The sequence below is a fragment of the Streptomyces sp. NPDC029296 genome, assembly GCF_055569255.1.
The window spans coordinates 1-54606 of the sequence record NZ_JBVHXT010000056.1; the positions used below are offsets into that span (position 1 = coordinate 1).

The following is a 54606-nucleotide window of genomic DNA, read 5'->3' on the forward strand; positions in this document are numbered from 1 at the left end:
CGCCGACCCGTCCCCCTTCTACGGCGGCGACGCCACCGGCTACCCGGACTACCCGCCTCTACCGGCCCGACGCCCACCAGGGTGCGGCGGCCCTCCCGGACCGGCGGCGACGACTAGTTGACGTTGCCCATCAGCTTCTTGACCTTGTTGCGGTACATCCACACCGCCACACCCGCGACCACGGCGAGCGCGGCCTCCAGGGCGACGAAGCCCTTCTTGTCGAGGTTGACGCCCCCGACGGCCGGGTTCGACAGCAGGGCGGTGACGGAGTCACCCGCGGTCACCGCGAGGAACCACACGCCCATCATCTGCGAGGCGTACTTCTGCGGCGCCATCTTCGTCGTCACCGACAGACCCACCGGCGACAGCGTCAGCTCGCCGACGGTCTGCACGAAGTAGATCGCGACCAGCCACAGCGCCGCCGCCTTGTGGCCGCCCTCGGCGACCGACAGCGGGGCGAGGAAGACGAAGAAGGAGACACCGACCAGCACCAGACCGGAAGAGAACTTCACGATCGTGCTCGGCTCCTTGCCGCGCCGGTTCAGCCACAGCCACAGCCAGGCGAAGACCGGGGCCAGCGCCATGATCAGGACCGGGTTGACCGACTGGTACCAGGAGACCGGGAAGTCCCAGCCGAGGACCGAGTTCTCGGCGCTGTCCTTGGCGAACAGCGACAGGGTCGAGCCACCCTGGTCGTAGATCATCCAGAAGACGGCGGCGGCCACGAAGAACCAGATGTACGCCGACACCTTCGAGCGCTCGCCCGCGTCCAGGTCCTTGTCCCGCATGATCCGGGCGATGACCAGGATCGGCACGATCAGACCGATGACGGTGAGCGGGATCAGCGCCCAGTTCAGGGTGAAGTGACCGGTGCCGCCGACGACGCCGTAGAACACCGCGGCGACGGCCAGCCAGATCAGGCCCTTGCGCAGCGTGGCGGCCTTCTCCTCGGCGCTCAGCGGGGTCGGGACCTCGCTGCTCTTCGGGTTCAGGTGACGGCCGCCCATCAGGTACTGGGCCAGACCCAGCGCCATGCCGAGCGCGGCCAGCGCGAAGCCCAGGTGCCAGTTGACGTTCTCACCGATGGTGCCGATGACCAGCGGGGCGACGAAGGCACCCAGGTTGATGCCGATGTAGAAGAGCGTGAAGCCACCGTCCCGGCGCGGGTCCTCCGGGCCGTTGTAGAGGTGGCCGACCATCGTGGAGATGTTGGCCTTCAGCAGACCCGAACCGATGGCGACGAGCACCAGGCCGACGTAGAAGCTCGCGGCGAAGGGGACCGCCAGGGCCAGGTGACCCAGCATGATGACCGCGCCCGCGACGGCGACCGTCTTGCGGGGGCCGAGCAGACGGTCGGCGAACCAGCCGCCGGGCAGGGCGAGCAGGTACACGAGCGACAGGTACACCGCGTAGATCGCGCTCGCCGTGCCACCGCTGAGGTGCAGGCCACCCGGGGCCACCAGGTACAGCGGGAGCAGGGCCCTCATGCCGTAGTAGGAGAAACGCTCCCACATCTCGGTCATGAAGAGAGTGGCCAGTCCGCGGGGGTGGCCGAAGAAGGTCTTCTCGGAACCGGGGGTGCCCGGTCGGACCGAGTCCTTCGTCAGGCTGGACGCCATGGTCGTTCCTTGCTGGTCGGGACGCGCGGCTGGAGCGTTGCGCGCCCGGTGGGGGTGCGGCCGGCACCGGCAGGTCGGTCGTCCACCCCCACGCCCATGGGGGAGTCCGCCTCCGGATCACGGAGGCGGCGGACGGCGACCACCGGGATCCACGCCCCACACGCGTCGCTGCGCCCGGAGCCCGGCCAGAGGTCATTCCTTTCAAGGCTGATCCGATCAGCCCGTACACAAAAGAGACCTTCAGCGTCGACTGCTCGCCAAAGGTCCCCGGTGCGTACTACAGGCGTTCAGGTCACCATACGGCAGGACACCGCCGGAAATGGAAGGACTTGAGACGCGGATCACAGGTGTCGCTGGAACCACACGAGCGGTTTCGAAGGTCTCTCCTACGATCGCATCCCCAGGTCAATGGTTCGTACCAGTGGAGCGCGAAGGTAAGAAGCCGGGGAAGCGATCACGCCCCGGCACCGTACACGGGCGGACTACCATCACCTCATGACCCGTGTACTGCTCGCCGAGGACGACGCGTCCATCTCGGAGCCGCTGGCCCGTGCCCTGCGCCGGGAAGGTTACGAGGTCGAGGTGCGCGAGGACGGACCCGCCGCGCTCGACGCCGGAATGCAGGGCGGCGTCGACCTGGTCGTGCTGGACCTCGGCCTGCCCGGCATGGACGGCCTGGAGGTCGCTCGCCGGCTGCGGGCCGACGGCCACACCGTGCCGATCCTCATCCTGACCGCGCGGGCCGACGAGGTGGACACCGTCGTCGGCCTCGACGCGGGCGCCGACGACTACGTCACCAAGCCCTTCCGGCTCGCCGAACTGCTCGCCCGGGTGCGGGCGCTGCTGCGGCGCGGGTCCGCCGAGCCGCAGCAGCCGCCGGCCACCCACGGGGTGCGCATCGACGTCGAGTCGCACCGCGCGTGGATGGGCGACGAGGAGCTCCAGCTGACCGCCAAGGAGTTCGACCTGCTGCGGGTGCTGGTGCGCGACGCCGGCCGCGTGGTCACCCGGGACCAGCTGATGCGCGAGGTCTGGGACACCACCTGGTGGTCCTCCACCAAGACCCTCGACATGCACATCTCCTGGCTCCGCAAGAAGCTCGGCGACGACGCGGCGAACCCCCGCTACATCGCCACCGTGCGCGGCGTGGGCTTCCGCTTCGAGAAGAGCTGAGCCGGACCGGCGATCACCTCAGGTAACGGACCATGCGTCGACGTCTCATCCAGTCCACCCTCGCCGTCGTGCTGGTGGTGATCGCCGTCTTCGGCGTCTCGCTCGTCATCGTCGAGACCCGGACCATCGGCAACAGCGCCCAGGAGCGGGTGGAGTCGGAGGCGATGCGGCTGGCCAGCATCGTGGACAGCCGGATCCTCGCCGCGGAGAACGTCAACGCGCACGTGCTGCGCAACCCGGTCAGCGAGGACCAGTACGCGGTCATCCGCATGCCCGGCAAGAAGCCCATAGAGATCGGCAACAAGCCCGAGGGCGACACCATCCACTACACGCAGCGGGGCGAGGAGGGCGAGACGGTCACCGTGCAGGAGCCCCGCTCCGCGGTGACCCGCGAGGTCGGCCGGACCCTGCTGATCATCGGGCTGGTCGCGCTGCTCGCGGTGATCGCGGCCGTGCTGCTCGCCCTGCGCCAGGCGAACCGGCTCGCCTCCCCGCTGACCGACCTCGCCGAGACCGCCGAGCGCCTCGGCTCCGGCGACCCGCGCCCGAGGCACCGGCGGTACGGCGTGCCCGAGCTGGACCGGGTCGCCGACGTGCTGGACTCCTCCGCGGAGCGGATCGCGCGCATGCTGACCGCCGAGCGGCGTCTCGCGGCCGACGCCTCGCACCAGCTGCGCACCCCGCTCACCGCCCTGTCCATGCGGCTGGAGGAGATCACCCTCACCGACGACCCGGAGACGGTGAAGGAGGAGGCCACCATCGCGCTGACGCAGGTGGAGCGGCTGACCGACGTGGTGGAGCGGCTGCTGACCAACTCGCGCGACCCGCGCACCGGCTCCGCGGTCGCCTTCGACCTGGACGAGGTCATCCAGCAGCAGCTCGCCGAGTGGCGGCCCGCCTACCGCAGCGCCGGCCGGGCCGTCGTCAGCTCCGGCAAGCGGCACCTGACGGCGGTGGGCACGCCGGGCGCGGTCGCCCAGGTGCTGGCCGCGCTGATCGAGAACTCGCTGATGCACGGCGGCGGCACGGTCGCGCTGCGCACCCGGGTCACCGGCAACCAGGTCGTGATCGAGGTGACCGACGAGGGGCCCGGGGTGCCGGCCGACCTCGGCGCGCGGATCTTCGAGCGGACGATCAGCGGGCGGAACTCCACGGGCATCGGCCTGGCCGTCGCGCGGGACCTCGCGGAGGCCGACGGCGGGCGCCTGGAGCTGCTCCAGGCGCAGCCCCCCGTCTTCGGCCTGTTCCTCTCCCGCACGCCCCCGGCGCGCAAGGCGGACGAGGACGAGCCGACGGTCCGCTGACGGGCGCCGGGGACTCCGGGGAAGCCGGGCGGCCGGCCGGCGTCGGGGATCGTTACGGAACCCGCTGCCGGGGCGCGGGCCGCCGCGGCTCCTGCTTCAGAATCGATTCGGCACCCGTCACGGCCTCCCCGGCCGGCAGCGTCCGGAACACCCAGGTGCGGTACGACCAGAACCGGAACAGCGTCGCCACGCCGATGCCGACGAACTTGAAGACGTTGCTCTGCAGCGGGGTGTCCCAGCCGAAGCCGTAGGTCGCCAGGTACAGCACGCCGTTCTCGATCACCAGGCCGGCCACGCTGAACAGCAGGAACAGCGTCAGCTCCCGGGTGCGCCCGCTCTTGTCGCGGTCCCGGTAGGTCCAGTAGCGGAAGCCCACGTAGTTGAAGACGATGGCCACGATGGTCGCGATGACGCTGGCGCGCACCACCGGCAGGTCCGAGGCGTGCCGGACCAGGTTGAACACACCGAGGTTGACCAGCACCCCGGCCCCGCCGACGGCGCCGAATCTGATCAACTCGCGTACGAGTCGTTGCACCCCCGAGGAACGAGGTTCCATGGCTGTGCAGCTCCCGTCGGTAGGGTTCGTCAACCCCGCCATGCTAGCCGTGCGGGCCCTCCGCTGCCCGGGGACCGGGCCAGGCCCGGGAAACGGGCCGGAAAGAGGCGGGAAAGCGCCGGGTAAGAGTTCGGGCGGAGGGAGGCGATCCGGCCACCCCGGACGGCCGATACGCTAGGGGCGTGACGTTCCCGGTAGTCGGCATGGTCGGCGGGGGGCAGCTCGCGCGTATGACGCACGAGGCGGGCATCCCGTTGGGCATCAGGTTCAAGCTTCTCAGTGACACCCCTCAGGATTCCGCGGCGCAGGTCGTGAGCGATGTCGTCATCGGCGACTACCGCGACCTCGACACTCTGCGGGAATTCGCGCGCGGGTGCGATGTGATCACCTTCGATCACGAACACGTACCGACCGAGCACCTTCGGGCTCTTGAGGCGGACGGCATCCCCGTGCGCCCGGGGCCCGACGCGCTGGTGCACGCCCAGGACAAGGGCGTGATGCGGGCGAGGCTCGACGCGATCGGCATGCCGTGCCCCCGGCACCGGATCGTGGCCGACCCGCAGGACGTGGTCGGGTTCGCGGAGGAGGGCGACGGCTTCCCCGTCGTCCTCAAGACGGTCCGCGGCGGCTACGACGGCAAGGGCGTGTGGGTCGTGGAGAACGCCGAGGAGGCGGCCGAGCCGTTCCGCGCCGGCGTCCCCGTCCTCGCCGAGGAGAAGGTGGACTACGTCCGCGAGCTGGCCGCCAACGTCGTCCGCTCCCCGCACGGCCAGGCCGTCGCCTACCCGGTCGTGGAGTCCCGGCAGGTCAACGGCGTCTGCGACACCGTGATCGCACCCGCCCCGGACCTGTCCGAGGACCTGGCCCTGCACGCCGAGCGGCTCGCCCTGACCATCGCCAAGGAACTGGACGTCGTCGGGCACCTCGCCGTCGAGCTGTTCCAGACCCGCGACGGCCGCATCCTGGTCAACGAACTCGCGATGCGCCCGCACAACTCCGGCCACTGGTCCATGGACGGCGCGATCACCTCCCAGTTCGCCAACCACGTCCGCGCGGTCCTGGACCTGCCGCTGGGCGACCCCCGCCCGCGCGCCCCGTGGACGGTCATGGTCAACGTCCTGGGCGGCGACTACCCCGACATGTACTCCGCGTACTTGCACTGCATGGCCCGCGACCCCAAGCTCAAGATCCACATGTACGGCAAGGACGTGAAGCCCGGTCGCAAGGTCGGACACGTCAACACCTACGGCGACGACCTGGACGACGTGCTGGAGCGCGCCCGTCACGCAGCCGGCTACCTGAGAGGCACGATCACCGAATGAGCCCCCGCACCTCCCCTCTGGTGGGCATCGTCATGGGGTCCGACTCGGACTGGCCCGTCATGGAGGCCGCCGCGAAGGCCCTGGACGAGTTCGAGATCGCCTACGAGGTCGACGTCGTCTCCGCGCACCGCATGCCCCGCGAGATGATCACCTACGGCGAGCAGGCCGCCGACCGCGGGCTGAAGGCGATCATCGCGGGTGCCGGCGGCGCCGCCCACCTGCCCGGCATGCTCGCCTCCGTCACCCCGCTGCCGGTCATCGGCGTGCCCGTGCCGCTGAAGTACCTGGACGGCATGGACTCCCTGCTGTCCATCGTGCAGATGCCGGCCGGCGTCCCGGTCGCCACGGTCTCCGTCGCCGGTGCCCGCAACGCCGGGCTGCTCGCGGCCCGGATGCTCGCCGCGCACGACGAGGAGCTGCTGCACCGGATGCGCGACTTCCAGCAGGAGCTGAACGACCAGGCCACCGAGAAGGGCAAGCGGCTGCGCGCCAAGGCCGAGGGCGCGAGCGGCTTCGGCTTCGGGAAGTGACCGGCATGGGCGCGCTGGAGGAGGCCCGGGAACTGCTGCGCGAGTTCCCGGTCGTCGACGGCCACAACGACCTGCCGTGGGCGCTGCGCGAGCAGGTCCGCTACGACCTCGACGCCCTGGACATCGCCGGGGACCGCCGCGACCGGCTGCACACCGACCTGCCGCGGCTGCGCGCGGGCGGTGTCGGCGCCCAGTACTGGTCGGTGTACGTACCGGCCGAGCAGCCCGAGCCGGTCGCGGCCACCCTGGAGCAGATCGACTGCGTCCAGCGGATGCTGGAGCGCTACCCGGCGGACCTGGCCCCCGCACGGACCGCCGCCGACCTGGAGGCGGCCCGCGCCGAGGGCCGGATCGCCTCCCTCATGGGCGCCGAGGGCGGCCACTCCATCGCCAACTCCCTCGGCACCCTGCGCGCCCTGTACGCGCTCGGCGTGCGCTACATGACCCTCACCCACAACTCCAACGTGGACTGGGCGGACTCCGCGACCGACGAGCCGAGGGCCCAGGGCCTGACCGCCTTCGGCCGCGAGGTGGTCCGGGAGATGAACCGGCTCGGCATGCTGGTCGACCTCTCGCACGTGGCCGCCACGACCATGCGGGACGCGCTGGACGCCTCCGCCGCGCCGGTGATCTTCTCGCACTCCTCCGCCCGCGCGGTCTGCGACCACCCGCGCAACATCCCCGACGACGTCCTGGAGCGGCTGCCCGCCAACGGCGGCGTGGCGATGGTGACGTTCGTGCCCAAGTTCGTGCTCCAGGCCGCCGTCGACTGGACGGCCGCCGCCGACGACAACCTGCGCGCCCACGGGCTGCACCACCTGGACACCAGCCCCGAGGCGATGCGGCTGCACCGCGCGTTCGAGGAGCGCCACCCGCGCCCGGTCGCCACGGTGTCCACGGTGGCCGACCACTTGGACCACATGCGCGAGGTGGCCGGCATCGACCACCTGGGCATCGGCGGCGACTACGACGGCACCGCGTTCACCCCGGACGGCCTGGACGACGTGTCCGGCTACCCCCACCTCCTCGCCGAGCTGCTGGACCGCGGCTGGTCCCGCACCGACCTCGCCAAGCTGACCTGGCGCAACGCGGTACGGGTGCTGGGCGCGGCGGAGGACGTCGCCCGCGACCTGGCGGCCACCCGCGGCCCGTCCCTCGCCACCATCGGGGAACTGGACGGCACGCCGGGCGGGAGCTGACCGGGGTACCCCCGAACGCCTCGCCCACCAGGAGGTCCTCCGCGCTCCGTGCGACCGTGTCGGTACGCCAGCCACAGCACGCCGTAGGCGACGAGGACGTACGGAGCCCGCCATGGCCGACCTCCAGGACGACATCCCCCGCACGACCGAGATCGGCGAGGACGACGGCCTGCCGGACGACCCGTTCCTCCGGCCGGCCGGGGAGCTGCTGGAGCGGGCCCGTGCCCTGCTCGCCGGGCACCCGGTCGCCGACGGCTACAGCGGCCTGCCCTGGGCCCTGCGCCATCTGCCCGGCCACGACCTCCAGCTCGGCGAGGCCGCCGTCGACACGGACGTGCCCCGGATGCGCGCCGGGCACGTCGGCGCGCTGTTCTGGTCGCTGCACCTGCCCGAGGAGCCGGCCGGCGAGCGCCCGGTGGCGGCGACCCTGGAACAGCTGGACCTGGTGCGCTCGGTCGTGGACGCGCACCCCGAGGGGCTCCGGCTGGTGCGGACCGCCGGGCAGGTCATCGACGCCCGCAACCGCGGCCGGGTCGCCGTGGTGCTGGGTCCCGCGCACGGTGCCGCGCTGGACGGCTCCCTCGCCGTCCTGCGCGTGCTCCAGGCCCTCGGCGTGCGCGTCCTCACCCTCGCGGGCACCGCGTGGGCCGGGAAGGACGGGCTCACCCGGTTCGGGGAGGAGGTGGTGCGCGAGATGAACCGGCTCGGTGTGCTCGCCGACGTCACCGGTGCCTCGCCGGCCACCGTCCGGCGCACCCTCGCCCTGTCCAAGGCCCCGGTGCTGTGCACCCGCTCGGCCGCCCGTGCCCTGCGCCCGCACCCGGCCAACCTGCCCGACGACCTGCTGGCCGCCCTGGGCGGGGCGAAGGGCCTGTGCATGGTGCCGCTGACCGCCGAGCAGACCGGCCCGGGCGTCCCGGACGTCGCCGACCACCTCGACCACGTCCGCGACGTGGCCGGTCCCGAGTGCGTCGGCCTGTCCGGCACCTACGACTCCGGAGCCGCCCACCCCCGCGAACTCGCCGACGCCTCCCGCTACCCGCACCTGATCGCCGAACTGCTCAGGCGCGGCTGGTCCGAGACCGAGCTGTCCCTGCTGACCTGGGGAAACGTCCAGCGGGTGCTGCGCGGCGCGGACTTCACGGCCCGGGCCGCCCAGCACCGCCGGGAGACCCCGGCACCGCGGATGACCGATCTGGACCTCCCCTAGGACCCCCGGCCCCCCGCGAGCGCCCTACGACCGTTCGATCCGGCACAGGCAGAACGGATGCCCGGCCGGGTCGGCGTACACCTGGAAGTCCTTCTTCTCGCGGTCCTCCAGGTCCAGCGGGCGGGCGCCGAGCGCGAGCACCCGTTCGTGGGCGGCGTCGATGTCGGCCCAGGCCGGGCCCGCGTCGAAGTCGAGGTGGAACTGCTGGCCGTTGTGGTCGGCGCGCGGCCACTCGGGCGGGGTGTGGCCCTCGGCCCGCTGGAAGGCCATCCGGGGGCCGTCCGGCACCCGCAGGACGACCCAGTCGTCGTCCTCCGGCTCCGGGGTGCCGCCGGCCACGGCCGCGTAGAAGGCGGCCAGCGCGTGCGGGTCGGGGCAGTCGAGCACGACGTTGCGGAAACGGGCCACGGACGCCATGGTGTCCTCCGGTTTCTCGTTCGGGGCGGACTCAGCCGGCACAGAGGCAGAACGGGTGCCCCGCCGGGTCGGCGTAGACACGGAAGGACCGGGACCGGTCGGCGGTGTCCAGCGGTGTGGCGCCCAGCTCCAGCACGCCCTTCTCGGCCGCGTCCAGGTCCGGCACGGTCAGGTCCAGGTGGAACTGCTGGGAGCGGTCCGCCGCGGGCCACTCGGGCGGCACGAACCCGGCCGCCCGCTGGAAGGCCAGCTCCGGCCCGCCGGGCACCTTCAGCGTCACCCACTCCTCGTCCCCCTCCACCGCGCCGCCCAGCACACCGGCGTAGAACGCGGCCAGCGCACGGGGATCGGGACAGTCCAGCACCACGACGTCGAGCTTGGCGAGAGCCATGACCACCTCCTCGGGGTTACCCGTAGAGCCGGGTAACCGGTAACGGTGACCGCATACTCTCCCAGGAGCGGTAACGTCGCAAGCATGAGCGAGAGATCCGCCGCGCCGGGCGGCCTGGCGCTGGTCGAGTCGCTGGTGAACACGCTCGACATGGAGGCCGGCACCGACGCGCTGGACAGCCCGGAGGGCCGCGTCCGGCTGGGGATCGCCGAGGACGGCCTCGACGAGGCCCGTGAGCTGCGCGAGTCGCTGCGGGCCGCGCTGCTCGCCCACGCCGGCCATCCGCCGCACCGCGCCGTGACCCCGCTCGGCACGCTGCTGGCCCGGGCCCCGCTGTACGTCGCCGTGGACGACCGCGACGGCTCCGCCCGGCTGGCGCCCGCCGAGGAGGGCCCGCTGCTCGCCCGGGTCGCCGCCGCCGTCGCCGAGGCGCTCGTCGCCGGCACCTGGGCCAGGCTCAAGGCGTGCGAGTCCGGCACCTGCCACTGGGCGTACTACGACCGCAGCCCCGCCGGGCGCGGACGCTGGTGCCTGATGCGGACGTGCGGGGCCCGCGCCAAGATGCGCCGCTACCGCGCGAAGGACCCCTGAGGCACGCCGGGGTGGTGCAGAATGCCCACAGACCCCGGTTCGGCCGACTGAGCCTCGGCCGAACCGGCGTCGGGCGCTCGGGGCCGCGGGAAGCGCGCCGAGAGGAACGCGGCCGCCGGCGGGGACCTTCGTTCGCCGCCGCACCCGACCGGCCGGTGACCCCGGCCCGGCACTAAGCCGTAGGCCGGCCCATCGCCCGGTACGTCCATCCGGCCCGTCGCCACAGCTCCGGGTCGAGGGTGTTGCGCCCGTCCAGGAGGACCCGGTCCGCCGCGACCTCGCCGAGTGCCGCCGGGTCCAGCTCGCCGAACTCCCGCCACTCGGTCAGGTGCAGCACGACATGGGCGCCCCGGACGGCCTCCTCCGCGCTGTCGGCGTAGCCGAGGGTCGGGAAGACCTTGCGGGCGTTGGCCATGCCCTTCGGGTCGTACACCGTCACCTGGCCGCCCTGGAGGTGGATCTGCCCGGCCACGTTCAGCGCGGGCGAGTCGCGCACGTCGTCCGAGTCCGGCTTGAAGGTGGCGCCGAGCACCGCCACCCGCTTGCCGAGGAAGGAGCCGCCGCCCAGCGCCTCCCGGGCCATCTCCACCATCTGGCCGCGCCGGCGCATGTTGATGGAGTCGATCTCGCGCAGGAAGGTCAGCGCCTGGTCGGCGCCCAGCTCGCCCGCGCGGGCCATGAACGCCCGGATGTCCTTGGGCAGGCAGCCGCCGCCGAAGCCGATCCCGGCGCGCAGGAACTTGCGGCCGATCCGGTCGTCGTACCCGATGGCCTCGGCCAGCTTGGCCACGTCACCGCCGGCCGCCTCGCACACCTCCGCCATCGCGTTGATGAAGGAGATCTTGGTGGCGAGGAAGGAGTTCGCGGCCGTCTTCACCAGTTCGGCGGTCGGGAAGTCGGTGACGACGAACGGCGTGCCGTCGGCCACCGGCGTCGCGTACACCTCGCGCAGCAGCTTCTCGGCGCGCTCGCCGCGCACGCCGACCACGATCCGGTCCGGGTGCAGGGTGTCCTCGACGGCGAAGCCCTCGCGCAGGAACTCCGGGTTCCAGGCCAGCTCGGCGTCCGCGCCCGCCGGGGCGTGCTCGGCGAGGTAGGCCGCCAGCCGCTCGGCGGAGCCCACCGGCACGGTCGACTTGCCCACGACCAGGGCCGGGCCGCGCAGATGCGGGGCGAGAGAGGCGATCGCGGAGTCGACGTAGGACATGTCGCAGGCGTACTCGCCGTGCTTCTGCGGGGTGTTGACGCACACGAAGTGCACGTCCCCGAAGGCGCCGGCCTCCGCCCAGTCCGTGGTGAAGCGCAGCCGCCCGGTCGATCCCCCGATCCCGGCGACGTGCCTGCGCAGCAGCTCCTCGAGTCCCGGCTCGTACATCGGGGTCTCGCCGCGCTCCAGCAGGGCGATCTTCTCGGGTACGACGTCCAGGCCCAGCACCTCGAAGCCCAGCTCGGCCATGGCCGCGGCGTGCGTGGCGCCGAGGTAGCCGGTGCCGATCACGGTGATCTTCAGGCTCATGGGTGCTCCAGCTCGGGTCCGTCGGGTGCTCGGTCATGCGGGCCCGAGCATATCCGGGCCTCTGGCCGGGCATTTTTCCGCTGTCGCGTAGCTCACGTAGGCGGGTGGGGGCCGGACCTCTAAAATTTGAGTTACTTAACGGTAATTAGCGTCAGTATCACTGCGTCTTTGGAGCGTGAGAGCCGTGGCCGGATCGGCTGACTTCGACCTGTACCGCCCGTCCGAGGAGCACGACATGCTCCGGGACGCCGTCCGTTCGCTGGTCGAGGCGAAGATCGCGCCGTACGCCGCGGCGGTGGACGAGGAGGCCCGCTTCCCGCAGGAGGCCCTCGACGCCCTGGTGGCCAACGACCTGCACGCCGTGCACGTCCCCGAGGAGTACGGCGGCTCCGGCGCCGACGCGCTCGCCACGGTCATCGTGATCGAGGAGGTCGCCCGCGCCTGCGTGTCCTCCTCGCTCATCCCCGCGGTGAACAAGCTGGGCTCGCTCCCGGTGATCCTCTCCGGCTCCGAGGAGCTGAAGAAGAAGTACCTGGGCCCGCTGGCCAAGGGCGACGCGATGTTCTCGTACTGCCTGTCCGAGCCGGAGGCGGGCTCGGACGCGGCCGGCATGAAGACCAAGGCCGTCCGCGACGGCGACCACTGGGTGCTCAACGGCGTCAAGCGCTGGATCACCAACGCGGGCGTCTCCGAGTACTACACGGTGATGGCCGTGACGGACCCCTCGAAGCGCTCGAAGGGCATCTCCGCCTTCGTGGTCGAGAAGTCCGACGAGGGCGTCTCCTTCGGCGCGCCGGAGAAGAAGCTCGGCATCAAGGGCTCCCCGACCCGCGAGGTCTACTTCGACAACGTCCGCATCCCCGCCGACCGCATGATCGGCGAGGAGGGCACCGGCTTCATGACGGCCATGAAGACCCTGGACCACACCCGCATCACCATCGCCGCCCAGGCCCTCGGCGTCGCCCAGGGCGCCCTCGACTACGCCAAGGGCTACGTCCGGGAGCGCAAGCAGTTCGGCAAGGCGATCGCCGACTTCCAGGGCATCCAGTTCATGCTCGCGGACATGTCCATGAAGATCTCGGCGGCGCGTGCCCTCACCTACCAGGCCGCCGCCGCCTCCGAGCGCGGCGACGCCGACCTCACCTACCTGGGCGCCGCCGCCAAGTGCTTCGCCTCGGACGTCGCCATGGAGGTCACCACCGACGCCGTCCAGCTCCTCGGCGGCTACGGCTACACCCGCGACTACCCGGTGGAGCGCATGATGCGCGACGCCAAGATCACCCAGATCTACGAGGGCACGAACCAGGTCCAGCGGATCGTGATGGCGAGGAACCTTCCCTAGCAGGGTTTTTGCAGGTCAGAAGCCGTTTCGAAGGTCCGGAGAGACACCTTCGGCTTTCTGCCTGTTGCGGCCCGATCAGGGCCGTTCCTGGGCGTCATGCTGGGGGAATCCTGGGCCGACGCAGGACTGAAAGCAGCCACTGACCTGCACAACAACACAGCCCCCGGCGCGACGCCGGGGGCTGTTGTCGTACGCGGACCTGTCCCTTGCCCAGAGCCTCCATCCAGATCTTCGGGTAGAAGTACGACGCGTAGAGGTAGCCAGTCCGCGTCACGTTGGGGAAGAGAAGTCGCTCCGGCCCCCATACGCCGTGGTTCTTGATGTGCCGCCGTAGCTCGAAGGCGACGTTCGGCGGGAGGGGGACGGTACGCCCTGGCTCACCTTCATCACGAGCCTTGATGTGCCGACGCTGGATCGCGCTGTTCTTCCCCGACTCGGTGCTGTTGGCCGCTTCCTGGCCACGCACACCACATCCGGGATCACGTCCGGGACGGGCCTGGTGAACCACCTTTGGGAGCAGCAGGAAGCGACGGCTGAGACTGAGCACGGGCGGGACGTGCGGACTCTGGTGGTCGAGGAAGAGTGGTCGGAAGTGCTCCGCAGGGTGAAGCGGGACGCGTCGTTCACGACCAAGCTGCGAATCGCATGGGATGGGGCGACGCTGCGGAACACGACGAAGGATGAGACGCAGTCCTGGGTGAGGCCCTGCCCGAGAGCCAGGCAGTGTTCATCGAGCGAACGGCAGAGCAGACGCTCAGGGTTGCGGCCTGCCTGGCAGCGTCCGAATGCTCGGAGGCGATCACGGAACAGATGCTGTCCGCTGCCTTCAGTCTGGTTCGCCGGTCGGTGCAAGACGCCGTACGCATCACCAAGGGGGCGACCTCCCCGAAGGCGAAGCGGCAGCCACTCACCCTTGAGGAGAAGGTACGGGCCAGGATCGAGATGCACGGCGGTCGGGCCACTTCCTCCCAGGTGCTCCCGTACGTGGGAGCGACCGCAGCAGAGGTCAAGGAACTGCCCGGAATCGTCGTCACCGTGGAACGGTCGGGGAAGACGGGACGGCCGGCCACCGTGTTCACGGTCCGCGGTGACAGTTCTGGTGACTCTGTGCCGCAGCCGGCCAGCGCGGAGCGTGAGCAGAACCGCGCAATGGTCGTCCGCCTGGACGCCTACCGCCCGGAGCCCAAGCAGGCCCCGAAACCTGCGCCCGAGCCGGAGCAGCCGAAACCGCTCGGGGACACGAACCCCTTCCTCGCACTGCTCTAAGTAACAAATGGAACTTGCCCCGGCCCTACGCGGTCGAGGCTAACCCTTTCCTTTCTCAATCGCCTTGAGGTTCTGGTACGCCTCACGTAGATCTGCGCTCTCAGGAAGTTGCCGAGCCTCGACCGCTTTTACGACTTCCAACGCGCGCCAATGATTTGAAGGCACTACCCTTCCGGAGAGGATTGCTTTCTGTGCCGAATCACATGCTTCGTCCAGTCTGTTTTCTTTCAGGAGGACCAGAGCCAGGTCGATATTCGCCGAAGCTACACGCCGCGGCCACTGCCTTACGTCGCCGCTTGGACTCAGCCTCTTGATTACTTCCCTGGCGTACGGCTCTGCCGCTGAGTCTCCGAGCCATGCGAGTGTCGTCGCCGTGTATGACAGAGACTTTGCAGGGTCATAACGGTAATGATGCTCTGGCGTATCGGAGGCGCCCATAGCGGCAGAGAGAGCCTGCACTCGTTCAATGGCCGAGTACGTCTCTTTTCCGTTGCCTAGACGTGCATTCGCCCGGCCCTCTTGTGCTGTCGCCTGAATTATTGCGGAGCCATTAGCGGGAGCGATCTCCTGTGCGATTCGTGAGAGGTCAACAGCTTGGACGTAATCCCCATCGGTAAGGACTCGCCAAGCCTCAGTCTCAAAGCACCATGCCTCGATCTCGCGGTGCCCGGCTTCCCGGGCAAGCGTTGCGGCCGTCTCTAGTCGAGCCGTAGCGGCGTCATCTTGCATAAGATCGATATGTACCGTAGCCCCGAGGAGAGACAGCCAGCCCCCGATAACCAGCAATCGGCGATGTTCTGAGAGTGTCTTGCGGCCGTCAAGTAGTTTTACGACATAAGCAGAGTGCTTACGTACCTGCCGCAGTAAGTCTTCCGGCTTGGCTTTTGGGTACGCTATGGCCAGGCCGTCAAATGCCCGCTCCAGGCGCTCAAGGGTGGCATTCCCCGCGTCGCTTGCCTGCGCGCGACGAGCCAATTCCCAAGCGTCCATCTCATCGTCGTGAGAACCACTGTCTTCGGCTTCGAGAGAGAGGCCGAGGTACTCGTTAAAAGCTCGCATCAGCTCAGGAGATGGAGCCTGTTTCCCGTTAAGTACCCGACTCAAATAGCCAACGTCGTAATGCAGTTCCTTAGCCGCACCTCGCAGGCTTTTTCCCTGCGCCTTGAGCGCCGTCCGTACCTCAGACCCGAAGTCGATCATGGTGCAGCTCCCGTTGACTGTTGACTGCCATCGTAGTCAACGCTGGTCAACTCCCCTCGCTATGCGCGGAGTCGGTTGAGTAGGCAAGCCCAACAGAGGACCCCCGCGACGGGCGAATGTCCGGGGGCGTGGCCACCAACCAGCAAGGGGTTGACGGCAGTGTCCAAAGCTACAGCCAGGCCATTATCACCCGGGTCGCGTCGGCGGTACGTGGAAATGGCAGGGATGCCCGTCCGCACTCAGTACGGCATCAACTACCGCCGCGCTACCGGACAGCCCTACTCTGCTGTCGACCAGCGTGGAAGCCACCACACGCGGAACCTCGGAATCGTCATGGAAGGCGCGTGCGACAGAGAGGCGCGCTCCATCACCCGGCAGACAGCAGAACGCTTCGGCGTGGCGGAGCCCTCAGACCTTCTTGGCGCACTTGCGTTCCGGGACATGACGGGGACACTGACGGAGGAGGATGCCGGGCGCGCGGCCGGGGTGGTGGGGAGCGAAGAGCAGACGCGGTACGCGGCGGCCCTGAGTGGCTACGAGAAGGGCGTAAATCGCCGGTACGCACACTTCCTTGAGGAGTTCGCCCCCGGGGAAGAGAGCGAGTGCCACACGCGCCTTCTCGCGGCCATCATCAGCGGTGACGTGACGGCGCTGGGAGCGTGGCTGGACGAACGGCACGGCCCCGGCACCTTCGCGGGCTTGTTCCGAACGCCGGGGTACTTCGACCCCGGCTTGACCGCCTGAGCGGTCCCTCGGCGGCCCCCGTCGTGTGCTTCCCCCGTGGCGCGTGGCGGGGGCTTTTCGCTGCCCAGTGATCCCGAGGAAATGCTGGAGAGACCCACCATGAAGGGGCCGTTGTTGCAGGTCAGGGACGTACAACCTGTAAAGCACCCAGATCTACGAGGGCACGAACCAGGTCCAGCGGATCGTCATGGCGCGCAACCTCCCGTAACCCCCGAGGTCTCGCGTTTTCGCGGAAGGCGTCCGTCCGGGCGCCTTCTTCCTTATTTTGGTGCGCGTTCCGATCGTGATCACCGCCGAAGGAGACCCGCGCCCATGGTGCCGTCCGACCACACCGCGACCACCGGGGACGAAGGCGTCGCGCGCATGACCCGGCTGCGCACCGACGTCTCCCACTCGGCCCGGGTCTGGAACTACTGGCTCGGCGGCAAGGACCACTACCCGGTGGACGAGCAGGTCGGCGAGCAGATCCTCGGCTTCGTCCCGGCGCTGCCCCGCTCGGCCGTCGCCGACCGGGCGTTCCTGGCCCGCGCGGTGCGGCACCTGGCCGGCACCGAGGGCATCCGGCAGTTCCTGGACATCGGCACCGGACTGCCCACCGCCGACAACACCCACGAGGTCGCCCAGCGCGTCGACCCGTCCTGCCGGATCGTCTACGCCGACAACGACCCGCTCGTCCTCACCCACGCCCACGCGCTGCTGACCAGCACCCCCGAGGGCGCCACGGACTACATCGAGGCCGACGTCCACGACCCGGAGGCCCTCCTGCGGGGCGCCGCCCGGACCCTGGACCTGCACCGCCCGGTCGCCCTCACCCTGCTCGGCATCCTCAACTTCGTCATGGACACCGACGAGGCCGTGTCCCTCGTGCACCGGCTGCTGGACGCCGTGCCCTCCGGCAGCTTCCTGGTGATCTCCCACCCCACCACCGAGGTCGACGGCGAGGCGATGACCCGGGCCGTGGAGTACTGGAACGGCCAGGGCTCCGCGCCCATGACCCTGCGCACCCGCGCCGAACTGACCCGGCTCTTCGACCGGGTCGAGCTGCTGGAGCCGGGCCTCGTCTCCTGCTCGCGCTGGCGGCCCGGGGCCGGGGAGCCGGAGCCGGCCGAGGTCACCCACTTCGGGGCGGTGGGCCGCAAGCCGTAGACCGGCGGAGCGGGGCGGCGGAGGCCGACATGCGGGGCGGCGGCACCGGACGTAGGACGGAAGCAGACGGGGTCCGCCCCGGGCCCCCGCCTCCCCAGGAGGAGCCATGACCCAGTCACCGACGATGCCCGCCCTGACCCGGCAGATGCAGGAGTGCATCGAGGCCTGCATGAACTGCCACAGCATCTGCGAGGAGACCATGAGCTCCTGCATGCAGAAGGGCGGCCAGCAGCAGATGCGGATCATGCGGGCGCTGATGGACTGCTCCGAGACCACCCGGATGTGCGCCGACATGATGATGCGCCGCTCGCCCATGCACACCGACATGTGCGCGCTGTGCGCCAAGGCGTGCGACATGTGCGCCGAGGCGTGTACCAGCATGCCGGACGACCAGCAGCTGACGCGCTGCGCCGAGGCGTGTCGCCGCTGTGCCGAGACCTGCCGGGCGATGGCGGGCGCCGGCCACATGTGAGCCCCGCCCCGCTCCGGCCGGGGGCGCCCCGCCGAGCGCCCCCGGCCCCCGGCTGCCCGCCGCCTAGTTCCCGGAGACGGTGACCTTCTCGTCGTTGTTCAGCTCGTCCACCAGCGTCTTCACCTTGGCCTTGTCCCAGACCAGGTTGCCGCCCACGGAACCGGAGATCGGCATGTTCATCGAGGTGCCGTCACCACCGCTGACGCCCTTCATCGCCCAGAACATCGACGCCAGGTCCCACAGCGACATGTCCTTGTCGACGATCAGCGAGTCCAGGCCCGCGCCCATGGTCGGGTAGAGCTTGAAGGGGTTCAGGACCGTCGAGGGGGTCGCCACCTGGTGCGCCAGGGCGGCGAGGAACTTCTGCTGGTTCTTGGTGCGCTGGAGGTCCGAGGCGGCGAACGCGTGCCGGGTGCGCACGAAGGCGAGGGCCTCCTGACCGTTCAGGGTCTGCTTGCCCGCCTCGAAGTCGGCGCCGGACCACTTGTCCTTGAACGCCTTGTCGATGGTGATCTCGACCCCGCCCACCGCGTCCACGATGCTCGCGAAGCCCTGGAAGCCGATCTCCACGTAGTGGTCGATGCGCAGACCGGTGTTGGCCTCGATCGCGCGGACCAGCAGCGTCGGCCCGTCCTCGGCGTAGGTGGCGTTCAGCTTGGCGTGCCGGCCCTGCGCCGGGAAGACCTTCCCGGACGTCGACCCCTGGTACGACGGCACCACCACGTCCGAGTCGCGGGGCAGCGAGATCAGCGTGTCGCCGTTGTCGCCGACGTGCAGGATCATCATCGAGTCGGTGCGCTTGCCCTCGGCGCCGCCGGTGTGCAGCTTCTTCTCGTCCTCCCTGGACATGCCCTCCCGGCTGTCCGAGCCGACGATCAGGTAGTTCGTGCCGTCGCCGCCCTCCGGCCGGTCGATGACCTTGGACAGGTCCACTTCGCGGCGCAGCTTGGAGTCGGCCCAGAAGTAGGTCGCGACCGACGTGACGACCAGCACGGCCGCCACCGTGATCGCCGTCCACTTGATCCGCCGGCGCCAGTCGGGCGCGGGCCGCGGGCCCCGGGCGGAGGAGCCCGCCGGACCGCCCGGGCCGCGCCCGCCGGGGGAGCCGTAGACCTGGCCGGTGTTGTAGCCGCTGTCGTACCCCGGCTCGTGGCCCTGGCCGTCCACGTACGACGGCTGCTGCGGCACACCGGCCGCGTGCGGCGGCGCCGCCGCGCCGGAGCCGTCGTACCCCGAGCGCGGACCGGGCGGTACCGCCGGGCCGCGCCGCACCTGACGCATCACGCGGGCGCTCTCCGGCCGCGCGCCGGCACTGCCGCGTCCGTAACGCGGGCCGCGGTTCTCGTCGGACCATCCCTCGGGCCAGTCATTCATGCGCACCAGTGTGCCGGGCGCCGCGGTGTGCCGGACAAGGGCTGTCGGAAAATCAGGGCCCCGCTGTTGCGAAGCCGACACAAATTCCGCGAATGCGCCGTCGGCATAAGGTGGAGGGCATGACAGACCAGGCCACGGAAGTGGAACCGGAGATCCCGGGTAAGCCCACCTCCGCCTCCCGCACCACCCTCAGCCACATCATGACCCACAGCGACACCAACCTGCTGGGGTCGGTGCACGGCGGAGTGATCATGAAACTGGTCGACGACGCCGCGGGCGCCGTGGCCGGCCGGCACTCCGGCGGCCCCGCCGTCACCGCCTCCATGGACGAGATGGCGTTCCTGGAGCCGGTCCGCGTCGGCGACCTGGTCCATGTGAAGGCACAGGTGAACTGGACCGGCCGGACCTCCATGGAGGTCGGCGTCCGGGTCCTCGCCGAGCGCTGGAACGAGTCCGCCCCGCCCACCCAGGTCGGCTCCGCCTACCTGGTCTTCGCCGCGGTGGACGCCGACGGCAAGCCGCGCCGGGTGCCGCCGGTCATACCCGAGACCGACCGCGACCGCCGCCGCTACCAGGAGGCCCAGATCCGCCGCACCCACCGGCTGGCCCGCCGCCGCGCGATCCGCGAGCTGCGCGAACAGCGGGCGGCGGAGGGCTTCGAGGACTGAGCGTCCCCGAGCACGCTCAGCACACCGCCTCGTCGCCCCGCAGCACGTTCTGCTCCGGCCGCCCCGGGTCGTCGAACCGCACCCGGCGGACGTCCTTGAGGTCGGCGCCGGCCATCACCTTCAGCAGCGGTCCCTGTCCCGGCACCGCGCGCAGCTCGCTGCCCGGCAGGGCCGCGGCCAGGGAGCGGGCCGAGCGGTCCCAGCGGGGGTCGTAGAAGACCAGCGTGCGCGGCAAGCGGGCGGGCGCCGTCACCGGCCGGCGGGTGGTGGCGAAGCCCGTCGCCGCCAGCGCCGCGTCGACCCGCTTGCCCAGCCCCGCCGTGCCCGTGCCGTTCGCCACCTGCACCCGGATCGTCTCCGGCGCCACCTCCACCGGCACCGGCGCCGGCGCCCCCGAGCGGCGTGCGCGGTCCCGGGCCAGCGGCTTGTCGTCGCGTACCGCGGCGAACAGCCTCTCCGCCTTCGCCGGGTTCCACTTCAGCGTCGAGCCGATGCCCTTGACCCGGTAGTCCAGCTGTCCGATGGGCACGGTGGTGAACTCCGAGGAGGACGGCGAGAAGTTCCGCATCGCACGGCCGAGGTCCAGCAGTTCGTCGGTGCCGAAGCCCGCGTCCGCGCGGACCGAGCCGAGCACCGCCCGGGTCACGTCCCGGAACCGCATCGGGTTCAGCAGCACCCCGGAGGAGGTCGTCTTCTCGATCAGCGCGGCCAGGAACCGCTGCTGCCGCTTCATCCGGCCCAGGTCGCTGGCCCCGTCGACGTGCCGGGCGCGCACGTACTGCAGCGCCCGCCCGCCCCGCAGGGTGTGCGTGCCGGACGCGAGGTCGAGGCCGGTGTACCGGTCCCTCAGCGGCATCGGCGTGCAGACCTCCACCCCGCCGAGCACGTCCACGGTCCGCATGAAGCTGGCGAAGTCGACCTCCAGATAGTGGTCGATCTTCACATGGGTCATGTTCTCGACCGTGCGGATGGTCAGCTGCGGACCGCCCTCGGCATAGGCCGCGTTGAGCCGGACCGGGTGCGGGCCGTGCCGCCGCCCCGAGTTCTGGTCGGTGTGCGCGGGCATCTCGGCGTAGGAGTCGCGCGGCAGGCTCACCACGGTGGCCCGCCCCCGGTCCTCCGCGATGTGCACGATCATCATGGTGTCGGTGCAGTGACAGGGCTGGCCGCCCAGCCGGAAGGCGCGCCGGTCCCGCTCGCCGACCTTGTCGCGGCCGTCGGTGCCGACCAGCAGCACGTTCATGCCGTGCCCGGCCCGGGGCCGGTTCTTCATGTCCTTGAAGGCGTCGATCCGGGCGATGCCCGCGTCCAGGCTGCTCACCACCGCGTGGCCGATCCCGGCGGAGGCGAGCACCACGACCGACAGGGTGGTGACCGCCCGCATGGCCCAGCGGGGCCGCCTGGGCGGCCGGACGGGCGCCGCGGCCCGCTCGGGCGGGCGCGGCACACGGCGGGGCGGCTGCGGGCGGCGCTGCGGCGGCGCCGGGGACCGGGGCGGGCTGGGCAAGGGGGACACCTCCGGACGAGGCCGTACGCGGGATCCGGGAGCACAGTAGGCCGATACGATCTCCAGCCCGCGTCGCGGCCCCGGCGGCGCGCACCCGTGTCCCCCGTTCGCGGTAACGTGAGGCCCCTATGAACGCCAAGCCCGACGTGCGGCTCCCCGCAGTGTCCGTGATCATGCCCGTCCTCAACGAGGAACGGCATCTGCGCGGAGCCGTCGAAGCGATCCTCGCGCAGGAGTACGCCGGCGAGATGGAGGTCGTGATCGCCCTCGGTCCGTCCACGGACCGCACGGACGAGATCGCCGCCGAGCTGGTCCGCGCGGACCCCCGCGTGCACACCGTGCCCAACCCGACCGGCCGCACCCCGGCCGCGCTGAACGCGGCGATCAAGGCATCCCGGCATCCGGTCGTGGTCCGCGTGGACGGCCACGGCATGCTCTCGCCGAACTACATCGCCACCGCCGTGCGGCTGCTGGAGGAGACCGGAGCGCAGAACGTCGGCGGCATCATGCACGCCGAGGGAGAGAACGCCTGGGAGCACGCGGTGGCCGCCGCGATGACGTCGAAGATCGGCGTCGGCAACGCGGCGTTCCACACCGGCGGCCGGGCCGGCCCCGCCGAGACCGTCTACCTCGGCGTGTTCCGGCGCGAGGCGCTGGAGCGGCAGGGTGGCTACAACGAGGAGTTCATCCGCGCCCAGGACTGGGAGCTGAACTTCCGGATCCGCGAGGCGGGCGGCCTGATCTGGTTCTCGCCCGAGCTGCGGGTGTCGTACCGGCCGCGGCCGTCGGTGCGTGCGCTGGCCAAGCAGTACAAGGACTACGGCCGCTGGCGGCACGTCGTCGCCCGCTACCACTCCGGCTCCATCAACCTGCGCTACCTCGCCCCGCCGGTGGCGGTGTGCGCGATCGCGGCGGGCCTGGTCGTCGGCGTCGCGCTGACCCCCTGGGGCCTGGTGGTTCCCGGCGGCTACCTGGCCGCGATCGTCGCGGGCTCGGTCCCGGCCGGCAAGGGCCTGCCGCCGAAGGCCCGGCTGCGCATACCCGTGGCCCTGGCCACCATGCACATGTCGTGGGGCTGGGGCTTCCTGACCAGCCCGAAGTCGCTGGCGCGCAGGGTCATCGCCTCCCGCCGGCCCGCGGTCCACGCCTGACCCCGTGCCGGGGCCCCTGTGCGGGGCCCCGGGCGCCGGTCCGCCGGCCGCTACCAGCGGTAGGGGGCGTACACGTCCATGCACTTGGAGGTGTCCGAGCCGTTGACGGCGTCGGAGTTCTCCGGCAGGTCGCCGGCCTTGGGCTCGGACTTCTTCGGGTAGGCCGCCCCGGAGCGCCAGTCCGCGCCGACGACGACCGTGACCCCCGAGACGTCGGTCGACTTCTGCACCTGGGTCACCGGGATGCCCAGTGCCCGGGCCACCGCCTGGGCGTCGCCCTCCAGGTCCGCGCTCGGATAGCGCACCAGCGTCTTGTCCTCGGCCAGGCTGCCCGAGGTGTCGGCCTGCGCCCGGGCGTAGCCCTTGCCCACCAGCACCTGGCCGATCGCCGACGCGCGCTGCGGCACCGCGGCCTCGGCGGAGGTCCGGGTGGCGTTGCGTACCAGCACCCCGAGCCGGGCCGGGTCCAACGAGGGCTTCTTGTCCGGCTTCCCGGCCGCCTCCTTCTTCCCGTCCGGCTTCCCGCCGTTCTTGTCGAACGGCACGTCGTCCCGGAGCATCCGCCACATCTTGTCGGCGTTCTCCTCGTCGGGCACGACGTGGTTCCCGTTCTGCGGGTCCTTCAGGTTGGGCATGGTCACGGAGGTGATGCGGTCGGTCGGCACCGACTTCATCTGCATGCCGAGGTCGTAGAGCTTCTTGACCGTGGTGATCTCCTCGGACACGTGCAGCGACTTGATGGCCGCGTCCGCCAGGTCCATCAGCCGGCCGGTGTCGGTGAACACGTTCTGCTGCTTGAGCGTGCGGATCATCGAGTTCAGGTACATGTGCTGGGCGCGGGCCCGCATCAGGTCGTCGCCCCAGGCATGGCGGGTGCGCAGCCACTGCAGGGCCTGCTCGCCCTTCACCTTGTGCGTGCCCTTGGTCAGCTTCAGCCCGGACCCGCCGTGCACGGTGGCCGTCGAATGGTCCGACACGTTCTGGTTCACGCAGACGTCGACGCCGCCGATCGCGTCCGCCATCCGCACCACGCCCGCGAAGTCGATCGTCATCCAGTGGTCGATATAGACCCCGGTGAGGTTCTCCCAGGTCAGCAGCGTGCAGCCGGCCCCGCCACGGGCCAGGGTGACGTTGATGATGTCGTTCGTCGCCGGATATTCCCTGCCGGTGTCGGGGTCCGTGCACGCGGGGATGTCCACCCGGGTGTCGCGCGGGATGCTGATCATCGCGGCGCTCTTGCGGTCCGCCGAGAGGTGGATGAGCATCTGCACGTCCGCCAGCGGCGGGTCGCCGACGTGGTCCCTGCTGCCGCCGAGCTTCAGGTTCTCCTTGGTGTTCCGGCTGTCGGAGCCGATCAGCAGGATGTTCAGCGGGGTCTGGCCCGCCGCGTTCGGCGCGGTCCGGTGCGCCTTGGAGTCGTCGCCGTTGGCGCGCCGCCCCTTTTGGAGGCCGTCGTTGAGATGCTGGTAGTAGAGATATCCGGCGCCCGCGGTGCCGAGTATCACCACCGCCAGCACCGTCGCCGACCAGCGCAGCACCCGCCTTCTGCGCCGCCGCCGGTCGGTCTGCGCGCCGCCCGGCCGCCGCCTGCCCCCTCGCCGTCCCGGACCCGCCGGCGAGCCCGGGGTCCGGGGCGCGTGCGCCGCCGCCTCCTCGACCGCCGGAGCCTTCCCGCGCACCTCGCTCTGCGCCAAATTCCCTGCCCTCCCGCCCTCGCGCCAAGCAGCGGGCCCGTCCCGCGTCCGGTTAGACGCACGACGGGCCCCATGGGTTACCTACGAGGCGCACTTCACCTTGTCCGCCGTGGACTTGTCGACCGCCGGCGCCTTCGTCGGAGGTGTCAGGGAGATCCCCGCTCCCTTGAAGTCCTTGCCCAGGGTCAGCGTCATCGCCGGCAGCCCCTGCGCGTTGGTCACGCTCTCGCCCGGCTTCATCGCGGCCCCGGACAGGCCCATGACCGCGGCCAGCCGGCGGGCCTGGGCCGCCTGGTCGGGCGCGTACTCCAGCGTCGTCCTGGCCAGCTTCGCGGGGGCGTTGCCGCCGTTCTCCGACTTGGTGACGCCCTCGTCGTTCTGCAGCCAGGCGAGCACCGCCTGCGCGCTGCCGGTCTCGGCCCCGCCGTTGAGGACGCGTACCCGCACGTCGGAGGCGGGCGCCTTGGTGCCCTTCAGCCGGGCGGCCTGGGCGTCCTTCGCCGCCTTCTGCTTCTTCTTCACCTCGGTGAAGGAGACGTCGTTCTGGATGGCCTCGAACACCTGCGGGGCCATCGCCGTATCGACGATCACCGTCTTGTGCACGGTGCCGTCGGCCGGGTTGTCCTTGACCGGCAGCGTGGTGAAGGTCAGGTTCTTCGGGTTGAGCTTGCCCAGCTCCAGCCCCAGGTCCTTCAGCCTGTTGATGTCGTCCAGCTTGTCGTCCACGGTCAGCGCCTTGGTGCCGGCCTCGGCCAGCTTCACCATCTTCGTCGGGCTGGTCAGCGTGGAGTTGCCCTTCAGCTTGCGCATCAGCGCGCCGAGGAACTGCTGCTGGAGACCGATCCGGCTCAGGTCGCCGCCGAAGCCGACGGAGTGCCGGGTGCGCACGAACGCCAGCGCCTGCTCACCGGAGATCTTGTGCGTGCCCTTGGGCAGCTTCAGGTGCGAGTCCGGGTCGTCGATGTCCTTGGCCAGGCAGACCTCGACGCCGTCGACCGCCTCGGTCAGCGTCTTGACCGCGTTGAAGTCGGCCACCATGAAGTCGTCCGGCTTGATCCCGGTCAGCTCGGTCACCGTGCGCATGGTGCAGCTCGGCGTCCGGTCGTCCTGCCCGAGGCTGGTGTTGAAGCGGACGCGATCGGAGCCCGGGATGATCTTCCGGGTGCCGTCCTCCTGCTCGGTCGGGCAGTCCGGGACGTCGACGATCAGGTCGCGCGGGATGCTCAGCGCGGTGGCGTTGGACCGGTCCTTGGAGACGTGCAGCAGGATCGTGGTGTCGGCGTGGCCGGCGCTGCCCGCGTCGCCGTAGCCCTCGTTGCCCTTGCCGGTGCGCTTGTCGGTGCCGATCAGCAGGATGTTGATCGCCTCGTCCTTGCGGAAGCCACCGGTGCTGGCACCGTCGTCGGACACGGACGTGATGTTGTCGTTGAGGTGCTTGATGTAGAGGTAGCCGGCGGCCGACACGGCGACCAGCACGAACGCCATGGACCCGCCGGTCCACAGCAGCACCTTCTTCGCCCGCGACTTCTTCTTCGGCGGACGCCGGGACGCGCGCCGGCCCTGCGGCGCCTCCGGTTCCGCGCCCCGGCGCCGGGCCGAGCGGGGCGCCGGCACGTCGGAGGCGCGCTCGGCCCGGGACGACTGCCGGCCTTCCTTGTCCGACTGCGGGTCCTCCCCGCCCTGCCGCCGGGCACGGCGGCCCGCCGCGCCGCCGCCGTCCGGTGCGGAGGGTTTGCGCGGTCCGGGAACCGGTGGCTGCGCTGCGGAAGGGCTCAGTCGCAGTTCGTATTCGCCGGTGTCCGGATTGAGCACCCACTGGTCTGCGGGGTCGATGTTGTCCGCCCGCCCACGGCCTTGCGCGTCCACGGTTGTCCGAATCCTCCGTCGGGGCCACGCGGCGCCTTCCCCCTCCAAGGCGCTCGGGTCTCGGTGAAACAGTGCACGACCCAGGACGGACCTCGCGGCCAGGTGCACCGGATCGCTCACACTATCCGCCCAGTTCAGCGTCGGGCGACGCCGGTGACAAATTCGACGTTCCTACAACCGGGCAATCCGCCTCATTTTCCGAACCGGAGTGCGCCGTTTCTGGTAGACGGCTCACTCACAGGTGTGTTCGGCGGCGGTGTACCCGCGGAACGTCGGAGCGGGCGCGGGACCGTCCGGGCCGCCCGCGCCCGTGTCCTTCCGGGGAACTTCCCGTGAATTCTCCGGGGTCACCGCCACCGGCTGATCGGCCCGCAGCCGCGCGAACAGTTTCTCCGCCTCCGGCTCCACGAGCTGGTCACGATTGGCGTCGTAGACGTACGACCTCCTCGGTACCGTCAGGAACCGCACCTTTTCGGTGGGGATGGCGCGCAGTCCGCGTGCCAGCTGGTACAGCCCGCGCAGGCTCGCCAGTCCCGGGTCGGTGGTCAGCGCGGAGGTCGCCGCGTCCAGCAGCGGATACAGTTTCACCGGATTGAGCAGGACGCCGTCGCCGCGCACCTTGTCGACGAGCGCGCCGAGGAACCGCTGCTGGCGTTCCATCCGGTCGGTGTCGCTGCCGTTGCCGAGCGACTTGCGGGCGCGCACGTATCCGAGCGCCTGCTCCCCGTCCAGCGTGACCCGCCCGGCGGGCAGCCGCAGCTTCGCCGCCTTGTCGTCCACCGGTTCGCTCAGGCACACCTCCACGCCGTCGACGGCGTCCACCATCTCCTTGAAACCGGCGAAGTCCAGCACCATGTGGTGGTCGACGCGGATGCCCGTGAGCTTCTCCACGGTCCGGATCGTGCACGCCGAACCCCCCACCTCGTAGGCGTGGTTGAACATCGCGAACACCGGGTCGCCGCGCGTGCCGTCCTCCCGCCGGCAGGAGGGGATGTCCACCATCAGGTCCCGGGGCAGCGAGACGGCGGTGGCGCTGGTCCGGTCCGCGGCCAGGTGCAGCAGGATCGTGGTGTCCGAACGCTGGCCGACGACGCCCTTGCCGTACCCGCGGTTGGCGTCCCCGGCCCGGGTGTCGGACCCGATCACCAGGATGTTCTGCGCGTCCCGCACCAGCGCCGTGGGCCGCTCCCGTTCGTAGCGGGCCAGTTCGGCGGCGGCGGCCTCGTCGGGGGTGATGTTGGCGCTGAGCCGGGCGTAACCGGCCCAGCCGGCGCCGGCGGCGGCGAGGAGGAGGACCGCCGCCCCCAGCGCCGAGTTCCGCAGCCGGCGCCGCCGCCGTCGCCGTATCAGCCCGTCGCCGGTGGCCGAGGCCCCGGAACCGGTACCGAGGGAGGTGCCTGCGGTGTCGGTCACGATGGGCCGTCCCCTCATGCCGTACGAGCGTCGCGTGCTGCACTTACGACGATGGCGGGGGAGGGGAGGGGGAGCGCCCTTTGCTGCTCCGAACGGGTGAGGCGGAGGGCTGGGGACCGGGGGCGCGGGAGCCGGGGGTTCCGGGCCGTCTCAGCGGCGGACCGTGGTGACCCGCTCGCTCTCGACGCGCTTGGCGAGGGCCTCCTCGTCCAGCCGGTCGAGGTTGCGGCACAGCACCACGGACCCGCCGACGGCCAGCGGCGCGTACAGCCCCGCGCTCAGCCCCTCCCAGGTGTCGTACGGCAGTCCCGACAGCAGCCGGGAACCGGGTCCGGTCAGCTCCAGCGAGGACGCCTCGGCCACGGCCCGCTCGGCCGCTTCCGCCCCGGTGAACTCCCGTCCGGCGACGACGAGCGCCGGCTCCCGCGGGTCCACCGGGGCGAACGGGGCGAACCGGTCGCCCTGGCCCGGCGCCTCCACGGCGTAGTCGAGGAACCCCTCGGGCGGCTGCGGGAACCGCCCGCCCAGGGGCCGCAGCGCCAGCGCCACCCGCTCGCCCCGGCAGGCCCGCGCGGCCTCCAGCGTGTCGGGACCGCTCACCACGACGTCGGCCGCCGCCGGATCCCCGGCGACGTCCGCGACCACGCCCACCGAGGAGCAGGCCAGCAGCCACACCGCCGTCTGCCAGTGCGCGGGCAGCAGCAGCGCGACACGGTCGCCGGGCCCGGCGGCCAGGTCGCCCTGGAGGAGGTTGGCGGTCTTGGCCACCCAATTGGCGAAGGTGGCCACGGACAGTTCGACACGTTCGCCCGTGGCGTCGTCGTAGAAGGTCACCAGCGGGCGGCCGGGGTCCGCGGCGAGCGCGGAAGTCAGCAGGTCGGCGGGGGTGCGATCGGTGGCGTTCACGCGGGACAGGGTACGCGCGGTCGGGTGCGCGCAGGGAGGAACGGGCCACCGGTTCGGCGGAGCGCCGCCCGACGGTCCGTCAGTTGACCTATGGACAGATTTACATGCTTATGTCCAAGATCGGGCACATGCGTGGATTCCTCACTTCCTCTTCCGGCGTCTCCCCGCTCGCCGTCCGCTCGGCCGGCACCGCCTGCGCGGCGGTCCTCGCCCTCGCCCTGGTCCCGGCCCCGCCCGCCCTCGCCTCCGCACCCGCCACGACCGGGGGCGGGCGGGCCGGGGACGCGGTCGCGGGCAGCACGCGCTCGCTGCCGCTCGTCCCGCTCGACCGTGAGCGCGCCCCCGACGCGCCCCCGGACCAAGGGCTGCGCCGCACCGGCCTCGCCCGGTTCGCGCTGGTCGGCGTGGTCTGGGACGACCCCGGCAGCGAGCTGCGCGGCCGGGTGCGGGTGCGCACCCGGTCCGCCCTGACGGGGGCGTGGACCGGCTGGCAGGACGTCGGGACGCACACCGCCGACCACGGCGCCGACCCGGGCACGGCGGAACGCGCCGCCCGGGGCGTGCGCGGGGCGACCGCGCCGCTGTGGGTGGGCCCCTCGGACGGCGTGGACGTACGGGTACGGGCCGACGGACCGGGCGGCGACGGGCGCGCGGGGAACGGGTACGGGGCGCTGCCGTCGGGGCTGCGCGTGGACCTGGTCGACCCCGGGCAGGACCCGGGGAAGACGGCGGCGGAGCCGGGCGCGCCGGGGCGGGCGGGGGCGCCCGCCGACGACGCGCCGCGCACCGGGCCGGACACGGAGGCCGCGATCGCCGCCTCGGGCGCCAACGCCGGCATCGCCGCCTTCGGCACCACCGAGATCCCGGCACTCGACGGACCGGCCACCGTGGCGGAGCTGACGAGGCTTCAGGGACCGGAGCGGGGCAAGCCGTACATCGGGCCGCGTCCGAAAATCGTCACGCGCCGGGGCTGGGGCGCCGACGAGTCACTGCGCGCACGCGGGTTCGTCTACACGAAGAAGATCAAGGCGGCCTTCGTGCACCACACGGCCTCGGGCAACAAGTACACCTGCGCCCAGGCCCCCGCCGTCATCCGCGGCATCTACCGCTACCACGTCAAGAGCCTGGGCTGGCGGGACATCGGCTACAACTTCCTCGTCGACAAGTGCGGCACCCTCTACGAGGGCCGGGCCGGGGGTGTGGCCAAGGCGGTGCTCGGCGCGCACACCCTCGGGTTCAACACCGACAGCATGGGCGTGGCCGTGCTCGGCACCTACGGCACGACCCGGCCGGCGGGCGCCGCGGTGACGGCCGTCGCCCGGCTCGCCGCGTGGAAGCTCGGCCTCCACGGCGTCGACCCGAGGGCGAAGACCTACCTCACGTCGGGCGGCGGCAACCTCTACCCCAAGGGGAAGAAGGTACGGCTGAACGTGCTGTCCGGGCATCGGGACGGGTTCGCCACCGAGTGCCCCGGAAAGCAGCTGTACGCCAAGCTGGGCACGGCCCGCACCGGCGCGGCGCGCTACCAGGGGCGCTGAGGCCCGGCGGACGGGGGAAACCGCGCGCCGATCTCGTGGGACACCGCGCGGCCGGCGCGGGCGCCGCCGGCCCGTCTGCATACACTGACCGGCCGAAACGAGTGAGACGAGCAGTTCGGGCGGGCCCGGCGGGAAGCAGAGACGACAGGTGACAGAAGCGATCCTCCTGGTCGGTGGCAAGGGCACCCGGCTGCGACCGCTCACGGTGCACACGCCCAAGCCGATGGTCCCGGCCGCCGGGGTGCCGTTCCTCACCCACCAGCTGGCGCGGGCGCACGCGGCGGGCGTGGAGCACATCGTCCTCGCGACCAGCTATCTGGCCGAGGTCTTCGAGCCGTACTTCGGCGACGGCTCCGCGCTCGGCCTGCACATCGAGTACGTCACCGAGGAGGAGCCCCTCGGCACGGGCGGCGCCATCCGCAACGTCGCCGGCCGGCTGCGCTCCGGCCCCGACGACCCGGTGCTCGTCTTCAACGGGGACATCCTGACGGGCCTGGACATCAGGGCCCTGGTGGACACCCACGAGACGACGGGCGCGGACGTCTCGCTGCACCTGACCCAGGTGACGGACCCGAGGGCCTACGGCCTGGTCCCCACCGACTCCACCGGCCGGGTACTGGCGTTCCTGGAGAAGCCGCAGACGCCGGAGGAGATCGTCACCGACCAGATCAACGCGGGGGCGTACGTCTTCACGCGGTCGGTCATCGACACGATCCCGGCGGGCCGGCCGGTCTCCGTGGAACGCGAGACCTTCCCGGACCTGCTGTCGGCCGGGGCCCATCTCCAGGGCATGGTCGACTCCACGTACTGGCTGGACCTCGGCACCCCGGCCGCGTTCGTGCGCGGCTCGGCCGACCTGGTGCTCGGCCGCGCGCCCTCCCCGGCGGTGCCCGGACGCCGCGGCGACCGTCTCGTCCTGCCCACGGCCACGGTGGCGCCGGACGCCAAGGTGACCGGCGGCACGGTGGTGGGAGAGGGAGCGTTCGTGGCCCAGGGGGCGCGGGTCTCCGGCTCCGCCATCCTGCCCGGCGCCGTCATCGAGCCCGGCGCGGTCGTCACCGACTCCCTCGTCGGCAGCCGTGCCCGCGTCGGCGCACGCACCGTCCTCACCGGTACGGTCATCGGCGACGGCGCGGTCGTGGGCGCCGACAACGAACTCCGCGAGGGCGTACGGGTGTGGTGCGACGCCCGCATCCCGGCGGGAGCGCTCCGCTTCTCGTCCGACCAGTAACCCGGCCCCGGTGCGCCCGGGCCGTCGGCCCGGCGCCCCGCCCCCGGGGAGCGCCCTCAGAGCCCGGTGCCCTGCCCACGGAGGCTCGGCCCCCAGGCCCCGTCACGGGGGTCGCGGGGAAGGAGAGGGTCCGGCGGGCCCTCGGGTGGCCGCTCGCGCGGTTCCCCGCGCCCCCGGGGCGGCTCCACCACCGCGGCCGGCACGGCGAGGACGGCGGTGCCGACGCGGCCGGCGGCGATGGCCGGCAGCGGCGCGTACGCCCAGGTGGCGCGCCGGCTGCCGCGGGTGCCGGCGCGGCCTGGCGGGCCGCTCGCCGCGATGCCCGCGCACGCGATGAGCGGCAGCGGCCGCGGCATCACAGCAGCCCGATGTCCACCCGGGGCATCTTCGGCTTGCGCCGGGCCGGGACGTGGCCGCTCAGCAGGATCAGGCGGGCCGCCCGGTGCCGCTGCCCGGCGTACGGCTCCAGCAGGCGCAGCATCTCCGTGTCGTCGGCCTCCCGGTCACCCGTCAGCGCCCACCCCACGATGCCCGGCAGATGCAGATCCCCGACGGTCACCTCGTCCGCCGCCCCATGACTGCGCTGCACCACTTCCGCGGAGGTCCACGGCCCCACCCCCGGCACGACCTCCAGCCGCGCCCGGGCCTCGGCCGCCGGCATCCCCGCCGCCTGCTCCAGCCGCGCGGCGACCCGTACGGCCCGCAGGATCGTGGACGCACGCTTGTCGTCCACCCCGGCCCGGTGCCACTCCCAGGAGGGGATCAACGCCCACGTCCGTGCCGCCGGCATGACGTACATCGGCCGTTCGCCCGCTCCCGCGGGCCCCGGCGCCGGCTCCCCGAACCGCCGTACCAGCAGCCGCCACGCCCGGTACGCCTCGTCGGTCGTGACCTTCTGCTCCAGCACCGACGGGATCAGCGACTCCAGCACCAGCCCGGTCCGCACCAGCCGGAGCCCCGGACGGCGGTGCCGGGCCAGCGCCACCACCCGGTGCCGGGGCACGAACGCCCCGGGGTCGTCGTCGGCGCCGAGCAGCCGGGGCAACCGCTCCAGCAGCCACTCCGCCCCCGGCCCCCACGCCTCGCCGGTCACCTCACCGCCGTGCACGCGCACGCGCACCGTGCCCGGCCCGGCGGGCGTACGGCTGGCCCGCCACACGGATCCGTCCGCGGTGGCCCGGAACGTCGGGTCGGCGGGCCCGCGCCGCAGCGGCCCGAGGGTCGGCCCGAGGTCCAGCGGCCCCTCCGGCACCCACCGCCGCGCCCGCGCGGGCGCCGCCGCCTGCCGGGGGACCCCCGCGGGCACGGCGACCTGCCCGCCGCGCACGGTCGTACGCGTGGGCCGCTGGGGAAAGCGTCCTGCCACGAGGGAGTCCTAGAGAGGCCGGCCGGGATGTTCCGGAGGGGTCGGTTCCGCTTTACGAGGGTAGGTGCTCACCGCACCTCCACGAACGCCTCCGCGTCCCGCGCCGGCCGGGGCCTCGGATCCTCCGCCGGCCGGCCGACCGCCACCGCGCCCATCGGGTCCCAGTCCGCCGGCAGCCCCAGCACCTCGCGCACCACGTCCCGGCAGAACATCGTGGACGACACCCACGCCGAGCCCAGCTGCTCCCCGGCCAGCGCGACCAGCAGGTTCTGCACGCCCGCGCCCATCGCGACCACGAACATCTCCCGCTCGGCACCGTCCCGCCGGGCGTCCCCGTAGGTGTGCGAGCCGTCCATGACGAGGCACGGCACGATCAGGTACGGCGCGTGGCGCAGCACGTCACCGCGCCGGATCCGCTGCGCGATGGACTCCTCGCTCTTGCCGTCCCGGCGCAGATCGGCGATCCAGGCGTCCCGCATCGCGTCGAGCAGCCGGGCCCGCGACTGCGCCGACTCCAGCAGCACGAACCGCCAGGGCGTGGTGTGGTGCGGGGCGGGCGCGGTGACCGCCGCGGCCACCGCGCGGCGGACGGCGCCGGGATCCACGGGGGCGTCGGTGAACGCCCGCACGGTGCGGCGCTGGGTGACGGCCTCCCGGACCGCCTCGGAGGTGCCGAGCCGGAACATGTCGTCCCGGGCGGTGCGCACCAGCGCCCGCGCGCCCTCGTCCGCCGCACCGGCGGCTTCGGGTTCCACGACGTGGGGCAGCCCGCGGACGACGGCCACCGGGCGGCCCGCCGCCTTGCCCTTGACCAGGTCACCGGCGGCGGCCAGCTCGTCCGCCGTGGCGACGACGGTCGCGCTCAGCGGATTGCCGTACGCGTCCGTGCCGCCGCGCAGATCGTCCAGCACGCGCACCCCGGCGGCGCCGATCGCCACGTCCGTGAGGCCCGAGCGCCAAGGTCGCCCGAACGTGTCGGTGACGAGCACCCCGACGTTGACGCCGAGGGCCTCGCGCAGCCCGGCCCGGATGGCGCGCGCGGAGGCGTCCGGGTCCTCGGGCAGCAGCAGTACGGTCCCGGCGGGGGTGTTGGAGGCGTCGACCCCGGCGGCGGCCATCACCAGGCCCTGCCGGTTCTCCACGATGCGCAGCGTGCCGCGCCGGGCCACCACCCGGACCGTCTCGGCGTCGATCGCGGACTCGCGGTCGGCGGCCCGCACGATCCGGCCCTCCGCCTTGGAGACGATCTTGGAGGTGACAATCACCACGTCCCCGTCGGCCAGGCCGGGCCCGGCCTGGGCGATCAGCTTGGCGATGTCGTCGCCCGGCCGCACCTCGGGGATGCCGGGCAGGGCCCAGACGCGGAATGCGGGCCGCTCGTCCGCCGCGGCGGACGCCGTCGTGCTCACGCCGCGCGCACCTCCTCGGCCAGCGCCAGGGCCTCCCGCGCCATCCGCGCGGCGGCCTCCACGTCGGTCATCATCAGCGGGACGGCGCGGCAGCGGATGCCGTCCGCCTCGACCCGCTCCACCGCGCCCGCGTCCACGGTGTCGACCAGCCAGCCGTCCAGCAGTCCGGAGCCGTAGTGCTCGGCGACGGCGGCGGCCGTGGCCTCCACGCCGACCGCGGCGAGCACCTTGTCGGCCATGCCGCGCACGGGCGCGTCCCCGACGATGGGGGAGAGGCCGACCACGGGCACGCCCGCGTCCGCGATGGCCTCGCGGATGCCGGGCACGGCGAGGATCGTGCCGATGGACACCACTGGGTTGGACGGCGGGAAGAGGATCACGTCCGCCTGGGCGACGGCCTCCAGGACGCCCGGGGCCGGCTTGGCCTGCTCGGCGCCGACCGGGACGACCGCCCGGGCCGGGACGGAGGCGCGCAGCTTCACCCAGTACTCCTGGAAGTGGACCGCCTTGCGCTCGCCGTCCAGCTCGACGGCCACATGGGTCTCGACGCGGTCGTCGGTCATCGGGATCAGCCGCACGCCCGGCCGCCAGCGGTCGCACAGCGCCTCGGTGACCGCGCTGAGCGGGTAACCGGCACCGAGCATCTGCGTCCGCACGATGTGCGTGGCGAAGTCCCGGTCGCCGAGCCCGAACCACTCCGGCCCGACGCCGTAGGCCGCCAGTTCCTCCTTGACGTGGAAGCTCTCGTCGGTCCGCCCCCAGCCCTGTTCCTCGTTGATGCCGCCGCCCAGCGTGTACATCACCGTGTCCAGGTCCGGGCAGACCTTCAGACCGAAGAGATGGATGTCGTCGCCGGTGTTGCCGATAACCGTGATGTCCGCGTCCGGCGCGGCCCGCTTCAGACCACGCAGGAAACGGGCACCGCCGATGCCGCCTGCCAGAACCACAATGCGCATGGGGGCAAGTCTTGCAGGCGGATACGACACCGCGTCAGGCGGTCACCGTGCGCGCCGCGCAGTGCGGGGAGGCGTGCATGGGCATCTCGGTCAGCCCGGGGTGGTACACGTGCAGACTGACCGCCGGCTCCAGCGCGTCGTTGACGACCTCGTGGACGTACCCCGGCGCGAACACCCGCTGGGCACCCGCCCCCAGCGTGCGCGTGCCGCGCACGGTGTGCTCCGTGAGCGCGCCCTCCAGGACCGTGAGCACCCCCGAGGAGCGGCCGTGGTCGTGCCGTCCGCTGCCCTGCCCGGGCAGCCAGGACAGCAGCCAGACCTCGTAGCCGGGGCCGGTGCGCAGCCGGTGGTACCAGCGGGTGGTGGCGTCGAAGCGGACCAGGTGCGCCCATTGGTCCCGGTCGGCGGCGATCGAGCGGGCGAGCCCCACGAACTCGGCGATGGTGGCCGGGTGTTCGCGCGGCGGCTGGAGCAGGTGCGGGACTTCGAGGATGTCGCCGGCGATCTGGAGGTCGTTGTCGCTGTTCATGGGGGTGCGGTGGTCCTCGGCGGAAGAGTGGGGGCCGGAGCTGGGAGCGGAGCTGGGGTGACGCGTACGGTCCGCCCGGGTCGCGGGCGGGAGGGATGCCCCGGGTGAGGGGGATCAGGAGAGGCGGAACGCGGCCGAGCCGGGAGGGACTCGGGAACAGCCGGAGCGGGCGTGGCTCAACAGCTGGGACAGCAGCAACAGCTACAGCGCGCGCGGGCGGCACCGAGGGACCCGCGGGTGCGGGTCGAGGTGGGTGCCAAGTTCGCGAGCATGCCCACTAGGACATCGGTTCACACGCGCACTGTCAACTCTGCGCCCGGTATGTGGGACATGTTTCACCTCATCCGGTTTATTTCGCAGGCGAAAGGTTTGCTCATCGGGGTCTCGGGACACATGGGGCACATCCGAGCGCTCGAGCCTCGCGGAACGGCATCGAACACGGAGACGTCTTTCTCCGTACAGAGGACCTGTACGGAGAAAGACGTCTCCGTGGGTCCGGCTGCGTGTCAAGGTTTATGGCGATTTGAACACTTTCCGCATGGCCTTGGTTCCGCAGAGTGAATAACGGGCCCAATAGCAGATCTCGGCTTGACTCGCCCGGAGCAGCACACTTGTAATTTCACTCGTGTCGTTCAGCCGCAATCGGTAACGGCTACGCACGGGGACGCGAGACAGACGAGGGGCGCACATGACCGAGCTGGTGCAGCAACTGCTGGTCGACGACGCGGACGAGGAACTCGGCTGGCAGGAGCGCGCACTGTGCGCCCAGACCGACCCCGAGTCCTTCTTCCCCGAGAAGGGCGGCTCCACCAGAGAGGCCAAGAAGGTCTGCCTCGCCTGCGAGGTCCGCTCCGAGTGCCTGGAATACGCCCTCGCCAACGACGAGCGCTTCGGCATCTGGGGCGGCCTGTCCGAGCGTGAGCGCCGCCGGCTGAAGAAAGCCGCCGTGTGACCGTACGCGCGACCCCGAAGGGACCGCACGCGCGACCGCGAAGGGCACGAACGGCCCGTCGCACGTGGGTTGTCCACAGGCGGCGGGCCGTCGTCGTGCCCAGCCGATAGTGTGGGCGCTCGTCCGAGACGCCCCGCTGTCCCTCGGCCACGAGAAGACGCGGGTGTCCACCGCAGTCCATCGAACCGGGGCCCGTACCTCGATGTCCGTGCACAGCCATGCGGCAGCCCAACACCGCGCCGCGTCCGCCGGGTCTGACCCGTCCCGCCCACCCGAGTTCCCGCGCCACGTGGTGACCGCGGTCCTCGTCTCCCACGACGGCGCCCGCTGGCTGCCCGACGCGCTCGCCGGGCTGCTCGGCCAGGAGCGCCCCGTCCAGCACGCGGTGGCCGCCGACACCGGCAGCGCGGACGACTCCGCTCGGCTGCTCACCGAGGCACTCGGCGAGGCCGGCGTGCTGCACCTGGCCCGCCGCACCGGCTTCGGCCAGGCCGTGGAGGAGGCGAGCCGCACCGCGCCCGTCCTCACCCCCGAGGACCTGCCGTACCTCAAGCGCCCCAGCGGCTGGGACCCCGTCACCCGCGCCTGGCGCGACGACGCGTACGACCTGCCGGAACTGCCGCACGGCGAACCCGTCCAGTGGCTGTGGCTGCTGCACGACGACTGCGCCCCCGAACCCGACGCCCTCGCCCAGCTGTTGCGGGTCGTCGACAACGAACTCGAACTCGGCCGCGACGACGTCGCGGTCGTCGGCCCCAAGCTGCGCGGCTGGTACGACCGCCGCCAACTGCTGGAGGTCGGCGTCTCCATCGCCGACTCCGGCCGCCGCTGGACCGGTCTGGACCGCCGCGAACAGGACCAGGGACAGCACGACCACGTCCGCGACGTGCTGTCCGTGTCCACCGCCGGCATGCTCGTCCGCCGCGACGTCTTCGAACAGCTCGGCGGCTTCGACCGCCGGCTGCCCCTCATGCGCGACGACGTCGACCTGTGCTGGCGCGCCCACACCGCCGGCCACCGCGTCCTGATCGCCCCCGACGCCGTCGTCCGGCACGCCGAGGCCGCCTCCCGCGAGCGCCGCGCCGTCGACTGCGCGGGCCGCACCACCGCCTCCCCGCACAAGGTCGACAAGGCCGGCGCCGTCTACACCCTGCTCGTCAACACCCGTACGGCCGCGCTGCCCTGGGTGCTGTTCCGGCTGGTCCTCGGCACCGTCCTGCGCACCCTCGCCTACCTCGTCGGCAAGGTCCCCGGCCAGGCCCTCGACGAGATCCGCGGCCTGCTGAGCACCCTGCTGCGGCCCGAGCGGATCATCGCCGCCCGGCGCCGCCGCGGCCCCTCCCGCATCGACAAGGCCGAACTGCGCCGGCTGTTCCCGCCGCCCGGCGCCACCGTCCGGGCCACCGTGGAGCAGATCGCCGGCAACCTCACCGGCGGCTCCGACACCGACACCTCCTCGGCCGGCCGGCACGGCGGCGCCGTGGAATCCGGGCCCGGCGGCGACGACGCCGACTTCCTGGAGGTCGAGCAGTTCGCCCGGCTCAAGCGGATCGCCCGCCGGCCCGGGCCCGTCCTCTTCGTCGCGCTGCTGCTCGTCTCCCTCGCCGCCTGCCGCGCCCTGCTCGGCGGCGGCGCCCTCGCCGGCGGCGCCCTGCTGCCCGTCCCGGCCGGCGCGACCGACCTGTGGTCGCGCTACCTGGACGCCTGGCACCCGACGGGCACCGGCGGCACCCCGGCCGCACCGCCCTACCTGGCCCTCGTCGCCACCCTGGCCTCCCTCCTGTTCGGCTCCACCGGCCTCGCCGTCACCGCCCTGCTGGTCTGCTCCGTGCCGCTCGCCGGCTGCACCGCCTACCTCGCCTCCCGGCCCCTGGTCCCCTCCCGGCTGCTGCGCGCCTGGGCCGCCGTCGCCTACGCCTTCCTGCCCGCCACCACCGGCGCCCTGGCCGGCGGCCGCGTCGGCACCGCCGTCCTCGCCGTGCTGCTGCCGCTCATCGCGCGCGCGGGCATCGCCGCGAGCGGCCTGGCGGCCCGCGCCGGCACCCGCGGCAGCTGGCGCGCCACCTGGGCGTACGCGCTGCTGCTGACCATCGCCACCGCCTTCACGCCGATCGTCTGGCCGCTCGCGCTGCTGCTCGGCCTCGGCGTCCTGGTGCTGCGCCGCCGCGACCTGCTCGGCTACGGACCGCGCTTCCTCGCCCAGCTCGGCACCCCGCTGCTGGTCCTCGCCCCCTGGTCGCTGACCCTGCTGCCGACCGGCTTCTTCCGCGAGGCCGGCCTGGAATACGGCCCCTCGGCCGCCTCTGCGTCCGACCTGCTCGGCGCCGCCCCCGGCGGCCCCGGCACGGTGAACGGCCTGCTGCTCCTCGGCATCGTCCTCGCGGCGCTCGCCGCCCTGCTGCGCTCCGAACGGCGGCTCGGCATCCACACCGCCTGGGCCGTCGCCCTGGCCGGCCTCGTCTTCGCGGTGCTGTCCAACCGGTCCGCCTGGGCCGGACCGGCCACCCTCGTCTACGGCATCGCCCTGCTGGCCGCCGCCGTCCTCGGCGCCGACGGCGCCCGCGCGCGCGTGGCCGAGCAGAGCTTCGGCTGGCGCCAGCCCGTCGCCGCCCTGATCGCCCTCGCCTCGGCCGCCGGCCCGCTGCTCGTCGCCGGCGGCTGGGTGATCCGCGGCGCAGACGGCCCCCTGGAGCGCCGCGACCCGGCCCAGGTGCCCGCGTTCGTCGCCGAGGACTCCACCGGCGGCGACCAGGCCCGCACCCTGATCCTGGACAGCGACTCGCCCGCGCGCGTGCGCTACAGCCTGGTCCGCGGCTCCGGCGCCCGCATGGGAGACGCCGAGTTCACCGCCGCCACCGGCGGGAACAGCCGCCTGGACCAGACCGTCGCCCACCTGGTGGCAGGTTCCGGCGCCGACCAGGCCACCGAACTCGGCGGCTTCGCCGTGCGCTACGTCCTCGTCCACCAGGGCGCCCCCCGCGAGATCACCCGCGTCCTCGACGCCACCCCCGGCCTGACCCGGCTCAGCCAGCAGAACGGCGCCGCCCTGTGGCGCGTCGGCCAGGAGGTCTCCCGCGCGGCCATCGTGCCCGCCGGCGGCTCCGGCAAGGCCCGGCCGGTCCCCGCCGGGCCGGTGGAGGTGCACACCACCGTCCCCGCCGGCTCCGACGGCCGCGTCCTGCGCCTGGCCGACGCCGCCGACGACGGCTGGACCGCCACCCTCGACGGCAAGCCGCTCACCCGCACCACCGTCGACGGCTGGGCCCAGGGCTTCCGGCTCCCCGCCCGGGGCGGCCGGCTCGACGTCACCTACGACACCCCGCTCGGTCACACGGCCTGGCTCTGGGCGCAGGGCCTGCTCGCCGTCGTCCTGGTCGTCCTCGCCCTGCCCGGCCGCCGCCGCGACGTCGACGACGACCTGCCCGAGGAGCAGCCGCCGCCCGCCCAGGCCACCGCGGGCGAGGGCCGCCGCGCCCGCCGCCTGCGCGCCCAGGCCGAGGAACCGTCCGCCGGGGAACCGCCCGCCGGGGAGGGGCCCGGCACCCTCCCACCCCCGGCCGCCGTACCCCGGCAGCAGCCGTACGAGGCGTACGACCCGGCCGCGTACGCGCACACCGGATACGCCGGCTACGGCGCCGACCCGTACCCGGCCGCGACCGGCTACGACCAGCAGCCGTACCCGCAGCCCGACCCCTACCAGACGGCGGCCCCCTACGACTCGTACGGCTACGGCGGCACCGACGACCAGCCGTCCTACGACCCGACGGCCTACCGGCACCAGGGCTACGACCCGGCGTACGACCCCGCGCCGCAGGGTCACGACCCGGCCCAGCACCCCCACGGCACCGGCAGCCAGCGTCCCGACGGGAGCCAGCAGTGAACCGCACCACCCTGTCCCTGATCGCCGGCACGGCCGCGCTGGCCGCCGTCACCGCGTTCGCCGCGGTCGACTCGCCGTCCGCGTCCGGCGCCGCTCCCCGGGCGGCCGCCCGGCTGCCCGTGGAGCGCACCGGCCTGGTGTGCCCGGCACCCAGCACCTCGGACCTCGCCGAGACGGCGTACACCTCGTTCACGCCCGTCACCAAGGGCGCCGCGAGCGGCGGCGCGGCCCGGCTGCGGGCGGCCGGCGAGCAGCCGGCGGACGACGGGTCCGGCGAGGGCAAGGGGGACGAGGGGGGCAAGGGCAAGAAGGGCGAGGGCAAGAAGGCCGGGCAGCCGGTGCTCACGCCGAAGGCGCCGGGCACGCCGGCCACCGGCGACACCTCCGGCGGGGACGCCCCCGCGCTCGTCGGCACCGCGGACGGCGCCTTCGCACCCGGCTGGACCGTCCAGGAGACCACCGAGGTCGCCGCCGGCACCGGCCGCGGCCTGCTCGGCGTCACCTGCGCCGGCGCGGACACCGAGTTCTGGTTCCCGGGCGCGAGCACGGCCGCCGGCCGCACCGACTACGTCCACCTGACCAACCCCGACGACTCCGCCGCCGTGGTCGACATCGAGCTGTACGGCAAGGACGGCGAGGTCAAGGCCCCGCTGGGCGAGAACCTCACCATCGGCCCGGGAGCGAGCGACGCGATCCTGCTCCCCACGCTCACCGAGGAACGGCAGGCCGACCTGACCGTGCACGTCGGCGTGCGCGGCGGCCGGGTCGGCGCGGCCGTGCGGGCCCTGGACGACAAGGCGGGCGGCGACTGGCTGGCCCCCGCCGCCGACCCGGCCGCCGACCTGGTCCTGCCCGGCATCCCCAAGGACGCCACCGACGTCCGCCTGATCGCCTTCGCCCCCGGCGACGACGACGCCGACCTGAAGATCCGGCTGGCCTCGCCCGACGGCCTGATCACCCCGGCCGGGCACGAGACCGCGCACATCAAGTCCGGTATGACGGCGGCGGTCGACCTCGGCGACATCACCCGCGGCGAGGCCGGCTCCCTGGTCCTCACCCCGACCGGCCGGGCCGTCCCGGTCGTCGCGGCACTCCAGGTGGTGCGGGGCAAGGGCGACCAGCGGGAGACGGCGTTCATCCCGGCCACCGCCGCCGTCGGCACGCGCGCGACCTCGGCCGGCAACGGCGCGAAGGGCACGACGCTCGCCCTGACGGCGCCCGAGGGCACGGCCACGGTCAAGGTCACCGCCTCGGCGGGCAGCGAGGGCGGCACCCCGGCGGCCAAGACGTTCACGATCAGGCCGGGCACCACGCAGAACGTGGACGCCCCGGTCCCGACGGGCCTGAAGGGCACCTACGCCCTCACCGTCGAACCCGTCTCCGGCGGCCCCGTCTACGGCTCCCGCACCCTCACCGCCCGCACCCGCTCCACCGCCGCCTTCACCGTCCAGACCCTCCCCGGCGACCGCGGCCTGGTATCGGTGCCGGAGACGGAGCAGGACCTGTCGATCCTGCAGAAGTAGCGGGCCGGGGCGGCCCGGGGGGCGTGTGCGGCGCCGCCCTAGTCCTCCCCGTACCGGGGATCCACGGTCTCCGGGGTCAGTCCCAGCAGCTCCGCCACCTGCTCCACGACCACCTCGTGCACCAGCGCGGCCCGCTCGTCGCGCCCCTTGGTCCGGATCTCCACCGGCCGCCGGTACACGACCACCCGGGCCCGCCGCCCGTCCCGCGCCGGCACCACCCCGCCGAGCGGTACGGTCTCGTCCTCCCACACCGGTCCGTCGCCCCGCCCGTCCAGCCGGGGCACCTCCAGCACCAGGAAGTCGATGTCGGCCAGCTGCGGCCAGCGCCGCTCGAGACGGTCCACGGAGTCCTGCACCAGATCCGCGAACACCTCGGCCCGGCTGGCGGCCAACGGCACCTGCGGCGGCGCGATCGGCCCCCGCATGCCCCGCCCGTGACGATCACGGCGACGGGGCCCGGGGCCGCTGGCACGGGGCGGTACACGGTTGTCCATCACCGGTGAAGCGTAGTCCCCGCACCCTGTGCGCGTCCGGCTCCACACGGCAACCGGCCCCCGCCGCCCCTGTCGCAGGATGACCATTCAGGCCAACGTCTGGCTCGTTTCCGTAACTTTCCGAGACCACCGAAATCAAGGCAATTGACGCTGTTTGTGCCGACTCCTGACCGGACGCGCCTCCTCCGGTCCCGCGCCGCGATGCCGTCCACGCAGGTCAACACGGTCCCCCCGAAGGGGTGTGTGGGGCGTTTCACACCCCGACACGGTGGAGTGACCTGGTGGAGAGTCGTCGCGGCCCGCTCAAGAGTGCGGTACCGTCCAACATCGTGAGCCCTGTACGTCGCTGTTCGCGCACCGCCTGCGGCCGACCCGCCGTCGCGACGCTGACGTACGTCTACGCCGACTCGACCGCGGTCCTCGGCCCGCTCGCCACCTACGCCGAACCCCACTGCTACGACCTGTGCGCCGAGCACTCCGAGCGCCTCACTGCCCCGCGCGGCTGGGAGGTCGTACGACTCCTCGACGGCTCCGCGCCCGCGCGGCCCAGCGGCGACGACCTCGAAGCGCTCGCCAACGCCGTGCGCGAGGCGGCCCGCCCCCAGGAGCGCGCGGCCGAGGCGGGCGGCGGCGGAGCCCGCGCCGTGGACCCCATGGAGGTCGCCCGCCGCGGCCACCTCAGGGTCCTGCGGTCCCCGGACAACTGACCGCGGTTCCCGGACGGCCGACCACACCGGGCGACATTCCGGGACCTCCGCCCGGTGTCCGCACGCCTCCCCCCGTCCCGCGACGGGTAGTTTTGGGCACCCACCAGGACTTTCAGGAGGTTGGCCGTGGCTGCTGATCTGTCACAGATCGTGAAGGCGTACGACGTGCGCGGAGTGGTCCCGGACCAGTGGGACGAGGCACTGGCCGCACTCTTCGGCGCCGCCTTCGCGGACGTGACAGCGGCGGCGGCCGTCGTCGTCGGCCACGACATGCGCCCCTCGTCCCCCGGCCTCTCCCGCGCCTTCGCGCGCGGCGCGGCGGACCGCGGCGTGGACGTCGTGGAGATCGGCCTGTGCTCCACCGACCAGCTGTACTACGCCTCGGGCGCGCTGGACCTGCCGGGCGCGATGTTCACGGCCTCGCACAACCCGGCCCGGTACAACGGCATCAAGATGTGCCGCGCGGGCGCCGCCCCCGTCGGCCAGGACACCGGCCTCGCGCAGATCCGCGAGCTGGTCGAGCACTGGCTCGCCGAAGGCGCCCCGGAACCCGCGGCCCGGCCGGGCACCCTCTCCTCCCGCGAGACCCTGGAGGAGTACGCGGCGCACCTGCGCTCCCTGGTCGACCTCGCCTCCCTGCGCCCCCTGAAGGTCGTGGTGGACGCCGGCAACGGCATGGGCGGCCACACGGTCCCGCCGGTCTTCGCCGGCCTGCCCCTGACCCTCGTCCCGATGTACTTCGAACTGGACGGCACCTTCCCGAACCACGAGGCCAACCCGCTCGACCCGGCCAACCTCGTGGACCTGAGCAAGCGGGTCCCGGCGGAGGGCGCCGACCTCGGCATCGCCTTCGACGGCGACGCCGACCGCTGCTTCGTCGTGGACGAGAACGGCGACCCCGTCTCCCCGTCCGCGATCACCGCGCTGGTCGCCGCCCGCGAACTGGCCCGCAACGGCGGCAAGGGCACCGTCATCCACAACCTGATCACCTCCCGCACGGTCCCGGAGGTCGTCCGGGAGAACGGGGGCACCCCGGTCCGCACCCGGGTCGGCCACTCCTTCATCAAGGCCGAGATGGCCCGTACCGGCGCCATCTTCGGGGGCGAGCACTCGGCGCACTACTACTTCAAGGACTTCTGGAACGCCGACACCGGCATGCTCGCCGCCCTGCACGTCCTCGCGGCCCTCGGCGGCCAGGACGGCCCGCTGTCCGCCCTGGTCGCGCAGTACGACCGCTACCGCGGCTCCGGCGAGATCAACTCCACCGTCGCCGACCAGTCCGCGCGCCTCGCCGCGATCCGCGCCGCGTACGAGGGCCGTGCCGACGTCACCCTCGACGACCTCGACGGCCTCACGGTCGCCGCCGCCGACTGGTGGTTCAACGTCCGCCCGTCCAACACCGAGCCGCTGCTCCGCCTGAACGCCGAGGCGAAGGACGAGGCGACGATGGCCAAGATCCGCGACGAGGCCCTGGCGATCATCAGGGGCTGAGCGGTCCGCCCGACGGCGGTACGCTGACCGGGCATATCCACCGACACCCATCCGCCCCCCGAAGGGACACCCCATGGCGCTCGAAGCCGGCCTCCTGGAGATCCTCGCCTGCCCGGCCTGCCACGCCCCCCTGAAGGAGCAGGACACCGAGCTGATCTGCACCGGCCCGGACTGCGGCCTCGCCTACCCGGTCCGCGACGGCATCCCGGTCCTGCTGGTCGACGAGGCCCGCCGCCCCGCGTGACCGGGCACCCCACCGCCCGCGAGAGCGCCGGCGCCGCCCGGTTCGACCGCCGGCGCCGCGTGACGGGGCCCGTCACCTCGTAGCATCCCAGGATCCCCGGCGACCGGAGGCTGCCGCCCATGCTGGACGAATCGCTGCTCGACACCCCGGAGGGCCTCGCCGAGGCCGACCACCGAGGTCTGCTGCGCGGCGCGGCGGAGGCCGGCGCCCGCGTCCGCACCGCCGCCCGGAACGCCGCCGAGGCCGGTGTCGGCGGTCTGAAGCCCGACGGCCGCCCCCGCGCGGTCCTCATCGCGGGCCCCGGAGCCGCCGCCACCCACACCGCCGACCTGCTCGGCACGCTGGCCGGCCCGGGCAGCCCCGTCGTGCGGCTCGCCCCGGCGGGCGTCGCCCCGGCCGCGGGCGCCCTGCGCTGGGAGCTGCCGGGCTGGGCCGGCGCCGTGGACCTGCTGCTGATCGCCACCCCGGACGGCACCGAACCGAGCCTGTCCCTCCTCGCCGAACAGGCCTACCGCCGCGGCTGCTCCGTCGTCGGCGTGGCCCCGCCGCAGACCCCGCTCGCCGAGGCGGTCGCCGGGGCGCACGGCCTGTTCCTGCCGATGGAGACGGCCCCGTACGACCAGGAGGAACCGCTCGCCGCGTCCTCCCCCGGAGTGCTCTGGGCGCTGCTGACCCCGCTGCTGGCGCTCCTGGACCGGGTCGGCCTGATCGACGCCCCGCCGGAGGCCCTGGAGAAGGTCGCCGACCGCCTGGACCACATCGCCGAGCGCTGCGGACCCGCCATCGCGACCTACGGCAACCCGGCCAAGACCCTCGCCGCCGAGCTGGCCGACGCGCTGCCCGTGGTGTGGACGGAGGGCACCTCGGCCGGCCCGGCGGGCCGCCGGTTCGCCGCCGCCCTCGCCGAACTCGCCGGCCGCCCGGCCCTGGTCGCCGAACTGCCCGAGGCGCTCGCCGCGCACAGCGCCCTGCTGGCCGGCCCGCTCGCCGCCAGCGCCGACCCGGACGACTTCTTCCGCGACCGCGTGGAGGAGCCGCCCGCCCTGCACGCACGCGTGGTGCTGCTGCGCGACCGCCCGATCAGCGGCCTCACCGCCGCCCCCGCCGCCCGCGACGTGGCCCTCGGCCACGACACGCCGGTCAGCGAACTCGAACCGGAGGAGGGCGGCGAACTGGAGACCCTCGCGGAACTGATCGCCGTCACGGATTTCGCCGCCGTTTACCTGGCGCTCGCTTCGGGGGCCTGATCTGGCTCCCGGCCCACCGCCCGCACCCGCCGCCGGGCCCGGACCTCCCGCCGGAGGCACGGGCAGACCCGGCGGCGCCCGGAGCGGACGCGACGGCGCCGGCCGAGCAGCGCACGTACGGAGACAGAGAAGACACATGGACCGCCTCGACAACACCATCCGCCCCTACGCCTGGGGCTCCCCGACCGCCATTCCGCACCTCCTGGGCGTCGAGCCGACCGGCGAACCCCAGGCGGAGATGTGGATGGGCGCGCACCCCGGCGCCCCGTCGCGCACCCCGCGCGGCACCCTCGCCGAGGTCGTCGAGGCCGACCCGGAGCGGGAACTCGGCGCCCGCGCGGTCGCCAGGTTCGGCCCCCGGCTGCCGTTCCTGCTCAAGATCCTCGCCGCCGGCGCGCCCCTGTCCCTCCAGGTGCACCCGGACCTGGCGCAGGCCAGGGAGGGATACGCCGAGGAGGAGCGGCGGGGCGTCCCGGCCGACGCCCCGCACCGCACCTACAAGGACGCCAACCACAAGCCCGAACTGATCTGCGCGCTCACCGAGTTCGACGGGCTGTGCGGCTTCCGCGACCCCGCGCGGGCCGCCGGTCTGCTCGACGGGCTCGGCGTCGACTCCCTCAAGCCGTACGTCGACCTGCTGCACGCCCGTCCCGAGGACGCGGCCCTGCGCGAGGTCCTCACCGCGGTCCTCACCGCCGACCCGCAGGAGATGGCCCGGACGGTCGCCGAGGCCACCGCCGCCTGCGTCCGTCTCGGCGGCGCCTACGCCCCCTACGCCGACATCGCCCAACACTACCCCGGCGACCCCGGCGTGATCGCGGCCATGCTCCTCAACCACGTGCGACTGCAACCGGGCGAGGCCCTGTATCTCGGCGCCGGCATCCCGCACGCCTACCTCAGCGGCCTGGGCGTGGAGATCATGGCCAACTCCGACAACGTCCTGCGCTGCGGCCTGACCCCCAAGCACGTCGACGTCCCCGAGCTGCTGCGGATCGTCCGCTTCGAGCCGAGCGACCCCGGCGTGCTGCGCCCCGAGGCGTCCCCGGACGGCGAGGAGGTCTACGAGACGCCGATCGACGAGTTCCGGCTCTCGCGCTACGTCCTGCCCGAGGGCGGTCCCGCCCGCGACCTCACCCGCGACACCCCGCAGATCCTGCTCTGCACGGCCGGCACCGTCCGGGCGGGCGAGCACGAGCTGCGCCCCGGCCGGTCGGTCTTCGTCCCGGCCGGCGAGGAGGCGGAGATCTCGGGCGCGGGCACGGTCTTCCGCGCCACCGTGATCGTATGACCGGGGGTTGTGGGTAGACGGGCGTTCATATGACCGGGGCTGTGGATATCTGACACGCCGGTGCCCGGCCGGGCTGTAAGAATGGCCCACCGGCAAAGGCCGGGCAAAGCCGGGCACCTGCCCGGACGGAGCACGAGGCCGACACAGGCGAAGGGACAACGCGAACACATGAGCGCGTCAGGCGGTACGAAGGCGATCGTGGCGGCACTGGGCGCCAATCTCGCGATCGCGGCATCGAAGTTCGTGGCGTTCGCGTTCAGCGGCTCCTCCTCGATGCTCGCCGAGGGCGTCCACTCGCTCGCCGACTCCGGCAACCAGTTCCTGCTGCTCGTCGGCGGCAAGAAGGCACAGCGCCAGGCCACCCCCCAGCACCCCTTCGGCTACGGCCGCGAGCGGTTCATCTACGCCTTCCTGGTCTCGATCGTCCTCTTCTCCATCGGCGGCATGTTCGCCGTCTACGAGGGCTACGAGAAGATCCGCCACCCGCACGATCTGGAGAACTGGTACTGGCCGGTCGGCGTCCTGGTCTTCGCGATCCTCGCCGAGGGCTTCTCCTTCCGCACGGCCATCAAGGAGTCCAACGCACTGCGCGGCAAGCTCTCCTGGAAGGAGTTCATCCGCCGCGCCAAGGCGCCCGAGCTGCCCGTCGTCCTCCTGGAGGACTTCGGCGCGCTCATCGGTCTGGTCCTCGCCCTCGGCGGCGTCGGCCTCTCCCTGCTCACCGGCGACGGCGTCTGGGACGGCGTCGGCACCCTCTGCATCGGCATCCTGCTCGTCCTGATCGCCCTGGTCCTGGCCGCCGAGACCAAGTCGCTGCTGCTCGGCGAGGCCGCGGGCGCCGAGGACGTCAAGAAGATCGAGGCCGCGATCGTCGACGGCGACACGGTCACCCGCATCATCCACATGCGCACGCTGCACCTCGGCCCCGAGGAACTGCTGGTCGCCGCCAAGATCGCCGTCCGGCACGACGACACGGCCACCGAGATCGCCACCGCCATAGACGCCGCCGAGGCCCGCGTCCGCGCCACCGTCCCCATCGCCCGCGTCATCTACCTGGAACCGGACATCTACAGCGAGGCCGAGGCCGCCAAGGGCCCGGACCCGGAGGCCACCCCGGGCGGCCCCACCCCGCACCCCGCCGGCCACTGACCACGCCCGGTGCGGCGGCCGGCCTCAGAGGTGCCGCACCGGCCAGGGCGCCGGCGGCACCACCGGCGCCCTCCGCCGCCGTACCAACAGGAAGCCGATCCCCAGCCCGCCACCCGTGAGCACCAGCGCCCCGCCGGCCAGCAGGGCCGTGCCCAGCAGCGCCGGGCCCGCGCGCCCGTCCGCCACCCGTCCCCGCACGGCGTCCACGGGAACGGTCCCGCCGTGGTCCGAGGCGAAGAAACGGGAGTCCCGCGCGTCGGACCGGGGTCGCCCAGCAGGAAGAGCCGGCCCTCGGGCACCGTCACGTCGTACGGCCGGTTCACACCGTCGGCGGCGCCCTCATACAGACAGGGCTCCGCGACCGGCCTGCCGTTCACGGTGACCCGCGCCCCGGTGCCGACGGCCGTGCAGCACGCCACGCGGTCGCCGCCCACACCGCTCACCCGCTGCATGACGACACCCTCGGTCCCGTAGCGCCCCGGCATCGAGAGCATCACCACCTCACCGCGCCGCACCTCGCTCCCGTCCATCCGTTCCCAGACGATCCGGTCACCCCGGTGGTACGTCGGCTCCATGCTCGAACTCGAAAGAGTGCCCGAGCCGTAGGCGCCGCGCCCGTACAGCCAGGCGCCCCCGGCCGGCGCCACGCCCAGCAGCCCCACCACGAGCGCCGCGACCCCCCAGTCCGCGGCGCGGAGCACAGCGGCCGTCCCGGGAACGGCCTGCGCGTCGGCCGGGCGGAGCCACCCCGCCTCGGCGGAGCGGCCGGACGGGACCCCGTCCACCGCTCCCGGCGGCGCCTGACCCGAGCGACGCCGTCCCGGCCGCCCCGCGAGCCGAACCGGACGACCCGGCCCCCCGCGTCCTGCACCGCCCCACCCCCATCGCCCCGGAACCCCCACCCGGCCGACCTCGGGAAGACGCGACGAATCCGGACGCGGACTGGGGGCGACCCGGTCGTCCGGTGTAGCTTGGGACGGAGCCAGACGTCGCTGCTGATGGCGGTCGGGCGGCCCACACGGGCCGACCGAGGGAGAGAGGGCCTCCGACGGACTGCGCTGCGCGCACGCGGGCATGCCTGTGTCCTTTCTCGGGCACCCCTGTGTCCGCCGCCGCGCAGACCAGCCGTACCCACCTCGCCCCAACCCCGAGGAGCAGCTCGTAATGACGACTGTCGACAACCGACAGGACTTCAAGGTCGCCGATCTTTCGCTGGCCGAGTTCGGCCGCAAGGAGATCACTCTCGCCGAGCATGAGATGCCCGGTCTGATGGCGATCCGTAAGGAGTACGCCGAGGCGCAGCCGCTGGCCGGTGCGCGGATCACGGGTTCGCTGCACATGACGGTGCAGACGGCCGTGCTGATCGAGACCCTGGTCGCTCTGGGCGCGCGGGTGCGCTGGGCGTCCTGCAACATCTTCTCCACCCAGGACCACGCGGCCGCGGCGATCGCGGTGGGCCCGCGGGGCACGCCGGAGGAGCCGCGGGGTGTGCCGGTGTTCGCCTGGAAGGGCGAGACGCTGGAGGAGTACTGGTGGTGCACCGAGCAGGCGCTGACCTGGCCGGACAGCCCCACCGGCGGTCCGAACATGATCCTGGACGACGGTGGTGACGCCACGCTGCTGGTCCACAAGGGCGTGGAGTACGAGAAGGCCGGTGAGGTCCCCGCGCTGGAGACCGCCGAGTCCGACGAGCACCGTGTCATCCTCCAGCTGCTGCACCGCACCGTCTCGGGCGGTTCGCGGAAGTGGACGCAGCTGGCGTCGGAGATCCGCGGGGTGACCGAGGAGACCACGACGGGTGTGCACCGCCTGTACGAGATGCAGCGCGAGGGCTCCCTGCTGTTCCCGGCGATCAACGTCAACGACGCCGTGACCAAGTCGAAGTTCGACAACAAGTACGGCTGCCGTCACTCCCTGGTCGACGGCATCAACCGTGCGACCGACGTGCTGATCGGCGGGAAGACCGCCGTGGTGTGCGGGTACGGCGATGTGGGCAAGGGCTGCGCGGAGTCGCTGCGCGGGCAGGGTGCGCGGGTGATCGTGACCGAGATCGACCCGATCTGCGCGCTGCAGGCGGCGATGGACGGTTACCAGGTGACGACGCTGGACGAGGTCGTGGAGACGGCCGACATCTTCGTCACCACGACCGGCAACAAGGACATCATCATGGCCTCGGACATGGCCCGGATGAAGCACCAGGCGATCGTGGGGAACATCGGCCACTTCGACAACGAGATCGACATGGCGGGTCTGGCGAAGGCGCCGGGCATCGTCAAGGACGAGGTCAAGCCGCAGGTCCACACCTGGACGTTCCCCGACGGCAAGAAGATCATCGTGCTGTCCGAGGGCCGTCTGCTCAACCTGGGCAACGCCACCGGTCACCCGTCGTTCGTGATGTCCAACTCCTTCGCGGACCAGACCCTGGCCCAGATCGAGCTGTTCACCAAGCCCGACGCGTACCCGATCGGCGTGTACACGCTGCCCAAGCACCTCGACGAGAAGGTCGCCCGCCTCCACCTCGACGCCCTCGGCGTCAAGCTGACCACGCTGCGCCCGGAGCAGGCGGCGTACATCGGTGTGGACGTCGACGGCCCGTACAAGCCGGACCACTACCGCTACTGAGCCGTAGATCCCCCGGCCCGACCGCCGGGGGAGTGCGCCGGTCACCGGCGCCTCCTCCGTCACCAGGTCCTCCGAGAGGCAGGCCCCCGCACCCCCGTGCCGGGGGCCTGCCCCTTTGGCCCCGACCCACGACCTCCGGCCGGACCAGCCCGTCAAGACCCAGGACCCCCATGCCCCGCGGCCGTTATTCGCTCCACGATCCGCACGATCACACCCCCCTCGCGGAAGAACACTTCCAGTGCGCCCCCGGCCCGTCCGGCTGGCGCTACGTCTCCCGGCTGGCCGGCCCCGCCGGCGAGCACCGGGGCTCGGTGGACCTCGCCCTGGACGACCTCGGCCGTCCCCTCCGCCTCGAACTGCACGCGGGTGACTGGCAGGTCCGCGGCGCCGCCCTCGACGGCGTCACCTGGGTCCGCACCGACCCCACCGGCCTCCATGCCACCGAAGGCAATGTGCGCGCCCACGCCTTCACCGGCACCTCCCCCGCGTTCCTCGTCGCCATCGCCCGGCTCCTGCGCCTCACCCCCTCGTCCGCCGCGACCCGCGTCCGCCTCGTGGCCTTCACCGACCCCGTCCTCGCCCCCCGCACCGTGGACCAGTCCTGGGCCCTGGTGAACAGCGAAGCACACGCCACTGACAACGGCCCCCTGACCGTGGACGAGTACCAGGTCACAGCCCTGGACACCGGCGAACAGCACACCGTCCACCTCGCCGGCGACGTGGTCCTGGCCGCGCCCGGCATCGAGCTGGAGGACCTCCAGTCACCGCCGTCGCGGTTCGACTGACCCACGGCCCCGGGCCGCGCGGGCGGTACCGGCCGCGGCCCGCCTACGCCGGCGGCACGAACCCGGTGGCCGGCGGTCCGGTCGGCGGCTCCTCGCGCCCCGGTCGCGGAGGAGTGCCGGGCGCGGCAGGGGAGGACCCGGACGCATACGAGCCGTCGGGCCGCACCGGCCCCTGGACCTGCGCCTCGTACGGCCAGAGCCCGCTTCGCTGATTCCCCTGCGACAGGGGAGGGCGCCAAGAGGCCGGAACCCCGGCCTGCCCCGCCGGCGACGCGAACCCATCGGTGCCCGGACCGCCGCCACCGACCGCCGTACCACCGCCGGCGAACACCCGCCGGGCCTCACGGGACTGCCGCTCGTGCAGCACGGCCGCGAGGAAGGCGGCCGGCGGCAGATCCGGCGGCACCGGCGCACCCGTACGCCCCGCGAGGTCGGCCGCCAGCCGCTGTGCCATGTCCCCCGACACCCGCGGATCGAGCTGCGCCATCCGGGTCAGGTACTGCCGGACGGCGAGCCACAGCCCGTCCGGCACCGCCGACAGATCCAGCCCGGCGAACCGCCCAGCGAGCCACGGAGGCGGAGGCGGCACGAATCCGGCCCGCCCCGCGGGTATCCGTTCCCGCACGACCAGCGTCCCCGCGAACACATCGCCGAGCCGCCGTCCCCGCGCCGAGACCAGCGAGGCGATACACGCCACCACGCCGAGCGTCATCAGGATCTCGACCACGCCGATCGCGCCCCGCACCAACGCGTGCCGGAACCGGATCGGCCCGCCGTCGTCCCGGACCACCCGCAGCCCGAACGCCAGCTTCCCCAGCGAACGCCCGTGGCTGAGCGTCTCGACGGCGATCGGCCCGCCGACCAGCACCAGCAGGAACGACGCGATCGACAGCGCCACCTGCGCGGCCTCGTCCAGCGACGCCGTCGACGCCACCAGCACCACGACCACGACGACATACGCGACCATCGCCACCGCCAGGTCGAGCAACACGGCGAGCGCCCTGCTCGGCAGCTTCGCGGGCCGCAGTTCGAGCGCCACCGCCTCGCCGGTCACCAGCTCACTCACGCCAGCCGTCCTTCCCTGGTCCGCCCCCTGATCCGCAAGTCTGCCAAGCTGAGGGCGGATCGCGTCGCGGTACGACAAGCTGACAGGAAGTACGAGCGTCCACGACGAGCCGTGGACGACCAGCCGAGGAGCAGGCAGACCCGATGGACCTGGACGTCTTCGTCTCCGTACACCGAGCCGAATGGGACCGGCTCGATGCGCTGCTCCGCCGCCGGCGCCGGCTCACCGGCCCCGAGGCAGACGAACTCGTCACCCTCTACCAGCGCACCGCCACCCACCTCTCCCTCATCCAGTCCAGCGCTCCCGACCCGCAGCTGACCGGACGGCTGAGCCAGCTCGTGGCACGCGCGCGCAGCGCCGTCGCCGGCGCCCGCCGGGCCTCGTGGCGGGACGTCACGCACTTCCTGGGCCGCGGCTTCCCGGCCGCCGTCTACCGCGCCCGCCACTGGTGGGTGCCCACGGCGCTCGTGTCGACCGCCGTCGCCGTCCTCCTGGGCTGGTGGATCGGCACCCATCCCGAGGTGCAGTCGTCCATCGCGGCCCCCGGCCAGCTGCGCGAGCTGACCCGGCCGGGCGGCGAGTACGAGACCTACTACTCCAGTCATCCCGCGGCCGCCTTCGCCGCCCAGGTGTGGACGAACAACGCTCAGGCCGCGGCGATGTGCCTGGTCCTCGGCGTCTTCCTGGGCCTGCCCGTCCTCTGGATCCTCTTCCAGAACATGCTGAACCTGGGCGTGGGCTTCGGCCTCATGTCGTCGGCGGGCCGCCTCGACACCTTCCTCGGCCTGGTCCTTCCGCACGGCCTGCTCGAACTGACCGCAGTCTTCGTCGCCGCCGGCACGGGACTGCGCCTGGGCTGGACGCTGATCGATCCCGGCCCGCGCACGCGGCGGGCGGCTCTCGCGGAGGAGGGACGCGCGGCCATCGGCATGGCGATCGGCCTTGCCCTGATCCTGTTCGTCTCCGGTGCCATAGAAGGCTTCGTCACCCCCTCCGGCCTGCCCACCTGGGCTCGCATCGGCATCGGAATCGCGGCCGAGCTGGCATTTCTCGCGTACGTCTACGTACTCGGCGGCCGCGCGGCCCACGCCGGCGAGACGGGCGATCTGGGGACGGCGGAGCGCAGCGCGTCCCTGCCCACGGCCGCCTGATCCCGCCGATGTGCACTCACCCCCTCTGAGCTGCTAGTCTCCTCTTCGCCCCGCAAGAGCCGTTGACACGGAGGGAGTGGGGAGGTAGATTCAATGAGTTGTCTGGAGCTGGACATCCGGCCGGACAGTCGCTAGAATCTACTTGATGCCTCAGAGAGTCGTGAATGGCACTCAAGAGAACATCCCCCGATTACTCAGAAATGAGCGGCCGGTCAGACCGGCCAAGAACTTCTGATAAAGTCGGAACCGCCGGAAAGGGAAACGCGAGAGCGGAAACCTGGAAAGCACCGAGGAAATCGGATCGAAAAAAGATCTGATAGAGTCGGAAACGCAAGACCGAAGGGAAGCGCCCGGAGGAAAGCCCGAGAGGGTGAGTACAAAGGAAGCGACCGTTCCTTGAG

48 protein-coding genes and 1 pseudogene are annotated in these 54606 nt (G+C 72.6%); 28 read left to right on the top strand and 21 right to left on the bottom strand.

Going from position 1 to position 54606, the window contains the following annotated elements:
* Nucleotides 1-113: 113 nt before the first annotated feature.
* A complete protein-coding gene (locus ACZ4W9_RS35755) occupies nucleotides 114-1619 on the bottom strand; it encodes a peptide MFS transporter (protein ID WP_467942835.1) in 1506 nt (501 codons plus the stop codon).
* Between the two features lie 495 nt (nucleotides 1620-2114).
* On the opposite strand from ACZ4W9_RS35755, the gene ACZ4W9_RS35760 reads away from it, so the two are divergent.
* Together ACZ4W9_RS35760 and ACZ4W9_RS35765 are read left to right on the top strand one after the other, a co-directional pair.
* Complete coding sequence (locus ACZ4W9_RS35760; protein WP_030615631.1) at nucleotides 2115-2792, top strand: response regulator transcription factor; 678 nt, start codon at nucleotides 2115-2117, stop codon at nucleotides 2790-2792.
* A 32-nt stretch (nucleotides 2793-2824) separates the two neighbouring features.
* Nucleotides 2825-4096: an ATP-binding protein gene (locus ACZ4W9_RS35765; protein ID WP_467942838.1), complete on the top strand. Its 1272-nt coding sequence runs from the start codon at nucleotides 2825-2827 to the stop codon at nucleotides 4094-4096.
* A 52-nt stretch (nucleotides 4097-4148) separates the two neighbouring features.
* Here the strand turns inward: ACZ4W9_RS35765 and ACZ4W9_RS35770 are convergent, their stop codons facing one another.
* Nucleotides 4149-4652, bottom strand: coding sequence for a GtrA family protein (locus ACZ4W9_RS35770; protein ID WP_467942840.1), 504 nt, complete (start codon nucleotides 4650-4652; stop codon nucleotides 4149-4151).
* Between the two features lie 182 nt (nucleotides 4653-4834).
* Here ACZ4W9_RS35770 and ACZ4W9_RS35775 point away from each other — a divergent pair, with 182 nt between their 5' ends.
* The 4 genes from ACZ4W9_RS35775 to ACZ4W9_RS35790 all read left to right on the top strand — a co-directional run bounded on the left by ACZ4W9_RS35775 (nucleotide 4835) and on the right by ACZ4W9_RS35790 (nucleotide 8913).
* Complete coding sequence (locus tag ACZ4W9_RS35775; protein ID WP_467942842.1) at nucleotides 4835-5974, top strand: 5-(carboxyamino)imidazole ribonucleotide synthase; 1140 nt, start codon at nucleotides 4835-4837, stop codon at nucleotides 5972-5974.
* Nucleotides 5971-6504, top strand: a complete 534-nt coding sequence (gene purE / locus ACZ4W9_RS35780) for a 5-(carboxyamino)imidazole ribonucleotide mutase (RefSeq protein ID WP_467942844.1) — start codon at nucleotides 5971-5973, stop codon at nucleotides 6502-6504. The genes ACZ4W9_RS35775 and purE overlap by 4 nt, the downstream gene beginning before the upstream one ends.
* Before the next feature lie 5 nt (nucleotides 6505-6509).
* Nucleotides 6510-7703 carry a dipeptidase gene (locus ACZ4W9_RS35785; protein WP_467942928.1) on the top strand — a complete coding sequence of 398 codons (1194 nt, stop codon included), beginning with the start codon at nucleotides 6510-6512 and terminating at the stop codon, nucleotides 7701-7703.
* 112 nt (nucleotides 7704-7815) lie between these two features.
* Entirely contained in the window at nucleotides 7816-8913 is a 1098-nt protein-coding gene (locus tag ACZ4W9_RS35790) for a dipeptidase (RefSeq protein WP_467942846.1), read from the top strand.
* Nucleotides 8914-8937: 24 nt separating this feature from the next.
* On the opposite strand, the gene ACZ4W9_RS35795 is transcribed toward ACZ4W9_RS35790, so the two are convergent.
* Nucleotides 8938-9330: a VOC family protein gene (locus ACZ4W9_RS35795; protein ID WP_467942848.1), complete on the bottom strand. Its 393-nt coding sequence runs from the start codon at nucleotides 9328-9330 to the stop codon at nucleotides 8938-8940.
* A 31-nt stretch (nucleotides 9331-9361) separates the two neighbouring features.
* Nucleotides 9362-9721, bottom strand: a complete 360-nt coding sequence (locus ACZ4W9_RS35800; RefSeq protein WP_467942850.1) for a VOC family protein — start codon at nucleotides 9719-9721, stop codon at nucleotides 9362-9364.
* An 84-nt stretch (nucleotides 9722-9805) separates the two neighbouring features.
* Between ACZ4W9_RS35800 and ACZ4W9_RS35805 the strand changes: the two genes are divergently transcribed.
* On the top strand, nucleotides 9806-10312 hold the full coding sequence (locus ACZ4W9_RS35805; RefSeq protein WP_467942852.1) for a CGNR zinc finger domain-containing protein: 507 nt from the start codon (nucleotides 9806-9808) through the stop codon (nucleotides 10310-10312).
* Nucleotides 10313-10484: 172 nt separating this feature from the next.
* On the opposite strand, the gene ACZ4W9_RS35810 is transcribed toward ACZ4W9_RS35805, so the two are convergent.
* On the bottom strand, nucleotides 10485-11828 hold the full coding sequence (locus tag ACZ4W9_RS35810; protein WP_467942854.1) for a UDP-glucose dehydrogenase family protein: 1344 nt from the start codon (nucleotides 11826-11828) through the stop codon (nucleotides 10485-10487).
* 175 nt (nucleotides 11829-12003) lie between these two features.
* Here ACZ4W9_RS35810 and ACZ4W9_RS35815 point away from each other — a divergent pair, with 175 nt between their 5' ends.
* Entirely contained in the window at nucleotides 12004-13170 is a 1167-nt protein-coding gene (locus ACZ4W9_RS35815; RefSeq protein ID WP_467942856.1) for an acyl-CoA dehydrogenase family protein, read from the top strand.
* Between the two features lie 723 nt (nucleotides 13171-13893).
* Complete coding sequence (locus ACZ4W9_RS35820; protein ID WP_467942857.1) at nucleotides 13894-14436, top strand: hypothetical protein; 543 nt, start codon at nucleotides 13894-13896, stop codon at nucleotides 14434-14436.
* Nucleotides 14437-14475: 39 nt separating this feature from the next.
* On the opposite strand, the gene ACZ4W9_RS35825 is transcribed toward ACZ4W9_RS35820, so the two are convergent.
* Nucleotides 14476-15636 (bottom strand): helix-turn-helix domain-containing protein, encoded by a 1161-nt coding sequence (locus ACZ4W9_RS35825; RefSeq protein ID WP_467942859.1) that lies wholly within the window; start codon nucleotides 15634-15636, stop codon nucleotides 14476-14478.
* A 225-nt stretch (nucleotides 15637-15861) separates the two neighbouring features.
* Between ACZ4W9_RS35825 and ACZ4W9_RS35830 the strand changes: the two genes are divergently transcribed.
* The 3 genes from ACZ4W9_RS35830 (at nucleotide 15862) to ACZ4W9_RS35840 (ending at nucleotide 17998) form a co-directional block, all read left to right on the top strand.
* On the top strand, nucleotides 15862-16380 hold the full coding sequence (locus ACZ4W9_RS35830; protein ID WP_467942861.1) for a hypothetical protein: 519 nt from the start codon (nucleotides 15862-15864) through the stop codon (nucleotides 16378-16380).
* Between the two features lie 363 nt (nucleotides 16381-16743).
* Entirely contained in the window at nucleotides 16744-17526 is a 783-nt protein-coding gene (locus ACZ4W9_RS35835) for an SAM-dependent methyltransferase (RefSeq protein ID WP_467942930.1), read from the top strand.
* A 106-nt stretch (nucleotides 17527-17632) separates the two neighbouring features.
* Nucleotides 17633-17998 (top strand): four-helix bundle copper-binding protein, encoded by a 366-nt coding sequence (locus ACZ4W9_RS35840; RefSeq protein ID WP_467942863.1) that lies wholly within the window; start codon nucleotides 17633-17635, stop codon nucleotides 17996-17998.
* 63 nt (nucleotides 17999-18061) lie between these two features.
* Here ACZ4W9_RS35840 and ACZ4W9_RS35845 read toward each other — a convergent pair whose 3' ends face one another.
* Nucleotides 18062-19372 (bottom strand): LCP family protein, encoded by a 1311-nt coding sequence (locus ACZ4W9_RS35845; protein ID WP_467942865.1) that lies wholly within the window; start codon nucleotides 19370-19372, stop codon nucleotides 18062-18064.
* A gap of 92 nt (nucleotides 19373-19464) precedes the next feature.
* Here ACZ4W9_RS35845 and ACZ4W9_RS35850 point away from each other — a divergent pair, with 92 nt between their 5' ends.
* Nucleotides 19465-20040, top strand: coding sequence for an acyl-CoA thioesterase (locus ACZ4W9_RS35850; protein ID WP_467942867.1), 576 nt, complete (start codon nucleotides 19465-19467; stop codon nucleotides 20038-20040).
* Between the two features lie 16 nt (nucleotides 20041-20056).
* Here ACZ4W9_RS35850 and ACZ4W9_RS35855 read toward each other — a convergent pair whose 3' ends face one another.
* The gene (locus ACZ4W9_RS35855; RefSeq protein WP_467942869.1) at nucleotides 20057-21547 is read right to left on the bottom strand and encodes an LCP family protein; all 1491 of its coding nucleotides are present in this window, start codon (nucleotides 21545-21547) and stop codon (nucleotides 20057-20059) included.
* Nucleotides 21548-21675: 128 nt separating this feature from the next.
* Here ACZ4W9_RS35855 and ACZ4W9_RS35860 point away from each other — a divergent pair, with 128 nt between their 5' ends.
* Nucleotides 21676-22698 carry a glycosyltransferase family 2 protein gene (locus tag ACZ4W9_RS35860; protein ID WP_467942871.1) on the top strand — a complete coding sequence of 341 codons (1023 nt, stop codon included), beginning with the start codon at nucleotides 21676-21678 and terminating at the stop codon, nucleotides 22696-22698.
* Nucleotides 22699-22748: 50 nt separating this feature from the next.
* Here the strand turns inward: ACZ4W9_RS35860 and ACZ4W9_RS35865 are convergent, their stop codons facing one another.
* The 4 genes from ACZ4W9_RS35865 to ACZ4W9_RS35880 all read right to left on the bottom strand — a co-directional run bounded on the left by ACZ4W9_RS35865 (nucleotide 22749) and on the right by ACZ4W9_RS35880 (nucleotide 28577).
* The gene (locus tag ACZ4W9_RS35865; RefSeq protein WP_467942873.1) at nucleotides 22749-24392 is read right to left on the bottom strand and encodes an LCP family protein; all 1644 of its coding nucleotides are present in this window, start codon (nucleotides 24390-24392) and stop codon (nucleotides 22749-22751) included.
* 81 nt (nucleotides 24393-24473) lie between these two features.
* A complete protein-coding gene (locus ACZ4W9_RS35870; protein WP_467942876.1) occupies nucleotides 24474-26258 on the bottom strand; it encodes an LCP family protein in 1785 nt (594 codons plus the stop codon).
* A gap of 231 nt (nucleotides 26259-26489) precedes the next feature.
* Nucleotides 26490-27671, bottom strand: coding sequence for an LCP family protein (locus ACZ4W9_RS35875; protein WP_467942878.1), 1182 nt, complete (start codon nucleotides 27669-27671; stop codon nucleotides 26490-26492).
* A 150-nt stretch (nucleotides 27672-27821) separates the two neighbouring features.
* The gene (locus ACZ4W9_RS35880; RefSeq protein ID WP_467942880.1) at nucleotides 27822-28577 is read right to left on the bottom strand and encodes a TIGR03089 family protein; all 756 of its coding nucleotides are present in this window, start codon (nucleotides 28575-28577) and stop codon (nucleotides 27822-27824) included.
* Nucleotides 28578-28705: 128 nt separating this feature from the next.
* Here ACZ4W9_RS35880 and ACZ4W9_RS35885 point away from each other — a divergent pair, with 128 nt between their 5' ends.
* Both ACZ4W9_RS35885 and manB read left to right on the top strand, forming a co-directional pair.
* Nucleotides 28706-30115: a peptidoglycan recognition protein family protein gene (locus ACZ4W9_RS35885; protein WP_467942883.1), complete on the top strand. Its 1410-nt coding sequence runs from the start codon at nucleotides 28706-28708 to the stop codon at nucleotides 30113-30115.
* A 148-nt stretch (nucleotides 30116-30263) separates the two neighbouring features.
* The gene (manB, locus tag ACZ4W9_RS35890; protein WP_467942885.1) at nucleotides 30264-31346 is read left to right on the top strand and encodes a mannose-1-phosphate guanylyltransferase; all 1083 of its coding nucleotides are present in this window, start codon (nucleotides 30264-30266) and stop codon (nucleotides 31344-31346) included.
* 56 nt (nucleotides 31347-31402) lie between these two features.
* On the opposite strand, the gene ACZ4W9_RS35895 is transcribed toward manB, so the two are convergent.
* The 5 genes from ACZ4W9_RS35895 to ACZ4W9_RS35915 form a co-directional block, all read right to left on the bottom strand.
* Nucleotides 31403-31702 (bottom strand): hypothetical protein, encoded by a 300-nt coding sequence (locus ACZ4W9_RS35895; RefSeq protein WP_467942887.1) that lies wholly within the window; start codon nucleotides 31700-31702, stop codon nucleotides 31403-31405.
* Entirely contained in the window at nucleotides 31702-32712 is a 1011-nt protein-coding gene (locus tag ACZ4W9_RS35900) for a DNA-3-methyladenine glycosylase family protein (RefSeq protein WP_467942889.1), read from the bottom strand. Before ACZ4W9_RS35900 ends, ACZ4W9_RS35895 begins: the two co-directional genes overlap by 1 nt.
* Nucleotides 32713-32780: 68 nt before the next feature.
* Nucleotides 32781-34121: a coenzyme F420-0:L-glutamate ligase gene (locus ACZ4W9_RS35905; RefSeq protein WP_467942891.1), complete on the bottom strand. Its 1341-nt coding sequence runs from the start codon at nucleotides 34119-34121 to the stop codon at nucleotides 32781-32783.
* A complete protein-coding gene (gene cofD / locus ACZ4W9_RS35910; protein ID WP_467942893.1) occupies nucleotides 34118-35077 on the bottom strand; it encodes a 2-phospho-L-lactate transferase in 960 nt (319 codons plus the stop codon). The genes ACZ4W9_RS35905 and cofD overlap by 4 nt, the downstream gene beginning before the upstream one ends.
* A 34-nt stretch (nucleotides 35078-35111) precedes the next feature.
* The gene (locus tag ACZ4W9_RS35915) at nucleotides 35112-35606 is read right to left on the bottom strand and encodes a cysteine dioxygenase (RefSeq protein ID WP_467942896.1); all 495 of its coding nucleotides are present in this window, start codon (nucleotides 35604-35606) and stop codon (nucleotides 35112-35114) included.
* Between the two features lie 688 nt (nucleotides 35607-36294).
* Between ACZ4W9_RS35915 and ACZ4W9_RS35920 the strand changes: the two genes are divergently transcribed.
* From ACZ4W9_RS35920 to ACZ4W9_RS35930, 3 genes are all read left to right on the top strand, one after another.
* Complete coding sequence (locus ACZ4W9_RS35920) at nucleotides 36295-36558, top strand: WhiB family transcriptional regulator (RefSeq protein WP_003975777.1); 264 nt, start codon at nucleotides 36295-36297, stop codon at nucleotides 36556-36558.
* A 202-nt stretch (nucleotides 36559-36760) separates the two neighbouring features.
* Nucleotides 36761-40438 (top strand): glycosyltransferase family 2 protein, encoded by a 3678-nt coding sequence (locus ACZ4W9_RS35925; RefSeq protein WP_467942932.1) that lies wholly within the window; start codon nucleotides 36761-36763, stop codon nucleotides 40436-40438.
* A complete protein-coding gene (locus ACZ4W9_RS35930) occupies nucleotides 40435-41961 on the top strand; it encodes a DUF5719 family protein (RefSeq protein ID WP_467942899.1) in 1527 nt (508 codons plus the stop codon). Before ACZ4W9_RS35925 ends, ACZ4W9_RS35930 begins: the two co-directional genes overlap by 4 nt.
* Nucleotides 41962-41999: 38 nt before the next feature.
* Here ACZ4W9_RS35930 and ACZ4W9_RS35935 read toward each other — a convergent pair whose 3' ends face one another.
* Entirely contained in the window at nucleotides 42000-42386 is a 387-nt protein-coding gene (locus ACZ4W9_RS35935; protein ID WP_467942901.1) for a metallopeptidase family protein, read from the bottom strand.
* Between the two features lie 350 nt (nucleotides 42387-42736).
* Between ACZ4W9_RS35935 and ACZ4W9_RS35940 the strand changes: the two genes are divergently transcribed.
* From ACZ4W9_RS35940 to ACZ4W9_RS35965, 6 genes are all read left to right on the top strand, one after another.
* On the top strand, nucleotides 42737-43162 hold the full coding sequence (locus ACZ4W9_RS35940; protein WP_467942904.1) for a DUF3499 domain-containing protein: 426 nt from the start codon (nucleotides 42737-42739) through the stop codon (nucleotides 43160-43162).
* Nucleotides 43163-43288: 126 nt separating this feature from the next.
* Nucleotides 43289-44653, top strand: coding sequence for a phosphomannomutase/phosphoglucomutase (locus tag ACZ4W9_RS35945; protein WP_467942906.1), 1365 nt, complete (start codon nucleotides 43289-43291; stop codon nucleotides 44651-44653).
* Between the two features lie 73 nt (nucleotides 44654-44726).
* Nucleotides 44727-44897: a Trm112 family protein gene (locus ACZ4W9_RS35950; RefSeq protein ID WP_181798431.1), complete on the top strand. Its 171-nt coding sequence runs from the start codon at nucleotides 44727-44729 to the stop codon at nucleotides 44895-44897.
* Between the two features lie 119 nt (nucleotides 44898-45016).
* Entirely contained in the window at nucleotides 45017-46144 is a 1128-nt protein-coding gene (locus tag ACZ4W9_RS35955) for an SIS domain-containing protein (protein WP_467942909.1), read from the top strand.
* A gap of 136 nt (nucleotides 46145-46280) precedes the next feature.
* On the top strand, nucleotides 46281-47432 hold the full coding sequence (gene manA / locus ACZ4W9_RS35960) for a mannose-6-phosphate isomerase, class I (protein WP_467942911.1): 1152 nt from the start codon (nucleotides 46281-46283) through the stop codon (nucleotides 47430-47432).
* A gap of 168 nt (nucleotides 47433-47600) precedes the next feature.
* The gene (locus ACZ4W9_RS35965; protein WP_467942915.1) at nucleotides 47601-48581 is read left to right on the top strand and encodes a cation diffusion facilitator family transporter; all 981 of its coding nucleotides are present in this window, start codon (nucleotides 47601-47603) and stop codon (nucleotides 48579-48581) included.
* A 24-nt stretch (nucleotides 48582-48605) separates the two neighbouring features.
* Here the strand turns inward: ACZ4W9_RS35965 and ACZ4W9_RS35970 are convergent, their stop codons facing one another.
* Nucleotides 48606-48788, bottom strand: a complete 183-nt coding sequence (locus ACZ4W9_RS35970) for a hypothetical protein (RefSeq protein WP_467942934.1) — start codon at nucleotides 48786-48788, stop codon at nucleotides 48606-48608.
* Between the two features lie 119 nt (nucleotides 48789-48907).
* Nucleotides 48908-49657: pseudogene (locus ACZ4W9_RS35975) on the bottom strand (S26 family signal peptidase); the annotation flags it as partial.
* An 88-nt stretch (nucleotides 49658-49745) separates the two neighbouring features.
* On the opposite strand from ACZ4W9_RS35975, the gene ahcY reads away from it, so the two are divergent.
* Together ahcY and ACZ4W9_RS35985 are read left to right on the top strand one after the other, a co-directional pair.
* Nucleotides 49746-51203, top strand: coding sequence for an adenosylhomocysteinase (gene ahcY, locus ACZ4W9_RS35980; protein WP_467942920.1), 1458 nt, complete (start codon nucleotides 49746-49748; stop codon nucleotides 51201-51203).
* Nucleotides 51204-51373: 170 nt separating this feature from the next.
* On the top strand, nucleotides 51374-51988 hold the full coding sequence (locus ACZ4W9_RS35985) for a hypothetical protein (RefSeq protein ID WP_467942922.1): 615 nt from the start codon (nucleotides 51374-51376) through the stop codon (nucleotides 51986-51988).
* Between the two features lie 43 nt (nucleotides 51989-52031).
* On the opposite strand, the gene ACZ4W9_RS35990 is transcribed toward ACZ4W9_RS35985, so the two are convergent.
* The gene (locus tag ACZ4W9_RS35990; RefSeq protein WP_467942924.1) at nucleotides 52032-53054 is read right to left on the bottom strand and encodes an RDD family protein; all 1023 of its coding nucleotides are present in this window, start codon (nucleotides 53052-53054) and stop codon (nucleotides 52032-52034) included.
* Between the two features lie 143 nt (nucleotides 53055-53197).
* Between ACZ4W9_RS35990 and ACZ4W9_RS35995 the strand changes: the two genes are divergently transcribed.
* On the top strand, nucleotides 53198-54205 hold the full coding sequence (locus ACZ4W9_RS35995; RefSeq protein WP_467942926.1) for a stage II sporulation protein M: 1008 nt from the start codon (nucleotides 53198-53200) through the stop codon (nucleotides 54203-54205).
* Nucleotides 54206-54606: the final 401 nt, after the last annotated feature.

Coding starts and splice junctions, on each gene's coding strand:
- ACZ4W9_RS35755 (WP_467942835.1), bottom strand. CDS start 1,619: ATGGCGTCCAGCCTGACGAAGGACTCGGTCCGACCGGGCACCCCCGGT.
- ACZ4W9_RS35760 (WP_030615631.1), top strand. CDS start 2,115: ATGACCCGTGTACTGCTCGCCGAGGACGACGCGTCCATCTCGGAGCCG.
- ACZ4W9_RS35765 (WP_467942838.1), top strand. CDS start 2,825: ATGCGTCGACGTCTCATCCAGTCCACCCTCGCCGTCGTGCTGGTGGTG.
- ACZ4W9_RS35770 (WP_467942840.1), bottom strand. CDS start 4,652: ATGGAACCTCGTTCCTCGGGGGTGCAACGACTCGTACGCGAGTTGATC.
- purE (WP_467942844.1), top strand. CDS start 5,971: ATGAGCCCCCGCACCTCCCCTCTGGTGGGCATCGTCATGGGGTCCGAC.
- ACZ4W9_RS35785 (WP_467942928.1), top strand. CDS start 6,510: ATGGGCGCGCTGGAGGAGGCCCGGGAACTGCTGCGCGAGTTCCCGGTC.
- ACZ4W9_RS35790 (WP_467942846.1), top strand. CDS start 7,816: ATGGCCGACCTCCAGGACGACATCCCCCGCACGACCGAGATCGGCGAG.
- ACZ4W9_RS35795 (WP_467942848.1), bottom strand. CDS start 9,330: ATGGCGTCCGTGGCCCGTTTCCGCAACGTCGTGCTCGACTGCCCCGAC.
- ACZ4W9_RS35800 (WP_467942850.1), bottom strand. CDS start 9,721: ATGGCTCTCGCCAAGCTCGACGTCGTGGTGCTGGACTGTCCCGATCCC.
- ACZ4W9_RS35805 (WP_467942852.1), top strand. CDS start 9,806: ATGAGCGAGAGATCCGCCGCGCCGGGCGGCCTGGCGCTGGTCGAGTCG.
- ACZ4W9_RS35810 (WP_467942854.1), bottom strand. CDS start 11,828: ATGAGCCTGAAGATCACCGTGATCGGCACCGGCTACCTCGGCGCCACG.
- ACZ4W9_RS35825 (WP_467942859.1), bottom strand. CDS start 15,636: ATGATCGACTTCGGGTCTGAGGTACGGACGGCGCTCAAGGCGCAGGGA.
- ACZ4W9_RS35830 (WP_467942861.1), top strand. CDS start 15,862: ATGCCCGTCCGCACTCAGTACGGCATCAACTACCGCCGCGCTACCGGA.
- ACZ4W9_RS35835 (WP_467942930.1), top strand. CDS start 16,744: ATGACCCGGCTGCGCACCGACGTCTCCCACTCGGCCCGGGTCTGGAAC.
- ACZ4W9_RS35840 (WP_467942863.1), top strand. CDS start 17,633: ATGACCCAGTCACCGACGATGCCCGCCCTGACCCGGCAGATGCAGGAG.
- ACZ4W9_RS35845 (WP_467942865.1), bottom strand. CDS start 19,372: ATGAATGACTGGCCCGAGGGATGGTCCGACGAGAACCGCGGCCCGCGT.
- ACZ4W9_RS35850 (WP_467942867.1), top strand. CDS start 19,465: ATGCGCCGTCGGCATAAGGTGGAGGGCATGACAGACCAGGCCACGGAA.
- ACZ4W9_RS35860 (WP_467942871.1), top strand. CDS start 21,676: ATGAACGCCAAGCCCGACGTGCGGCTCCCCGCAGTGTCCGTGATCATG.
- ACZ4W9_RS35885 (WP_467942883.1), top strand. CDS start 28,706: ATGCGTGGATTCCTCACTTCCTCTTCCGGCGTCTCCCCGCTCGCCGTC.
- ACZ4W9_RS35895 (WP_467942887.1), bottom strand. CDS start 31,702: ATGCCGCGGCCGCTGCCGCTCATCGCGTGCGCGGGCATCGCGGCGAGC.
- cofD (WP_467942893.1), bottom strand. CDS start 35,077: ATGCGCATTGTGGTTCTGGCAGGCGGCATCGGCGGTGCCCGTTTCCTG.
- ACZ4W9_RS35915 (WP_467942896.1), bottom strand. CDS start 35,606: ATGAACAGCGACAACGACCTCCAGATCGCCGGCGACATCCTCGAAGTC.
- ACZ4W9_RS35920 (WP_003975777.1), top strand. CDS start 36,295: ATGACCGAGCTGGTGCAGCAACTGCTGGTCGACGACGCGGACGAGGAA.
- ACZ4W9_RS35925 (WP_467942932.1), top strand. CDS start 36,761: ATGTCCGTGCACAGCCATGCGGCAGCCCAACACCGCGCCGCGTCCGCC.
- ACZ4W9_RS35935 (WP_467942901.1), bottom strand. CDS start 42,386: ATGCGGGGGCCGATCGCGCCGCCGCAGGTGCCGTTGGCCGCCAGCCGG.
- ACZ4W9_RS35950 (WP_181798431.1), top strand. CDS start 44,727: ATGGCGCTCGAAGCCGGCCTCCTGGAGATCCTCGCCTGCCCGGCCTGC.
- ACZ4W9_RS35955 (WP_467942909.1), top strand. CDS start 45,017: ATGCTGGACGAATCGCTGCTCGACACCCCGGAGGGCCTCGCCGAGGCC.
- manA (WP_467942911.1), top strand. CDS start 46,281: ATGGACCGCCTCGACAACACCATCCGCCCCTACGCCTGGGGCTCCCCG.
- ACZ4W9_RS35965 (WP_467942915.1), top strand. CDS start 47,601: ATGAGCGCGTCAGGCGGTACGAAGGCGATCGTGGCGGCACTGGGCGCC.
- ahcY (WP_467942920.1), top strand. CDS start 49,746: ATGACGACTGTCGACAACCGACAGGACTTCAAGGTCGCCGATCTTTCG.
- ACZ4W9_RS35985 (WP_467942922.1), top strand. CDS start 51,374: ATGCCCCGCGGCCGTTATTCGCTCCACGATCCGCACGATCACACCCCC.
- ACZ4W9_RS35995 (WP_467942926.1), top strand. CDS start 53,198: ATGGACCTGGACGTCTTCGTCTCCGTACACCGAGCCGAATGGGACCGG.